This is a genomic window from Saccharopolyspora sp. NPDC002376 (assembly GCF_053593195.1).
Genome location: NZ_JBSFBZ010000034.1, coordinates 1 through 57,671 on the forward strand (window position 1 = coordinate 1; position 57,671 = coordinate 57,671).

Here is a 57,671-nt window from a genome sequence, read left to right on the forward strand (position 1 = left end):
GGCAAACTCACCCCGGTCGAGTTTGAGACCATCTACACCGCCGCACACGCGGCCTGACACCAGTCAACCCCGAGTGACAACCGAACTCTGGGCAGCCCCTTGTGGGGTTTGATGAAGATGTGCTGGCGGTGCCAGTCGAAGTAGGGCTCGCGCTGCGGGGTCCACCAGGTGCTGATGCGTCTGGTGAGCCGGTCCTTGACGAACTGCGCGACGTCCGGCGTGGTGTTGATGGCGTCGCTGGTCAGGATGGCGCCGCCGCGGTCGACTGCGATGAAGCCGTGTTCGAAGAGGCTGTCGCAGCCGAGCAGGCAGGCGAGCATACCGATGTTGTCAAAGTCCTTGCGCTCGTCTTCGGTGCACGCCGAGCGCTTCTTGATGTGGGCTCCGATGAGGAACGCGGGTGATAGGTGGTTGCCACAGAGCGCGCAGCTGCCGTTGGCCAGTTCGACCAAGCGCTGATTGAAGGCCGAGTGTTCGCGGCGCCAGCTGCTCGTTCGGGTTCCGTCGGTCGAGCCGTCAGGGGCGAAGGTCGACCGTGTGGTCCCTGACGACTGTCCAATTTGGGCGGTGGGGATGGTCAGCGCGTCGAGGTTGACCAGCTCGGCGAGCCTGTCGGCCTTGTCGCCGTCGACGACGGTGAACCCCTGGACGAAGGCGTTGTCGCTCCAGCTCAGCGCTTCGCGGATTTCTTCGATCGGTACGGAGATGTCGCGGAGGCTGGTCAGGGCGTACATGAGTTCCCAGGTCAGCCCGTCCTGGTTTCGTCCCCACAGGCGTTCGGCCAAGGGCTCGTTGCGGAATGTGAGAACGATGTGGCCGGCGAGGTAGAGGCGTTTCTCGCCGTAGAAGAAGACGGCATCGCCCGGCTCGAGGCGCTGCCACTTGGAGACGTTGGCATCCCCGCGGCGGGCTCATCAAGATCAGCTGTCTGGCGCATTGGCCGCGGGGCGGCGGTGACTCCGTTAGATGATGCTGTGCCCAATCGACGGGCGAAGCTGGTCCGTGCGACAGCGTGGCCGCGTATCCGAGAGGGACTTGCACCCCCACTGACAAAGACGCAGGTCAGGGTGCTCACGTGTTGAGCGGTTCTCAACACCTGCGCCAAAAACCCCAGGTCAAGTGCTTGACCTGGGGTAGATGCTGTGTCCGAGGACGGAATTGCACGCTAACTACACGCCTTCGGCTTCCCGACGTCGGGTGAGGGCGAGGCGCTTTTGCTGTCCTGCCTGTCCTGCCGAGGCCCCGTTTGGGACACCTCGGGCAGGACAGGCGGATCTGCCTTATGACCTGGGGAATCGGGCATTGGGTCAGGCCTGGGACGGGGCGCTGGCAGGTGTCCCACCCGTGCCCGGGGAATCCCGCGCTGCGCGCAAACGGAACTCGGCGTTGGGACACGACGACCCGTCCCGCCGATCGGCGTCGGCCCCACTCAGACGAAGCGTTTGAGGCAGCACCTGTCCTCTCGCATCAGTTGCTGGGCCGTTTACTCGGCTTGGTCGGCCCGGTCGTCGTGTCAGTAGACATGGACTTCGCATTTCTCCAGTGGGTTGGCTGAGTTTCTGTCAAGATAGTTTGGACACGCTTGTTGAGATGCCTCGTGATCGTCGCAGAGTCCATTTAGGACGTAATGTGGACCGCTCCGGCCCTGTTCGCACGAGCGGGAAACCGCGTGCGCGCCCGTGGTTGTGGCAGGACTTTCGGGTAGTGGTGTTGTCCCGATGTCTTCACCGCCTTCGGATCTTCCGGCGAGCCGGGCGAGGGGGGATACAACGGAGGTGTCCGAACTGGATCAGACACATTGGATTTGGTGACAATGCGCAAAGCGATGTTGACGCGATCCGCCAAGGCAGCTGGAGTGATCGGCGCCTTTGGCGTGGCGATCGCGCTGGGCTCCGCCGGGATGGCGCAGGCCGACGCGCCTGCGAAGTCGACGGTGTCCGCTGAGAAGGACGCCGGCGGCACGGTGACGGTGTTCGGCCGCGGCGGCTACAACTGATCCTGTCCTCGTTGAAGCTCGGGGGGGAGTTCGCGGTGAAGCGGGGTTGCCGGAGACGAATCCGGCAACCCCGCTCTGTTTTTCGGCGTCGTCCTGCTGTGATTCGCAGTGCCGAAGGGGCAGGTAGGACGGATGTTCGGGCAGAACCCGGCCCGGTGAGCTGTTTCGGTGCGGCACGCGTGCCATCGTTTTCGTGGCTGCGGCCGCACGGCGGCACTCCCGATCCGCTTGCGGAAGTCCAGCCTCGGAGAACGCGTCGAACGCCACGATTCAGCTGGTGTGCGAGGCGCGTTGTACAGCAGAGGGGTTTCTCGATGAGAAAGTTCGTGATCGGCGCTGTTCTCAGTCTCAGCGCGTTGGCGGCTACTGCGGCGCCCGCGGCCGCCGCCGGCTGGCAGTACACGGGGTACTGGTTCCACACCAAGGCCCAGTGCGAAAAGAAGTGGAGCGACATGCACGGTGGGCCGCAGAACCCGACCCCGCCGCACAAGTGCAAGAAGGCCGGCGACGTGTACCAGCTTTGGGCGTACAGCCTCTGACGATCCGGCGCTGAGCCGGACGAGTCCGCGAGGCCCTCTGCGGCGATGAACGCAGGTCCTCGCGGATCCCGATTCCGGTCCCACCGCAGAGTCTTTCGGCAGCGACCGGCTCTTCCGCAGGAATGCTCCGACTGTCCGCAAGAGCCCACTTCTGCCGATCGACGGGCCATCCGGGCACCTCGGTTTCGATGCTCATCCCTCCTCGCCGAAATGAGTTCCCCGACGTGCCGATGCCGCGAAGTGCTGCCCCCGCAGATCGCCGGAGATCGGCTTTCTCCCCGCGCCGCGCGGTCGACCGACTACTGTGGCGGCAGGTCGAGCGGGAGAAGCAGGTTCGAACGATGACTCAGGCTGATCGAGGCCCTGACCACCGCACCAACGGCCGGTCCGGTGGACCGCGGATCCTGGTCGTGGAAGACGATCCGACGGTCGCGCAGGTGGTGACGGGCTATCTGACCCGGGCAGGTTGCACACCGGTGCACGCTTCCGACGGCGCGATGGGGTTGGAGCTGGCGCGGCAGATGGCGCCGGATCTGGTCGTGCTCGACGTGATGCTGCCGGGGCTCGGCGGTATCGAGGTTCTGCGCGAGTTGCGCGAGTCCAGCCAGGTGCCGGTCATCATGCTCACCTCGCTGGGGGAGGAAGAGCACCGGCTGCGGGGCTTGGAATCCGGCGCCGACGACTACTTGACCAAGCCGTTCAGCCCGCGCGAGCTGGTGTTGAGGGTCCAGTCCGTGCTGCGCCGCACCGCCGCCGTGCCACCGGCCCCGGTCGAGGACGTGCTCCGCGCCGGGGCTCTGACGGTGGACGTGTCGGCGCGGTTGGTCAGCAAGGCCGGGCGCGAGCTGGGGATGACCGTGAAGGAGTTCGAGCTGTTGGTGTTCATGCTCCGCAACGCGGGCCGGGTGGTGCGGCGGGACGAGCTGATGCGCGAGGTCTGGTCGCACGACTTCGGAGATGCCTCCACCGTCACGGTGCACGTCCGGCGACTCCGGGAGAAGATCGAGGACGACCCGTCCCGCCCCGCGCTGCTGAAGACGGTGTGGGGTGTCGGTTACCGGTTCGACTCCCCTGATGCCGGGGCCGACGGACGATGAGCCTGCTGCTGATCGCGCTGATCGCGGTGTGCGAATCGGTCGGCGTGGGGCTCGTCGGACTGGTGGTCCTGCGGTTGCTCCGCAACTACCCGGTGGGGTACTCGCTGGTGGCGGTGATCATCATCACCGTGTGCGCGATCAACACCAGCACTGTGACCGCGGTGCTGCTCGAGGGTTCGGCGCAGCTGCCGGCCGGTGCTGTTCTCTCGGTCGTCCTGATCGCCGGTGCGGTGGCCATCGGCATCGGGGTGCTGCTCGGCAAGTCGGTGATGAACGGCAGCCGCCAGCTGGCCGAAGTCACCCGCTCGCTCGGCATGCAGCAGCGGTTCCGGCAGCCGGAGGACCTGCCGAGCTCCGAGTTCACCGAGCTGGCGCGGGAACTCTGGATCACCAGCGACAAGCTCGCCGAGTCGCGGCGGCGCGAGGCCGCGTCACGAGCCCGCGAACAGGCGCTCGACGCGTCCCGGCGTCGGCTGGTCGCGTGGATCTCGCACGACCTGCGCAGTCCGCTGGCGAGGCTGCGGGCCGTGACGGAGTCCATTGAGGACGGTGTGGTCGACGATCTCCAGGACTACTGCGGGAAGATCCGCGCCGATACCGAGATCCTCTCGGAGATGGTGGACGACCTGTTCGAGCTGTCCCGGATCCAGTCCGGCACGCTGCGGTTGAAGCCGCGGCAGGTGGCGCTGGACGACCTGCTCAGCGATGAGGCCGCGGCGCTCGAAGTGGTCGCCGGTGAGCGGGGGATCAGCCTGCGGGCGAGGACGATCGAGCCGGTCGTGGTCCACGTGGACGACCGTGCCGTGACGAGGGTGTTCAACAACCTGCTGGGCAACGCGATCCGGTACGCCCCGGAGGGGTCGGCGGTGACGGTGGACATCCGCGCGAGCACCGGCTGGGCGGTCGTCTCGGTGAGCGACGAGTGCGGGGGAATCCCGGAAGGCGATCTGAACTCGGTGTTCGACATGGGCTGGCGCGGGGGAGACGCGAGGACGCGCGGCAACAGCGGCGGCGGTCTCGGCCTGGCGATCGTGGAAGGCCTCGTGCAGGCGCACAACGGGACCGTGTCGGTCCGCAACGTACCGGGTGGCTGCTGCTTCGAGGTCCGCCTCCCGCTGCCCGCTCAGTAGCCGATCGTCCCCGGGGGCATCGAAACAGCAGGCCACGCCTGCACTCCCCAGTTATCCGGCCAGGTTCGCGGAGCCGCTGAGCATCGCGGCCGCGAGTTCGGTCCGCGAACGGTACCCGGTGCGGTTGAAGAGCCTGGTCAGCCGTCCCTCGACGCTCTTCTCACTGGTGCCCAGGACGGTGGCCAGTTGGGAGTTGGTCAGGCCTTCCGTGATGAGGGCGGCCAGCAGTCGCTCGTTCTCGGCGACGGTCGCACTGCGACCGGGCACTGTCATGTTGCGGGCGCGCATCTGCCCGCGCACTCGCCCGCGCGGGATCAAAGCGTCGAGTTCGCCGAACATCTCGTACGCCGTGTGGAGGAGTCGCTGGTGCCCGGCTCCCGATTCGGCGACGGCGGCGAGCGTGCTGGCGAGTTCGAAGGGGCGGTTGCGCGCTTCCGCGAGCTCGATGACCTCCGTCGCCGCGCCGGGATCCGGCTGGACCAGCAGCCGTGCGAGCAGTTGGTTGCGCCGCGCTCCGGTGGTGCCCAGCTGCGCCGCGATCTCGTCGAGCCGCGCGGCGCACTGCTGTGCGGCGTCTGGATTTCCGGCTTGGGACTCCGATTCGGCCAGCAGCAGCCACAGTTCGTCGGTGCCCGCGACGGTCCCGTTCTCGGCCGCGAGGGCGAGTCCTTCCTCGACGAGCTCCTTCGCCCGCGCGGTCGCGCCGAGCGTGCGTTCGAGCTCCGCTTCCGGGACGGACAGCAGGTGCGGCAGCAGGAGGTGGTGGGACCGGGCGTCCTCGAGCACCGTTCGAGCCCGGTTCAGCTGCCCGCGAGCGGTGAGGATCGTCGCCATCTCCCGGAACGTCGCGGTCCGCTCGGGGCCGTGGCCGTGCGCCGATGCTGCGGCCAGGTCCGACCGGGCGAGATCCAGCGCGTCGTCCCACCGCCCGGAGAAGCTGGCTCCGATCGCGACTTCTCGCTCGGGACAGTCCAGCCAGCCCGCGATCGAGAGCGTGCGGATCAGCACCGCGGCGATCGTGCCGGCCTGCTGGGTCTCCGGGATGGGCCCGCCGTTGACGAACGCGCCGGCTGCCTGGCCGATGATCTGTCCGAAGTGGGCTGCGGCGTCGTCGTAACGCGTGCTGTTCGTGGTGAGCAGGTCGTGAGCTTCCTTCCAGCGGTTGAGCAGGCAGAGCGCAGCGGCTCGGGTCACGATCCGGTTCGCCTCGCTGCCCGGCATCGATCGCCAGCCGTCCTGCGCGAGCTCGTGCAAGGCGGCCGCGTTGCCGCTGCTCGCCAGTCCGATCGCGTAGATGATCTGCAGTTCCTGCGAGGAATCCGGTGTGAGCTGGTGCGAGAGGCCGCGCAGCGCGGCGTCGGCGGCCTGGGTGGCGGGGCCGAAGCGCTGGTGCACTGCGCACGTCACGGCGTGCCGGTGCAGCGCTGCAGCGCGCTGTGCGGAGTCGGCGAGAAGCCTGGTCGCCGTCCACACCCACCGGTCCGCGAGCTCGCCGGCCTCCGGCCGGGCCGACGCCGCCAGCAAGTCCGCTGCGGTGTGCTCCTGGTCGATAGGCCTGCCCGCATCCACGAGCCGTTCCGGGAGGTAGTCGGGATCCGGGCAGAACGCGTTGCCGTCCCTGATCGCGTTCACGGCGAGCTGCGAGCTCCTGCGTCGTTCGAACGGCCCCAGGCAAGCGGTGAGCAAGGTGGCGAGCATCGGTGCGCGGAAGCGCCAGCTACCGGCCGGTCGCCCGGGCAGCACGACTCCCGCCGCCCGGAGCTCGTGCAGCGCGTCGAGGACTGCTTCCTCGTCGATGCCGACGGCCTCGGCGATCAGAGCCGGGACGGCGCCGCGCAGTGGATGCAGCACCGCCAGCGCCTTGATCACGGGCCAGGTCGGCGATTCCGACCGGTACAAGTCGACGAAGAGCGGGTGGGTGGCCGGTAGTTCGGGCGCGCGGTTCCCGACCAGGTGGGCCTGCCGGTCGACGACCCGCAGGCAGCCGGACCGCTGGTATCCCTCGACGGCGGCTTGCACGACGGCGGGAATTCCTCGGCCGGCGTTGCGGATCGACGCCGCCAGGCCGGGCGCGGGCTCGGCCCGCAGCAGGTCGGTGAGCACCTGCGCCACTGCCGGTACCGGCAGCGGGCGGAGCCGTTCCACGTGCACCGGTCCGCTCGTCCGCAGCGCATCGACGTCGGTGCCGGGTGTGCGAGCGGCGCACACGAAGGTGACCTGGGTGCCGGCCAACGCGTTGATCGAGGACGTCAGAGCAGCGAGGGAAGCCGGCCCGAGCCGGTGCACGTCGTCGAGGAAGACCACCAGGCGGGCGCGGCGACCGGCCAGGGCGGCCAGCAGCCGGCTCGACGAGTCGTCGCGGGAGGGCGGCAGACCCAGCTGGTCGGCGATCACCGCCACCAGGTTCGGCGGGGCGAGGTCTGCGCGGGAGATGTGGGCGTCGGCTGTCGCGACTTCGAGCTCGGTCAGCTTCTCGCGCACCTGCGCCAGGACTGCGCTGCGGCCGATCCCGGCCGGCCCGGTGACCAGGACGACGGGCGTGCCCGGGCGAGCGCAGACGTCGAGCACGCGGGAGACGACCTCGTCGCGGCCAATCGAACGGGCACCCGACCCGCGCGTTCGGGCAGAGGTGTCCCCCGGGACTGTGCCGGTGGTGGCCACCTGCGGCAAAGTCGGCAGGACGAGCTCGCCGGGCTGTTGCGGCGTCAATGCGGGAGTGAGCACGATTCCAGTATTGCCAGTGCCGCGAGAATTGATCGTGTGGAAATCATGAAAAACTTATTAAAAGTTTCTTTCGCGGATGTTGGCGAATTCGAAAACATTGCCAGTTTCTAAAATGTGTCATTCATGATCCTTGGCGCGACATGATTTCCGAGGGCTCGACGCTAATGTCCGCTCAGCGCTTGAAGAAAGCGATGGCAGCGGACGATTAGGGCGGTCGAGCATGGGGCGGGAACAACTGCGGATCAAGGGCCGGGATGACGCGATCGCGGTGCTGCGGTCGGCATTGCGGTCCGGTGCGCAGCGCGGTCGGCTGGTGGTCGTGCGCGGTTCCGCGGGAATGGGGAAGACGCGGCTGCTGGCCGAAATGGGCAGGTGCTGGCGCGCCCAGGACGTGCGGGTCGCGGAGGTTCGCACCGGGGGCCTGGCGAGGCAGGACCGCTACGGCATCGGTGCGGTCGTCGATGCGCTCCGCCGGGACTTCGACCGGTTCGGCGATCCCGGTCTGATCGATGGGATAAGTGCGCTGGTGCAGTTGCGCCGGGATGAGAACGCGCGGTTCCCCGCGGCGGTCGCCGAGCTGAACCGGGTGTTCGGCCGGATCGGCCGCCTCGGCTCGACCGCAGTCCTCCTCGACGACGTGCTGGAGATCGCTGATCCCGCGCTGCTGCTGACCGCGGCGCGGCGTCCCGGTTGCCTGCTGGTGGCGTCGGTGCGAGCGGATGCCGAACCGAGCCGGGCCGCCGCGGAACTGCTCGAAATGGCCGACGAAGTGCTGGATCTGGCGCCGCTGACCGCCGAGGACATCGACGCGGCGACTGGTGGCGAACTCGACGAGGGCGTCCACCGAGCGTTGCGCGCGGCGCTGGGACAGCTGTACGGCAACCCCGGCACGGTTCTCGCCACGCTGGACGCGTTGCGCGAGCAGGGGCGGCTCACCGCTGCGGGCACCATGGCCGACGAGACCTCGCCCGTGGCTCTGCCGAGCGACCACGACCTGCTGCGCCGGGCCAGTCGGCTCGGCGATCTCGGCGCGCGGCTGCTGTCCGCGGCAGCGTCCGACGACGCGCTGGACGTCGACGACCTCCTGTCAGCGGCGAGCACTTCGGGCGATGACCCCGTCGAGTGCGGGCGGATGGTGGACCGGCTGGTCGAGAACGGGCTGCTGGTGGCCGATCCGTGGGGGCAGCTGCGCTGCGCCTGCCCTGCGCTGGCCGCTGCTATCGCGGCCGAGGAACGTGCCCCGCTGCGGCGGCTGCCCGTCCGGCGCGGTGCGGTGCCGGCGCGAGTTCCGTCCGAAGAGGACTCGATGGTGGTCCCGTTCGAGAGGCCTGCGCTGGTCCGCGAGCACGGTGGTGCACCTCGGTCGGCGGCCTCGCACTCGCAGTCCTGGTCCGCCACGGAGGAGCGGATCGTCGAGCTGATCAGCGCGGGGCTCACCAACCGGCGGATCGGTTCGGCGCTGGGGTTGAGCGAGAAGACCGTGGAGAGCCACGTGACCCGGCTGCTGGCCAAGTCGGGATGCCGGTCCCGCGTCGGTTTGGTGGTGAAGGCGAACCGGGAGGCCCACCTCGGGCACGGCGCCGGTGCGGCGTTCGGCCGCCCTGCGGCGTGATTCCGCCTGCCGGGCTGGCCGCGCGGGACGACCGCGCTCGCGCGGCGTGACCGTGTCGGACGGGTGCCCTCGCTGGGCGATTCGTCCTAAGTGGATCTTTCGGGCAGGGAGCCGGACGAAGGTATCCGCTCCGTCGCTGCCGAAAGCCGGAGTGAGCAGGATCCGCACCCAAATTATTTCCCGGTTAGGAGAAGTTCTCGATGAGTCAACCAGCGGCCGAGGAGTACCGGAAGGATCTGAGCACTCGGCACATCAACATGATCGCGATCGGAGGGGCGATCGGTGTCGGGTTGTTCCTCGGTTCGGGCAAGGCGCTGCACCAGGTCGGTCCCGGTCTGATCCTGATCTACGCGATCGCCGGTGTGATGATCTTCTTCGTCATGCGGGCTCTGGGCGAGTTGCTGATGTACCGCCCGGTGAGCGGTTCCTTCGCCGAGTACGCGGGTGAGTTCGTGAGTTCGTGGGTCCGTGGGCGCGGTTCGCGGTCGGCTGGGGTTACTGGCTGGTCTGGATCGTGACGGGCATGGCCGAGATCGCCGCGGTGGGCAAGTACTTCCGGTTCTGGTTCCCGGAGCTGCCGCAGTGGATCCCGGCGTTGGGTGCGTTGATCGTGCTCAGCGGGGTGAACCTGATCGCGGTGAAGCTGTTCGGCGAGTTCGAGTTCTGGTTCGCGCTGATCAAGGTGGTGGCCATCGTCGGGTTGATCGTGCTGGCCGCGGCGATCCTGGTGTTCGGCTTCAGCGACCTCGGTCCGACCGCGTCGCTGACGAACATCTGGTCCGAGGGAGGCCTGTTCCCCAACGGCGGCGTGGAGGCGTTGATGGCCTTCCAGATCGTCATGTTCGCGTTCGTCGGTGTGGAGATGGTCGGGCAGACCGCCAGCGAGAGCAGCAACCCGCGGAAGGTGTTGCCGCGGGCGATCAGTTCGGTGATGTGGCGGATCCTGATCTTCTACGTCGGCGCGCTGATCGCCCTGACCGCGCTGGTGCCGTGGTTCCAGTTCCCGGTTGACGGCAGCCCGTTCGTGCACGCGTTCACCCTGATCGGCATCCCGGCAGCTGCGGGCGTGGTCAACTTCGTGGTGACGACGGCGGCGCTGTCGTCGTGCAACAGCGGCATCTACTCGACCGGCCGGATGCTGCGCACGCTGTCCGAGGACGGTCAGGCGCCGCGAGCAGTGGGGCGGCTCAGCGGCCGATCAGTGCCGGCGCGGGCGATCGCGGTAACGTTCTGCGCGATGCTGATCGGCGTGGTGCTCAACGTCTTCGCGCCGGAGGAGGCGTTCACCTACATCACGAGCGCCAGCACCACCGGTGCGATCTTCACCTGGGCGATGATCCTGATCGCGCACATCGGCTACCGCCGCAAGGTGGCACGTGGCGCGCTGCCGAATGGTCCGTTCCGGATGCCGTTCGCGCCGTGGTCGAACTACGTGGTGCTGGCCTTCCTCGCGATGGTCGCGGTGCTGCTGGCCTTCGACGAGGAGACCCGCATCGCGCTGTACATCGCGCCCGTCCTGGCCATCGCGATCGTCATCGGCTACCTGGTGTCCGCGCGGAAGTCCTCGGGGCGCGGGGAGGACACCGACGTCTTCCCGGTTCTCGCCGACCCCTCGCGCGGCCCTCAACGCCGCTGATCGCACGAGGAACGTGACTGCTGTCCGGGAACAGCGGACCACCGGGCGGAAAGGTCCGCGAAAGACGTGAACGTGCGGTTGCCGTGGATCACGGCAACCGCACGTTCTCATCGGATCTTCCCGAGTCAAAGTCATTAGGTATCAATGACTTTCGTGTCAGAAGGGTGTCCGATGGTTCCCGGTGTGGCTGAGGAATCGATGATCGCGGATTGGCCGCGTTCCCGGGATTCTGCGCGCGGCCGCGCGCGAAGGACGTTTCAGGCGGGCTGAGGTTGCGCTTCGGTGACCAATTCAACTCGTGGGCATCCGATTCGACCGTTGAGCGTCTTGATGAGTGAACAGTCGGTCAATGAGAAGAGGTAGACCATGGCTGCCAAGTCCCACCGGATCATCGCCACCGCCGCGGTAGTGGGTGCCGCCGGGTTGTCCGCGCTGACCGCTGGTTCGGCGATGGCCGACCCCGCAGATGTCCCGTGCACCAGCAACGACCTCAACATCACGGTGACGAAGGACCTCGCCCAGCCCGGTGAGTTCGAGTCGTTCCTCGTCAAGTACGCCGCAGCCGGCCCGGACACGAGGTGCACGCTGCAGGGGCCACCCCTGCGGGTGGGCTTGTTCGGCGAATCGGGCCCGGTGCCGGGAGTTTCGGTCGAGTCGGACGACAGCCCGGGGGACTCGGTCCTCGTGGAGGGGTCCATGTTCGGGATCTCGCGGATCTCGCAGCGAACCGCGAATCCCCCCAACCCGGTGATTCCGGCCTCGGTCGAGTTCGACCTCCCCGGCGTTCCGGCTGGGCCGGGCTCCCACGCGGTCGCGGCGTGGCCCACCGGCGAGCCGATCAAGGGTTCCGCGCCGTACGCGACGCCGATCGTGCAAAGCGCGGCGGACTGAGCGCCTAGGAGCGCTGTGCTTGCCAGGTGAGGGGAATCCCGCCTCCGCTCGTCGAAGCCCGCTCGGTCGGCGTCGGCTGCGGCGGCCTGTGGCGATTGCCCCACCGGTCTCCGGATCGGTGGCGTGTGCGGCCAGACTGCTCGTGGTTCGGAGGATGAGCGCGGATGTACCAGGCTGAACCGGCAGCGCGTCGAGTGCGTCCGCGTGCTGCGGAGGAAGCGGCGGAGCGGGTCCGGGTCGCGGTGTGGGCAGCGGATCCCATCACCTTGAACGGCTTGACCCAGGTCCTCATGGAACGCGTCGAGATCTTCGTCGCGACGAGCGAGCTGGCGGAGGAGGTGGACGTGCTGCTCTTCGCCGCCGACCGGGTCACCGCCGAGTGCATGGCCGTCATGCGCCGGTCCGCCGCCAGGTGCACCGCGCCGGTGGTGCTGGTGACCGGAGAGTTCGACCGGTCCCACTTGCTGGGCGCGGTCGAGTGCCGAGTGGCGGCGGTGCTGCACCGCAACGCGGCCACCGAAGATCGGTTGGTCAACGCGATCACGGCTGCGGCGAACAGAGGTGGGGCCTTGCCGCCGGACCTGCTGGTGCAGGTGCAGAACCTGCACGAGGAGGCGCCGCACGACCTGGACGTCGCGGGCATGACCAGCCGCGAGATCGAGGTCGTCCGGTTGCTGGCGGACGGGCTGGACACCGAGGAGATCGGGAACCGGCTCTGCTATTCGGAACGCACCGTCAAGAACATCATCCACGTGATGACGAGTCGGCTGAAGGTCCGCAACCGATCGCAGCTGGTCGCCCACGGGCTGCGCGCCGGGGATCATCTGACCTGCGCTCCCCGGCGGTCCGCCCGAGTTGGGTCCATTGAGGACTGATTTTCCGGGAATGGCGGAGGCAAAGACACTTTCGAAGCCATACCGTATGCCCACCCAAAGGTGCGCGTTCGCCGTTTTCGAGATGTTGGTGCTCTGCTGCCTGTGACCAGATGTGGGCTTTTCGGGGCAATTCTGGTCGAGCGCAAGGGCATTCCGCCCTCGGTCGTGGCCGGCACGCGTACTGGAAGGCTAACTTGCGTTGGGCGGGGGAGTGACTGAGATCTTCCGGGGTGGTCGTTCCCATCGTCCCGCCCGACACCGGAGAACGCCCCGGACCTGCTGAGGGAGGATGACATGTCCGTCACCGACACTGCTGCCATTGCCCGCGACACGTCGGGACTCGCCGCCGATGATCTGGAGCAGGTGCTGTTCCACCTGGGCTCGGCCGTCGACCGCGTGCAGACGACCAAGATCGTCGCTCACCTGGACGCCGGACGAGTTCTGCCGGCGGCGGAGCTGCTGGCGGCCATCGCGGTGGCGAAGCAGCGAACGGTGTCCCGCGAAGACCGCCACGTCCTCCGCTGGACCATCGAAGCGGGCAACGGCGACCTGACGAACGTCCGCGTCCTGGAGTCGCAGGCCGTCGAGGCCGGGCCCGGCGGAGTTCATCGACGCTGAACGAGCCGGTGCCGCCCGTTGACCGGTGTGCTGCTCGCTTCCGGTCCGGGCAAAGTGGGGGATATCCCGGGAAGCCACCAGCCGTGCCGCTGACCCGTGCTTGTTCCGCAGACTCGTGATGACCGCTCCGCCTCCTCCTCGCGAGGGGCGCGGTGCACTGCTTCTCGTGGTTCAGGTTCGGAGGATGAACGAGGATGACTTCGCAGACCGGATCGATGACGCGCCCGGTGAACCAGTCGGCCGGGCAAGAGCCGGATGAACGGCTGCGGGTGGCGGCGTGGGCGACCGATCCCATCACGTTGAACGGCCTGACCCAGACGCTCATGGCGCGGCTGGAGGTGTTCGTGGCCGCCGATGAGCTCCCCGGAGACGTGGACGTGCTGGTGTTCGCCGCGGACCGGGTCGACTCCGAAACCGTGGCCACCCTGCGCCGGGTGACCGCTCGGTCCGCTGCGCCGGTGGTGCTGGTGACCAGCGAGCTCGATCAATCCCACCTGCTGACCCTGGTCGAGTGCCGGGTGGTGGCGGTGCTGCACCGCGGCGCGGCCACCGAGGAGCGGTTGGTGAGCGCGATCGACGTCGCGGCGAAGGGCGGCGGAGCGCTGCCGCCGAACCTGCTCGGGGACCTGCTGCGGAAGGTCCAGGACCTGCAGCAGGAGGTTCTGGCGCCGCTGGGCCTGAACTCCGCGAGCATGACCCCGCGCGAGATCGACGTGGTGCGGTTGCTGGCGGACGGGTTGGACACCGAGGAGATCGGGAATCGGCTGTGCTACTCGCAGCGCACGGTGAAGAACATCATCCAAGCGATGACCGGCCGCCTGAAGGTGCGCAACCGGCCGCACCTGGTCGCCTACGGCCTGCGCACCGGCGTCATCTGACGGCTCGATCAGCGACACCACCGGGCGAGGACGCTGACCTCGCAGATCCGGCGCAACGCGCCCAATCCCTGGATCGTGCTTCAGTCGATCGCACCGTCCGGTGCAGTTGCGCTGCCGCGCAGCTGTCCCGTCGATGATGCACTGCGGTTTCAGAAATCATTCTCATCGGGCAGTTCTCCCGCTGTGCTGGCGAATTCACGCCGACGTGGTGAACGGGTCGGCGTGCGATGCACTGAGCGGAGTGCACGCCTCCCGAAGTGATTTCTCGATACTGTGGTGTCAGCGATGGCCACTTACAGGGGATGGGAACGCTGTGAAGGGTCTGGTCAGAGCTTCGAGAGAAGACTCCGGCCAGGCCCTTCGGCGTTTCCTGGCGACGCCGCAGTCGATAGTTCGCCAGCGCACCGATCGGCGGACCGGAATCCCGCCGACCTCATCGCCCGCATCGTCGTCATCGATCAGCGTCGACGGATGTGGTCGCCGATGGCCTCGATGAGTCACTGGGCAGTGCGGCGTCCGGCCTTGGACCTGGGAGGGGCTCGAACGTGGTGTGGACCACGCTCAGGGTTTCGCCGTTGAGGTCGAGAGCGTTGGTGCAGAGCCCGGCCTCGCCCCCAGCGCAGGGTCGTGCCGGTGGTGGGATAGGACGGGCGGTCGGTCGTGGGGTGGGGCGGCGGCCGATCTCAGAGCTTTCTCCGGGAGCTGGCCTTCACCGATGGCTTTCCGGTGGTTTGTCGCCGCGTGTCCGGCCGGGTCTCGTCCGAAGCTTGCTTCGGCGGCTGTCCCGTGGGTGATGGTGCGAGCGGAGGGGGCGGTCAGGGGCAGAGTTGGGTTCTGCCCGGAGAAGGCCGACGTGGCAGTCCTGCGCGGTCCCCGTCTCGTCTGCGGTTCTCTGTCCGATGAGGATGGTGGTGCGCGGCCCGTGGTTCAGGTGGTTTGAGTTCGGCCATGTGGGGCTGGTCGGACAGTTCTGGGTCGGTTGGGGCTGTTGTTGGTGGGTGTGGATAGCAGTGGTCCCGGCCGGGAGTTCCTGGCCGGGACCGATTTCATCTGCTGTGCGATGTTGGGTTAGGTGTTGGCCTCCTCGGTGGAGCTTTCGATCACCTTGCGCTGGCCGCCTCCGCGGCCGATCTCGACCCGACGTGGCTTCGCTTCTTCGGCGACCGGCACCGTCACGGTCAGCACGCCGTCCTTGTAGTCGGCGGCGATACCGCTGAGGTTCACGCCCTCGCCCATCATCAGCTGTCGGCTGAACGTGCCTCGAGGTCGTTCGGCGGCCAGGTAGCTCGGCTCGCTCTGCTCGCTGCCTCGCACCGCCGTCTTGCGCTCGGCGCGCACGGTCAGCGTGTTGTTCTCCGTGATGAGATCCAGCGAGTCCGGGTCCACACCCGGCAGGTCGAACTCGATCACGTAGTGATCACCGAGACGGTAGACGTCCATCGGCATCGCCTGCGGCGCCCGGGTGGCGTTCAACACCTCATTGGCCAGTCGGCTGAAGTCGCGGAACGGGTCGAACTGCAACAACTTCCTCACTCCCCTTCCGAAGGAACCCGTGATCAGACCCGAAACGAGAACTTCCGAAAGACAAGCAGCTGTACGTGCGGTCCCCACCTCCCAGAACGAAGAAGGTTTGATCCGGACACCCCTATTTTGCGAACCACAGCCCCAGGTTTCAATCCTCGCTGTCACCCACAAGGAGGAATTTCGGGGTGGTTCCGCGCTTCGGTCAGCGCTGGAGGAGGCCCCGGTGGTCGGCACCTCCGCGTCGGAAGTGCCGACCACCAGGGGTGTCCGCTGCGGAGCGACGTGGGCGGCCCCGCGGGTGCGTTGCCGTTTGCTCCCGAGCGCGGTTCGGTGCTTCCCGTTTCACCGCGGACAGGCCCGTCGTCACTCGGCGCAGCGGAGTTCGTCCGGCCCTGCTCAGCTGGGGCCGGTGGGCGGCGTGCCGGGGCGGTCCGGCAGGTGCGGTGCGTTCGGCGTGCCGGGGCGGTCCGGCAGGTGCGGTGCGTTCGGCGGGGTGGGGCGGTCGGGCAGGTGCGGTGCGTTCGGCGGGGTCGGGCGGTCCAACTCGGCTCGGACGGCCGCCTGGCCGGTCGAGGTCGGCACCGCGGCGGATGCCGGTTGGGCCAGGAGCAGGGAGGCCAGTGCCGCCGGGATGAAGGTTGCCGCGGCCGCGGCCGAAGCAGTGCGCTTGCGCATGGACCAACTCCGTTCAGGGCGTTGTCTTGGTGGTGGCGCTGCGTGCAGCGTCACGGCGATGTTGCTCGAACCGGCCGTCGCGGAGCGTGCGGTGCTCGGCCGAATCGGGGAATCCCTCGCGAACACGTCGTCCCGCACATCGGTTGTGCCAGATCGTTTTCCCCGGAGATGAACTTTCCGTCCACGATGGAATCTGCGACCTCGCGGTCTTCATGCGCAGCCCGGTGTTGCGGGCGGCGACGCCTTCGGAGGTGGCATCGATTTTCCGTTTTCCGTGGAAAGAGGCGGAGTTCTGGCGAGCGGTGTCCACCCTGTGGGAATCCTGTTCGGCACAGCGGGAAAACGATCCCGGGCGGTGTGATCGGGCAGTGCTGTTACCCGGATGTCATCAGCCGGACGCGGATCGCGGCCCGATCGGTGCCGCGCCTGCTTGACTTGTCCGGCAAGCGAAAACCGTTGAAAGGACTAGTCGATGCAGCAGGCCACCAAGCGCTGGATGGGGCGTGGAATCGCCCTCGCCGTGGCGGCGGGCGCCACGCTCACCATGGCGACGATGGGCACTGCGCAGGCCGCCGCTCCGGGCGTCCTGAAGCTGTGCTCCAAGGGGTCCTACGCCTCCTACGCCTCGTTCCCGGAACGCGGCGGCTTCGCCACCTACGTCGTCCCGAGCGGGAAGTGCGACACCTTCGACTTCGGTGGTAACCGGCCCGAGCGGGTGGACATCGTCCAGTCCGGCGGTCGCGTCATCGGGTCGGTCACCTACGACGGTCGTGCCGGGCTGAACATCGCCACCGTCGACGGGCCGAGCTTCTACCCCTTCTGACGGGGCCAGCCGGAGGCCGAACTGCGCCGCTGCCGCGAAACGCGGTGGCGGCGCAGTCGTGTGCGGCTGCCGGTTCCGGCCGATGTGCACGGCGGCCCGGTCCCGCCCCTTGGGAGCCCGGCACTGTGTACGGACGGGCACCACTTCGAGGGGTGCGGGGGCACCTGCCCGTCCGGGCTCTTTCCCGATAGTGTGAGATTCAGCGATGATCTCCTGACAGGGATGGGGGTGGCAGGTGCGCCTGTTCTCGGCCCGCGGTCGATCGGATCAGCCGCCCGGCGACCACGGCTCGTCGCAACCCGCCGGATCCGGTGCGAGTTCGAGCCCCTTCCCGATCGACGACCGGCCGACCGCGCCCTTGAAGAGGGTGGAGCGGCGCCGGGACCAGAAGCTGCTGGTGCTCGCTGGCCTCGGCGGGCTGGTGCTCATCGCGGCCCCGGTCGTGGTGTTCAGCCAGGCGATGGGAGAGCCGGGCCCGCTCGGGGCCAGCGTTGAATCCCTCGAACCCGCCGGGACGGATTCAGCCGCCCCCGTGCCGACCAACGTCTCCCCGCTGCCCGGGGCTTCGGTCCTCCTGGACAGGTCCGGGCGGCTCGTGCTGGTGGCGAGCGGTCAGGACGACCAGGTGCTGAGGAACTCGCAGTCCGCGCTGTCGTCGGCGCCGGAAACCACCGGGTGGGTCAACACGGGTGGCAGTGCCGCGGGCGACCCGGTCCTCGCGATGAACGCCGATGGCGAGCTGGTGGCCTTCGTCGTCGGCACCAACGGTGCACTGCTGGAGAACTACCAGGTCAGGCCGAACTCCGATGACTCCGCGGGTTGGCGCGACCTCGGCGGGGAGCGGCTGGTCGGAACGCCCGCCGTGGCGCAGGACGCCGAGGGCAGGCTGGTCGTGGTGGTCCGGGCCGCCGACGGGGCGCTGCGGAAGATCCAGCAGACCGAGCCCGGCGGCGACGTCTGGACGCAGTGGCAGCCCCTCCCGGTCCCCGCCGCCCACGATCCCGCGCTCCACCGGGACTCCCAGGGGAAGTTGCGGATCTTCGCCTCCGGACCGGACGGGCAGCTGCGGACCATCGCGCAGACCAGGCTCGCCGCCGACGAGTGGAACGCCCCGCAAGACCTCGGCCGAGGCGCCGCCGGGCCACCCGCGGTGACCATGGACAACCTGGGCAGGCTCCGGGTCTTCGCGCTCGACGCGGACGGCTCGCTGCTGCACGACGTCGAGTCGGACGCCGCGTCGGACACCTGGCAGGGCTGGCAGAGCCTGGGCGGTCAGCTGGTGGGCAGGCCGTTCGCCGTCACCTCGGCCAGGGGCTCGGTGGCGGTGTACGCGCTGAACGTCCACGGCTCCCTGCAGGAGATCTTCCAGGTCGGCAAGCAGCGGGAGAAGTGGGGCTCCTGGAACGACCGCGGCGGTAGCATCGCCAAACTGGTTTCCGTGGCCCAGGACGTGCAGGGCAGGCTCGCCGTCTACGGGATCGGCAAGAAGGGGACCATGGAGCAGACCTACCAGTCTGTTCCGGCCGGTCAGTGGACGAGCTGGCAGAGCGGCCTCGGCGGAGTCTTCCCCACCAAATGACGCACCCAGCGGCGGGCGCGCCGCTGCTGCGTGCGCACCGGTGTGTCGCGTTCGCGCGGCAGTGAATCGCGGCTGACACCGAACGCCGTCTCCCGATCCCTCGGACATCGCGTCGCGGATTCGTGATCGCCGATCCCCGGTGGCTCCACGGCTTCGAGATGTGCCAGGCGTGCGAGAACGGGCAACGCTGACTGTTTTTCGTGCAGGGCGGCACCGGTACGGCTGGGCGCGCGGCGAACCCGGCGGAAGACTTGGCAGGTGCCCGCGTCCGCGAGTCGGCCGGTCCGCCGAGCGACCGCGGGTCCACTAGAGACCGGAGGAGCTCCTCAATGGCAAACATGCCGAATGTGCAGACCTCGCAGCCGGGAATGCAGCAGGCTGCGCAGATCTTCAGTGACCGGGCCACCGAGTTCACCCAGGAACTGCAGCGCGTCAACACGATGATGGCGAGCCTGCAGGGCAGCTGGACCGGTACCGCGTCCACGAACTTCAACACCGCCATGGACAACTGGGAACGCTCGTTCCAGACGATCATCAACAAGCTGATCAACATGATGGACGTGATGGGCGTCAACACCAAGGACTACGTGTCCGCGGAGGACAACGCGGCCAGCACCGCCCAGTCCTTCTCCTCGGCCCTGCCCGGCGTCTGACGCGCATCCCCTTCCCGATTCGTAAGGAGTGAAGGTTGTCCGACTACAGGTTCGACTTCAACGTCGCGGACATGACCCTGGACGAGATGAACGCGGTCAACGGCCGCGTGAAGAACGCGCTCGCGGATATGGAAGCCCAGGTCGAGCGCTCCCTCGCGGACTGGACCGGTGTGGCCCAGGACGCCTACTGGTCGGCCAAGGCCGAGTGGAACCGGCAGGCCGCGCAGATGCCGGTCTACCTGGAGGCGGGGCGCAAGACCCTGCTGTCCATCTCGGACAACTACGGCACCACCGAGCAGCGGGCCAAGCAGATCTGGGACAGCAGCCGGGGCTGACCGGACGCGATCCGCGGTCCAGGCCGCCGGGGAGGTTTCGGCCCTCTCCGGCGGCCGTTCGCGGCGGGAAACCGGCAGGTTCTGATCAAAGTGGAGGTGTGCGATGGCCGAGCAGAAGACGGGTCTCGACTACTACCTGGACAGCGATGCCTGGAAGGACACCGAGGTAGCCGACTGGGACAAGGTCGACGCCTACGTCGAGCAGGGCTGGCTCACGGAGCAGGACCGGGAGTACCTGCACGCGTACGGCAGCATGGCGGCGCTCAGCCCGGACAGCGCGGGCGGGTTCTCCGAAACCGACGCGGCGTGGAGCAAGTACCTCGAGGTCAAGGAGGAGCACGAGGACGACCCGCTGTTCAACGAGGACGCCAAGGCGGAGGAGATCCCGACTCCGGACTGGGACGACGGCCCGCAGGACGGCAAGGACTACCACCAGGACACGCCCTTCAAGGTCCCGGGGACCGAGGAGACCCCGGTGGGCGAGGTGCCCGACGTGCCGGGCGACAACGGTGAGAACAAGGGCGGCGAGAAGGTGATCGGCGTCAACACCAAGGCGCTCAAGGTGTTCGCCGACAACGTGGAATCCCTGCGCGAGCTGATCGCCAAGGCGAAGACGAAGACCGACGACGTGGACGTCAAGCCGGGCGGCTTCAACCTCGCCTACCAGATGCGCGGCAAGATCATGGGCGCCGAGAACAAGGCCGGTCTGAAGAACGACGTGCGCAGCTACCTCGACGAGCTGGACATCACGTTGCGCAACGTCCGCGACGAGGTCCGGAAGCTGGTCGTCGACTACGACAGCACCGAGGAGCTGAACAAGCTCACCGCCGAGAAGCTCGGCACGATCATGGACGACTCGTTCAAGTTCATCAACTCGAATTCGAAGCCAGCGGCGCCCTGACGGGTTCGGCACCGGTGGTGGATCGCGGCCGTGCCGTTCCGGCGGGGCCGCTCGGCGGCGGTGGGTGGGCTCGGGGAGCGAGCCCCAGCTTGGTCTGATCTTTCTGGGAGTGGTGAGGGTCGATGGCGGAGACCGAGTCGCAGTACGAGATCGAGGGTTACGACAAGGACATCTTCCACTCCGACGAAGTCGACCGGGACGCGGTGTTCATCAACCCCGAGGCCAAACCCTCCGGGTCGGACAACGACTTCGAGTCCTGGGACTGGAAGCAGATCAAGGCCGCCCTGTGGGGCGGTGCTGCCCTGTCGAGCGACGCCCTGTGGGAAGAGGCCTGGCGCAACGTCGATCCGAACACCCTGTACGCGGCGGGAAATGCCTTCAAACACATCCAGGAGACCATGCACGCCGTCGCCGAGAACCTGTGGGCCCAGGCCGTCGCGGTGGCCGGGGAGCACGGCTCGTGGAAGGGGCTGGCCGCCACGGAGTTCCTGGCCAAGATGCGGACCCTGGCCAACAACATCGAGGACAACGCGGACCGGCTGGGCGGGGCGAACACGGCGAACCCGATCCCGTCGCAGCTCTACGACAACGGCCGGTGGCTGGCCTGGGCGCGCGACGCGACGAACCAGATCGACAAGTACTACGCGCAGGTCGCCAAGTGGCGCGGCGTCGCCCCGGTGATGGACAACGGGTTGGTCATGGTCAGCAAGGACGAGGAAGTCGTCAAGGCCCTGAACAACGAGATGAAGAAACCCATCCGGGCGCTCGCGGAGGAGTACAAGATCACCGTCGGCGACGTGACGCACACGACGCCGGTGACTCCGGGACCGGGCAAGGGAGGGCCGAAGCCGGAACCGAAACCGGACATCCCGAAGCCGGACCCGCCGAAACCGGAGCCGAAGCCGGAACCGCCGCCCGCACCGCCACCGCCGAAGCCCGAGCCGAAACCGGAGCCGCCGAAACCGGAACCGAAGCCGGAGCCGCCCAAGCCCGAGCCGCCGAAGCCGGAACCGCCGGGAACGCCACCGGGAACCCCACCGCCGGTCGGGACGCCGCCAGGCTCGACGCCGAAGCCCGAGGGCTCGTCGTCGCCTCCACCGCCGGTTGGTCCGCCACCGGGCTTGGACTCGCCGCCGGGGAGTCAACCGCCACCGCAGGCGTCCTCCTCGGAGGTGCCGCCGCCCGGAAGCGAACCGCCCCCGGTTGGTGCGCCTCCCGGAATCGAGCCGCCGCCGGGGAGTGAGCCGCCGCCGGTCGGCCCGCCGCCTGGTGTCGGGTCGCCGCCGGGCTCGGAAACGCCGCCGGGGGGCTCGTCGTCGCCTCCGCCGCCGGTCGGGCAGCCACCGGGGTCCGAATCTCCGGGGAGCCAGCCGCCGCCTCCCGTGGGGTCGCCGCCACCCGTGAGCCCGCCCCCCGGCGCGAGCAACCAGCCGAAGAGCAACCAGAAGGGGGGACCCGGCGAGGTTCCGCCTCCCGGGAACGTCGGCACGCCGCCTCCGGTGGGCGGAGAGACACCGCCTCCGGTGCCGAAGCCGCCAGCCTTGTCGCCTCCTCCCGAGGGGGAGGTTCCTCCTGGGGGCGTTGGTGCGCCGCCGCCGGTCAACGGCGAGGTGCCGCCGCCGGGGAGCGTCGGTTCGCCGCCTCCGGGGAGTGTTGGCACACCGCCGCCGGTGGGTGGTGAGGTGCCGCCGCCAGGAGGCGTCGGTTCGCCGCCGCCCGGGAACGTCGGCACGCCACCGCCGGTCAACGGTGAAGTGCCGCCGCCCGTGCCGAACCCGCAGGAGTGGTCGCCTCCACCCCAGGGCGAGACCGGGCCGGGTGGGTCGCGGGATCGCGGCGGGATGCCGATGATTCCGCCGATGATGCCTCCGGGCGCTGGTGGCGGTCAGGGGTCGGGCGGTGAGCGCTCGGACGCCTCAGGCCTGCTGGACTCCGGCAATCAACCTTGGGGAGGTAAGCCTCCTGCTCCCGGAATGCCGGAAGCGCCGCAGGGCGCCAACCCCGGTGGTCCCGGTCTGGATGTTCCGCCGGTGGGTGAGGTTCCGCCGGTGGCTGGTCCGCAGTCGCCGGGTCAGGGTTTGCCGCCGGGTGCGCAGCAGGGGCCTGGTGGGATGCCGATGATGCCGCCGATGGCGCCTCCGGGTGCTGGTGGTCAGGGTTCGGGCGGCGAGCGCTCGGATGCTTCGGGCCTGCTGGACTCGGGCAATCAGCCGTGGGAGAGCGCCGGTCCGGACGTGGGTGAGCCGGAGTCGCCGGGTGGTGCCGTTCCGGGTGGCCCGGGGCTGGACGTGCCGGTGGGTGAGGTTCCGCCGGTGGCTGGTCCGCAGTCGCCGGGTCAGGGTTTGCCGCCGGGTGCGCAGCAGGGGCCTGGTGGGATGCCGATGATGCCGCCAATGGCGCCTCCGGGTGCTGGTGGTCAGGGTTCGGGCAATGAGCGGTCGGACGCTTCCGGTTTGCTGGACTCCGGTGATCAGCCTTGGGCGAGTTCTCGGCCCAACGGCGGTGAACCCGAGGCGCCGCAGGGTGCTGTGCCGGGCGGTCCGGGGCTCGACGTGCCTCCGGCCGATGTGGACACTCCGGGTTCTCCGCCCGAAGGTGTTCCGCCGGTTGCTGGTCCGCAGGATTGGTCGCCGGGTCAGAGTTTGCCGCCGGGTGCGCAGCAGGGTCCTGGTGGGATGCCGATGATGCCGCCGGGTGCTGGTGGTCAGGGCTCGGGCAACGAGCGCTCGGACGCCTCGGGCCTGCTGGAAGCTGGCGGTGAGCCTTGGGCGAGCACTCGTTCCGACACCGGTGAACCCGAGGCGCCGCAGGGCGCCGTGCCCGGCGGGGTGCCGCTGGTGCCGTCGCCTGCCGTCGGCTCCCGGACGGCGCCGGAGCGTTCCGAATCGTCGGATCTGCTGGCAGCCGGAGATCAGCCCTGGGAGCGCACCGGTCCTGACAGCGGTGAACCCGAAGTGCCGCAAGGGGTGCCCGTCGCCCAGACCCGCGAGGGCGACCCCGGTGACACACCGGAGCTCCCGGAGGACCGCGTACCGGTCGTCCGGCGCGACGAGGAGGAGCAGGACACCAGCGCGTGGGACGTGCCGAGCGACGGCCTGCTGTGGCTGGCGCCGTTCCCGGTGCGGGCACGCCCCGAGGAATCCGAACGCGACCGGCCCGCGCCGGACTACGCGCTGCGCGACAGCACACCGTGGAACGGCGCCCCCGGCAACGGGTACGACACGTGGCGCAGCGCGAAGTGGGCCGAGGGCAGCGGGACGCCGGTGGAGGACGCGCCACCGCTCATGTGCGGCGGCCCGAACCTGACCCCGGCGGAACTGGCCGCGATGAAGGAGGCCGAACGAGTCCAGGCGGAAGCGGAGGCCGCGGCGGCCGCCGAAGAGGAGGACGACGAGGCGAAGGCGGAGCGCTCCAGCGCGGACCTGCTCGTGAGGGATAACTCTGCCTGGGGCGCAGGACCGGCCACGCCGCCCAACGGAGTGATCGGATAAGGGCACTTCCCGCACTCGTCGAGCACAAGCGAGGCACACCCATGAGCACCATCACGGTGAAGCGGCCGCCGCGGGTCGCCGGGCCGGAGATGCCAGAAGGAGAGGTCGAGCTGCAGGAGCCGCCGGTGATGGCGGAGCCCGCGGCGCTCGACTTCCGCTCGGCGGCCATGTTCCTGCCGATGGGCATCGGCTCGGCGGCGATGGTCATGATGTTCGCGTCGTCCAGCGGCTCGTCCGGGATGTACATGATGGGCGGCGTCATGGGCGTGGGGATGCTGGCCATGGCGCTGAGCCAGATCGGGCGCGCCGCCGCCGAGCGCAAGCGCAAGATGAGCTCCGAGCGCCGCGACTTCCTGCGCTACATCGCGCAGTTGCGCGAGAAGGCGCGGGAGGCCGCCGACCAGCAGCGGCGGGCGGTCGTGTGGAACCACCCCGAACCGTCCTGGCTGTGGTCGGTGGCTAGCGGCCCGAGGCTGTGGGAGCGCCGGGCCAACGACACCGATTTCGGCCGGGCCCGGATCGGGTTGGGCACCCAGGCCGCGGCGGTGGAGTACACCGCGCCGTCGACCAAGCCGATCGAGGACCTCGAACCGCTCGCCGCGGTGTCGCTGCGCCGCTTCCGGGAGGCGTACCGGACGGTGTCGGGCATCCCCATCTCGGTCGGCCTGCGCAGCTTCACCAGCGTGGAGTTCGCCGGTTCCCAGGAATCCGCGCTGGGCCTGGTGCGCGCCATCCTCGGCCAGCTGGTCACCTTCCACTCACCGGACGAGCTGCGGGTGGCCGTGCTGACCGACGAGACCGGGCAGCCGGAGTGGGACTGGGTCAAGTGGTTGCCGCACAACGCGCACCCGGCGGTGCACGACACCGCGGGCCCGCTGCGGCTTTTCGCCTGCGACCACGACGAGCTGATGGACGTGCTCGGCGCCGACGTCACCGACCGGCCCGACCACGACCCCGGCAGTCGTCCGGGTGTGGTCGAACCGTTCGTCGTGGTGGTGGCGCACCAGGCGGACATCCCCGAGTCCTCCCGGCTGCTCGACGGCGGCCTGCGCAACGTGGTGCTGTTGGACGTCACCGGAAAGATGCCGGGCGGGCCGAAAGTGCTGCGCCTGACCGTGGAAGGCGACGCGGTGGAGTTCCCGGCGGGCGACGCCACGGGTTCCGCGCAGCGCGACGAGCTGAGCCTGGCGCAGATCGAGGCGCTGGCCAGGCTGCTCGCGCCGAAGCGGACCAGCGGCTCGGTGGACATCGTCGACCAGCCGCTGGAGAACGACTTCGAGCTGACCAGCCTGCTGGGCATCCGCGACCCGCGCACCTTCGACGTGGCCGCGCTGTGGCGGACCCGCGCGGCGCAGCGGGCGCGGCTGTCGGTGCCCATCGGCGTCACCCAGGACGGCGAGGTCGTCGAGCTCGACCTGAAGGAGCCCGCGCAGGGCGGGATGGGGCCGCACGGCATGCTGATCGGGGCCACCGGCTCCGGCAAGAGCGAGCTGCTGCGCACCCTCGTGACCGGCCTCGCCGCGACGCACTCCTCCGAGATCCTGAACCTGGTGCTGGTCGACTTCAAGGGCGGCGCGACGTTCCTCGGGATGGACCGGCTGCCGCACACCTCGGCGATGATCACCAACCTCGCCGACGAGCTGCCGCTGGTCGACCGGATGCAGGACGCGCTCAACGGCGAGCTGGTGCGGCGGCAGGAACTGCTCCGGGCGAGCGGCTTCTCCTCCTCGTTCGAGTACGAGAAGGCGCGTGCGGGCGGCGCGCAGCTGGTGCCGTTCCCGGACCTGCTGATCGTGGTCGACGAGTTCTCCGAACTGCTGTCCAGCAAGTCCGAGTTCATGGACCTGTTCGTCTCCATCGGGCGGCTCGGCCGGAGCCTCGGCGTGCACCTGCTGCTCGCCTCGCAGCGCCTGGAGGAAGGCCGGATCCACCGCGTCGAGGGGCACCTGTCGTACCGGATCGCGCTGCGCACCTTCTCCTCGATGGAGTCCCGCGCGGTCATCGGGGCGGCGAAGGCCTACGAGCTGCCCTCCGATCCGGGCAACGGCTACCTGAAGATCGACACCACCACGCTGGTCCGCTTCAAGGGCGCCTACGTGTCGGGGCCGTGCCCGCCGAGCGACGGACCGGTGGTCGTCGCGGAGAACCGGGCGTTCGCCGAGGTCGTCACGTTCCGCACGCAGCCGTACCCGAGCCTGCACGCGCTCCGGCCGACCGACGAGGAACCGGACGCCGACGAGGAACCCGAGCAGCAGGCCGAACCCGAGCCGAACGAGGACGTGCCCGCGCTCGCCGATGTCCTCATCGGACGGTTGGCGGGCAGCGGTCCGCCCGCCCGCCAGATCTGGCTGCCGCCGCTGTCGGAGGCGCCGAGCCTGGACACGCTGCTGCCGACCGTGGTGCCGGACCCGGCGCGCGGGATGACCGTCGACGACCCCGGCAGCCGGGGCGTGCTGCGGGTTCCGGTCGGCGTCGTCGACCGGCCCTTCGAGCAGCTGCGGGACCTGCTGGTCGCCGACCTCGGCGGGGCCGACGGGCACGTCGGCGTGGCGGGCGCGCCGCAGAGCGGGAAGTCGACGCTGCTGCGGACCCTGGTGCTGGGACTCGCGCTGACCAACACCCCGGAGGAGGTCCAGTTCTACTGCCTGGACTTCGGCGGCGGCGGGATCATGTCGGTGTCCGGCCTGCCGCACGTCGGCTCGGTGGCGACCCGGATGGAGCACGACCGGGTGGTGCGCACCATCGCGGAGCTGACCCAGCTCCTGGAGCGCCGCGAAGCCCTGTTCGCCCAGCACGGGTTCGAGTCGATCTCGGCCTACCTGCGGGCCCGCGCGCGAGGCGAGGTGGACGACCGGTTCGGGCACGTCTTCCTCGTCGTGGACGGCTGGTTCACGGTCAAGCAGGACTTCGCCGACGTGGAGACCAAGATCGGCGAACTCGCCTCGCGAGGGCTCTCCTTCGGGATCCACGTGGTGCTCAGCGCCACCCGCTGGTCGGAGATCCGTCCGTGGCTGCGCGACCTGCTGGGCACCAAGTTCGAGCTGCGGCTCGGCGACTCGATGGAATCGGAGGTCGGGTCCCGCAAGGCGGCCACCGTGCCGAACCAGCCGGGGCGCGGGATGACGGCGAAGGGCTTCCACTTCATCTCCGCGCTGCCCCGCCTGGACGGCACCTCCGGCGTCGACGACCTGGCCGATGCGACCAAGGGCGTGGCGGAGGAGGTGCGGGCATTCTGGTCCGGTCGCGCCGCGCCGCCGGTGCGGATGCTGCCGACCCACCTGCCCGCGGCCGAACTCCCCGCGCCGGAGCGGGAGTTCCGGGTGTGCCTCGGCTACGACGAGCAGCGGCTGGAACCGGTGTGGCACGACTTCTTCGTCCACCCGCACCTGATGATCTTCGGCGACAGCGCGACCGGCAAGACCAACCTGCTGCGCCTGGCGCTGCGCGCCATCCGGCAGCGGTACGGGCCGGACGAGGCCAAGATCGTGCTGGGCGACGCGCGCCGGGACCTCGACCAGGAGGTGCCCGCCGAGTACGGCGTCGGCTACGGCTTCAGCTCCGAGGCGCTGCACCAGCTGGCCGAGCAGACGGTGGGGTCGATGACCAAGCGGGTGCCGGGCCAGGACATCTCCTCGGAGCGGCTGCGCAAGCGCGACTGGTGGGAAGGCCCGGAGCTGTTCCTCGTCGTGGACGACTACGAGCTGCTGGGCCGGGGCGGTGTCAGCTCGGCGCTGGAACCGCTGCTGCCGATGATCCCGCAGGGCGTCCACATCGGACTTCACCTGATCATCGCGCGGAGCACCTCGGGCGCGGTGCGCGCGTTGATGGACCCGGTGCTGCGCAGGCTCTGGGAGCTCGGCACGCCCGGCGTGCTGCTGTCCTACCCCAAGGAGGAGGGCAAGTTCCTCGGGGAGGCCGCGCCGCGCAAGCTGCCGCCCGGCCGCGCCCAGCTCGTCACCCGTCGAGGCGTCGGGCTCATCCAGACCGGTTTCGTGACCGCTGATTCCACCGCCGCCTCGCCCGCCGGGTTGCCGTGAACCAGCGACCCGCGACCACACCACCCGCCGAAGTTCGTCCCTGGAGGAAAGGCTCATGATCAGCGCTGCTGAGCTGTGCAGGATCACGGTGTTCGGTCCCGACGGCAAGGCCGACCTCGCCGTGCCCGTTTCGACCACCGTGGCCGATCTCCTGCCGGTGCTGCTCAGCCACACCCAGCAGCAGCCCCGGACCGACGAGCAGGGTTCCTGGGTGCTGCAGCGGCTCGGCGGAGCACCGCTGGAGCCGGCGGGCACCCCGGAGACGCTGGACTGGCTGGAGGGCGAGCAGCTGCACCTGCGGCCAGCCGACGATCCGCTGCCCGAGCTGGACTTCGACGACCTGACCGACGGCATCGCGACGTCGGTCGGGCAGCGCAAGGACCGCTGGAAGCACGAGAACAGCCGCGTCCTGTTCAAGACCCTGTCAGCGGCGGTGGTCGCGGTGATCGGGCTGATCCTGCTCGGGCCGGGACCGACGGGGTTGCACGCCGGGTTCGCGCTCGGGTTGGCCGTGGTCTTCGCGGCAGCCGCCGCACCGGTCGCCAAGAAGCTGGACGACCTGGGGCTGACGAGGCTGACCGGACTGGCCGCTTGCGCCCTGGCCGGGCTCGCCGGGCTGATCGCGGCCGACGGCGTGCCGGGAGCGACGGCACCGACCCCCTCGGGAATCCTCGTCGGCGCGGCGGGATCGGCCGTGGCGGCCGCCGTTCTGCTGGTGTTGCGCCGCTTCGCCGCCAACGACATCCCGTACGCGCCGTTCATCACGGTGCTGCTGATCGCGGCGACGGTGATCGGCGGTGTCTGGTTGGGCGCGGGATTCGGCCTGACGATCGGCCAGGTCGCCGGGGTGCTGGCCACCGTGCTGTTCGGCGTGGTCGTCTTCGCGCCGAAGCTGACCATCCGGGCCGCCTACCTGCGCGGGCCGCAGCTGCCGCGCAACGCCGACGACCTCCAGCAGGACATCGATCCCGCGCCCGCCGACGAGGTGTTCACCAGGACGGCGGCGGCGGATCGGTACATGAGCGTGGCGATGGTCGTGGCCGCCACGGTCTTCGTCGGGGCGTTCCCGTTCATCCTGGCGGAGCCGGGCTGGGTCTCGTGGACCCTGGTGATCCTGCTCGCCTGCGCGGTGCTGCTGCGCTCCCGCAGCTTCCTCGGTGTCTGGCAACGGGTTTCGCTGGCCGTGGCGGGCACCGCGGGCCTGAGCCTGGTGGTCCTGCAGTTCGCGCGGGAGTTCTCGCCCGGGTGGCGCACCGTCGTCCTGCTGAGCCTGCTCCTGGTGCTGTTCGCGCTGGTCAAGGCGGCGTTGCGGCCCGCGACGCGACGGATGCTGCCGATCTGGGGCCACCTGGCGAACATCTTCGACACCTGCACGGCGCTCGCGGTCGTGCCGCTGCTGCTCCAGCTGCTCGGGGTTTACGCCTGGGCGCGCGGACTGGCCGGGTGAGGGCGGAACCATGCAGACCCAGCGCGACCACGTGCACGCCTACCAGTTCCTGATGGGCCGGATGAGCTCGGCCCTGGTGCTCGGCGATCCCGCCAGCGCCGAGGTGCCCGCCCGGCGGGCCCTGGTCGGCATCAACATCGGACTGGTGCTGGCCGTGCTGATCGCCATCGGGTTCGGCATCTACGGCTGGCTGGTCCCCGGTGGCAACAAGTCCTGGCAGGCGCAGGGCGCGATCGTCGTCGAGAAGGAGACCGGCACGCGCTACGTCAACGTGGGCGGCGTGCTGCACCCGGCGCTGAACCACGCCTCGGCGAAGCTGCTGCAGGGGCCGAACGCCACCAGCTCCAAGGTGGCGCTGCTCTCCCGGGCGTCCCTGGCCGACGCGCCGCGCGGCGCCCCGATGGGCATCCCGGACGCGCCGCAGACGCTGCCCCCGGCGCAGGACCTGGTCGGCTCGCACTGGCTGACCTGCCTGCCCGGCGACGCCGCGCCCGGACCTAGCTTGAACTTCGATCCCGACGTCCCGACCGCACCGCTGCCCCCGGACCGGTACGTGCTCGTGGAATCGCCTGCGGGCGCGCAGTACCTGCTCTGGGGCGGCGCGAAGCACCAGGTGGCCGATCCGACCGTTCCCATCGCACTGGGCATGGCGAACGTGCGGCCGGTGCGCGCGCCGCAGCCGTGGCTCGACGCGCTGCCGGACGGTCCCGTGCTCGCCCCGGCCCGAATCGACGGCAGGGGAACCCCGGGACCGACCATCGGCGGCGGCACTTACCAGGTGGGCCAGCTCTTCGAGCAGCGCGCGGTGAACGGTGCCGTGCAGATGTTCGTGCTCCTCAGCGAGGGCTTGGCGCCGGTGAGCCGGACCGAGTTCGTGCTGCTGGACGCCGTTCCCGGATCGCCGGAACCCGCCCAGATCGACGCGGCGGCCGTCGCCTCCGCGCCGCGCTCGGCCGACCGGTCGCTCACCAGCAGGCTCCCCGAGCTCAGCGGAGCGCGGTGGCAGGACCACGGCGCGAACGCGATCTGCCTGCGGCAGGTTCCGGTCGGCCCTCGCGTCGTCAGCGAGGTGGTCTTCGCCGGGCCGGAGGCCGCGGGCCCGGGCGGCGGTGTCCACCTGCGACCGGGGACCGGCGTGGTGGTGGCGGCGCTGCCCATCCCGCCCGGTCGGCGCGTGCCCGACCGCTACCTGATCACCGAAGGCCACCGGTACCCGCTGCCGGACGACGACTCGATGCGGGCGCTGGGCTACAGCGGCGTCCCGGTGCGGCCCATGGCCAAGGATCTGCTCGCCACCGTGCCGAGCGGCCCGGCGCTGAGCCCGGCCGCGGCAGGCGCGGCCAGGAAGGGATGAACAAGTGATGTCCGCACGTTCCCCGCTGACCAGGCGCCGCCGCGGCGCGCCGGAGCTCGCGCTGGCCAAGCACACCGTCGGCAACGTGCTCGTGGTGTGCCCGGAGACGAAGATGACCCCGGAGGCGCAGGAGCTGGCGATGTCCGTGGCCGCCGACGCCGAGCACGAGATGGTGGTCGTCGACCTGCCGGTCGACGTGCCGATCGCGGCCTGGGACTCCGTCGCCGAGCTGCTGCCGCGGCGGCGTCGCGGGGTCCGGCTGATCCTCGGCGGCCGGTCCCGGGAGGCGACGGCGCTGACCGGGCAGTGGCTGTCGGAACGCATCGGGCGCACCGTGGTGGCCCCGGACGGGGCGATCTTCCGCGGCGCGGGCGGGACGTTGTTCGTGCACTCCGGTAAGAGCAGCGGCTGGGTCCGCTTCCGGCCGGGCCGGGCGCCGGAGTGGGAGGCCAAGCGCTTTCCCCGGCCCTCCTGGGATTCCGGCGTCACCGAACCCGTGCCCACCAGTTCGGTCGGCATGGCCGACCCGATCCCGGGCGGGGTCTGGATCCACGCCGCGGCCCGCGACGCCGAGACGGGCGAGCACTGGTCGCGGCTGGTGCGCGGCATGCCCTGCCAGCCGGAGGTGCTGACGGTCGTGCTCGGCTGCCCCGGCACGCCACCGCTGTCGCTGGACGACGTGAGCCGGTTCTGGCGGCAGCTCGACGACCAGGTGCTGGCGAAGGTCCGCTTCGTGCAGTACGGTCCCGTCCGGCTGCCGCCGGGTGAGGCGCTCGGGCAGGCGCTCGCGGACCTGCTCGACGAGCGGGTCATCTGCTACACGGGGATGCCGGTCGGCTCGACGACGGCCCCGGACGTCTACACGGTGTGCGCGGACGGCGGGCTCGGCTGGCAGTCCTTCGCCCGCGAGGTCGGCTACCTGCCGAGGACGGACCCGGCGTTCCAGGAGATCCCCGCCCTGCTGACGCACCGCATCCCGGTCAGCGGCGTGGAGCAGGTCGCCCCGGCGGTCTACTGGTACACGCCGGACGCGGTGCTGGAGGTTGTGCAGTCGGGGTTGTGGGTGCGCCCGCCCGAGGACGCGCAGAACGCGGCGGCGGTGCGCGCCGAGCCGTGGAGCGCCGAGGTCAGCATCCTGGCCTTCGACGCCACCGACGAGAAGAGCGCCGAGCGCATGCGGTTGCTCGCCCTGGACGTGCTCGCCCGGCTGGACCCGGCCACCCGGGTGCGGGTCCGGCTCGTCCCGGCCTCGGACGTGGGGCGGGAAGCGGTCCGCGTCGCCGGTCCGGCCCGGGGCGAACTGGTCGCCGAGAAGCCCGCGCCATCGGCGGACGGTTCGTCGGTGACCGACACCGTGCAGCTGCCCGCCGTGAGCGAGGAGATCCGCACCGGCAAACCGGCACCCGCCGTCGAGAACCCGCTCGACGTCGGGTCGCCGGTCGAGGCGTCCCTCGACACCGAAGCGCCGGTCGGCGCCGCCGGTGCCGGGCCAGCACCGGCCCCGCCCGAAACCGGTCCGGCCTCGGCGATGGCGATCCGCCTGGAGAGCTCACCGGTCCCCACCGTCGACCAACCGCCCGCGCCGCGCCCGGCCGACACCGCCCCCGCCGTGCGGTCGGTCCCGGAGCCCGCTCCGGCCCCGAAGCCCGAGCCGGAAACCGCCGAAGTCGCGGAAGAGCCGGAGAAGCCCGCCGAAGCGCGAATCCAGCCCGTCCCGGAACCCGCCGCCTCGGCGCTGGTGGCCGACCACGGCATCGCCGAGGAACGCGCCTGGCTGCGCCGGACGCTGAGCCGCGATTTCGACACCCTGTCCCACTCGATCTCCCGAATCCTCTCCGAGCACCCCGGTTTCCAGGGCACCGACGGGCGATCGTCGGCCGACGTGCTGACCGACACCGTCGCCGTGCGACTGCACCTCTCGGAGCGGGGTGAGGCGATCGACCAGGCCCTGCGGACGGGCCGGAACGGGCCGCACGTGCCGTTCGCCCGCTGCGTGGTCGCCGGGCTGACCCGGCTGCCCTCGCACCGCGGCGCGACCGCGTTCGCGGCTACGCCGACCCCGCAGCAGTGGGAGCTCTACCAGCGGCGCCGCCTCGTGACCGACTGGAGCTTCATCCACGCGCTGACCGAGCCCAGCCCGGACCAGCGGGGCGAGGTGGACGTGCTGGTGTGGTCGATGACCGCCCGCCGGACGAAGCTGCTCGAACCGGGCGGCGCCGACGAGGTGGAGAACCGCGTGGTCTTCGTGCCGGGCACCAGCTTCAAGATCCTGGACTTGGCGGAGCCGCGATCGGACGGCACCCGGGGTCGCGTCCTGCTCCGCGAGCTGGCGGAGTCCGAAGTGGACGAATCCGGCCGGGTGGACGCGCGGGCGTCGCTGGACGAGCTGGCGATCACCTCCCTGCAGCGCTGCGTGGAGCGCTGGGCGGCGGCCCAGCCCCGAGGCGCGGTGGGGGAGTCCGCCGCCCGCCGGTTCGGCTCGCTGCCGGGACTGGTGCAGCGGCGATGACGGGCATGCCGGTGGGACTGGCGGAGAGGATGGCGGGCGATGAACCGTGAACTGCTGGTGGTGGGCGGAGACCGGGCCGGGGAGCACCCCACGATCGGCTCCGCCCTGGCGGCGGCCCGCGACGGGGCGGTGATCAGCGTCTGCCCCGGCCGGTACGAGGAGAACCTCGTCGTGGACCGGACGGTCAGCATCATCGCCGAGGACGGCGACGGCACCGTCGAGGTGCACGCGGCCGAGGGCAGCGCCCTGGTGGTCGACGCCGACGGGGTCCAGCTCCGGGGCCTGCGGCTCACCTGCGACGACACCGGTGTCGCCGCGGTGGACGTGCGGCGCGGCGAGGTCGCCCTCGACGGCTGCTGGGTGGCGGGCTCGTCGTGGGCGTCCCTGCTGACCAGGGGCACGGGATCGGTGGCCACGCGCGGCTGCGAGGTGACCAACACCAGCGGAGCCGGGATCGTGATCACCTCCTCGGCGCCGAGCACCGTGGAGGACACCGTGGTGGCCGACGTGGCCTCGTCGGCGGCGGTGGTCGGCGAGGACGGTTTCCTGACGCTGCGCCGGTTCGTGGTCAAGCGCCCGGAGGGCAACGGCATCTGCGTGAACGGCCGCGGCCGGTGCGTAGTCGAGCAGGGCGTGATCACCGCCGCCGCGAAACCCGGTGTCGTGGTGGAGCAGGAGGGCAGCCTCAAGGTCAGCGACCTGACCGTGCAGGACGGCGCGAACGTCGACCTCTACCTCACCGGCGGCACCTCGATCACCATCGCGGAATCGTCGTTCTCCGGGGCCGCGGTGCAGGCCGCGCACATCTCGGGCACGGCGAAGCCGGAACTGCGCGGCTGCACCTTCACCGGCGCCGGGCGCAGCGCTGTGCAGGTGACCGGGCAGGCCTCGGCCAGGCTGGTCGAGTGCGTCCTGGCGGACTCCCCGGTCGGGCTCGTCGTGGACGGCGAAGCCTCGTCCCGGTTCGACAACACCTCCGTGCGCGGAACCACCGAGGCCGTCGCGCAGCTGTCCACGACCGCATCGGTGCACTTCACCCGCTTCCGGGCCAACGCGAGCGAGGGCGCCGGGCTGCTGATCGACGACGGCGCGGTCGAGTTCGCCGACGTCGCGATCGAGACCGCCGCCACCGCGGTGCGGCTCTCGGCGAAGGCGAAGTTCACCGACGCCAGGATCAGCACCGGAGCCGAAACGGCCATCGCGGTCACCGGCAGCGGGCGCGCGGAGCTGACCTCCTCGATGCTGCGCGGCGGCGGGCTGGACGCGGGCTCCGCCGAAGTCGTGGTCAGGGACAGCGAGATCGTTTACGTCTCCTCGGACGGCATCCGGGTCGCCCGCGGCGGCCTGCTCACCGGCATCCGCTGCCGGGTGCGCGGGGCGGGCGGGCACGGCATCCGCCTCGCCGACGGCGCCCGCGCGGACCTGACCGAGTGCGAACTGCTCGACAGCGCCGGGAACGGCGCGCACCTGGAGACCGCCGAACCGGTGCGGTTGAGCCGGTGCGTGGTCAAGAACAGCGGCGGCGTGGCGGTCCGGCACCCGGCCGACGACCGCCAGGTCTCGGTGGAGAACCTGGTGACCGACAGCGCGAGCACCGCGCCGCGGCCGGCCGGGGACAGCGGTCCGCGACCGGAGGCCGACACCGCCGGGCCGGGCGAGAGCAGCCTCCGCGAGGCGGGCGGCGCGGTGCTCGACGGGCCGCTGGCCGAGCTCGACTCGCTCATCGGCCTGGAAGGCGTCAAGCAGGAGGTCCGCGGCCTGATCAACCTGATCCGGATGTCGCAGGTCCGCCAGGAGATGGGCCTGCCGATGCCGCCGATGAGCAGGCACCTGGTGTTCGCGGGCCCGCCCGGCACCGGCAAGACCACGGTCGCCCGGCTCTACGGCGCGGTGCTCGGCGAGCTGGGCATCCTCTCCAGCGGCCACATGATCGAGGCCGCCCGGGCCGACCTCGTCGGGCAGTACATCGGATCGACCGCGATCAAGACGACCGAGCTGGTGACCAAGGCGATCGGCGGGGTGCTGTTCATCGACGAGGCCTACACGCTGACCGCCAGCACCGGCGGCGTCGGCCCGGACTTCGGCCAGGAAGCCGTGGACGCGCTTATGAAGATGATGGAGGACCACCGCGACGAGCTGGTGGTGATCGTCGCCGGTTATTCGGAGCTGATGGACAAGTTCCTCCAGTCCAACCCCGGCATGGCCTCCCGGTTCACCCGCACCATCGAGTTCCCCAACTACAGCGTCGAAGAACTGGTCACCATCACGAGCAACCTGTGCCGCAAGCACTACTACGAGCTCACCGACGACGCGGTGGAGGAGCTGACCGGGTACTTCACCCGGGTGCCGAAGGGGGAGACCTTCGGCAACGGCCGGGTCGCCCGCAAGCTCTTCGAATCGATGATCAGCGCCCAGGCCTCGCGGCTGGCCCAGAACCCGCCCGCCAGGGACGCCGACTTCAGCAGGCTGACGGCGGCCGACGTCGCCCCGCAGATCGCGATGCTGGAACAGCTGCCCGCCGAGGAGACGGCGGGCAGCGACGCCGCCACCGACCCCACCTCGGCGGTCCGGGTCAGCCGGGCGTGGCGGCGGCTGTCCGACCTGATCGGGCTCGAAGGTCCGCGCCAGGCGATCGGCACGGCGCTGGTCTCGCTGTGCGAGCGCCGGAACAACCGCCGGGCCCTCGGCCAGCACGGCAACGCGGTGCTGACCGGGCCGAGGAGCAGCGGCAGGCGGGAACTCGCCCGGCTCTACGCCCAGGGGCTCTCCGAGCTGGGGCTGATCGGCATCGGCCAGGTGGTGCACGCCTCGCTCACCGAGGACCTGCGTCCACAGTGGCCCGGACAGGCGGAGAGCCTGGTGCGAAAGGCTTTCCAGGACGCGCAGGGCGGCCTGGTCGTGGTGGACGTCGACGCGGACGGGGAGCCCCAGGCGGAGGAGGCGGAGGCGCTGCTGGCCGCGATGCGCGAGCACGCCGCCGATCCGGTCGCGGTGCTGACCGGCACCCGCCCGGGCGTGGAGCACCTGTTCGAGCGGGTGCCGCAGCTGCGGGACTGCTTCGGGGAGTGGTGGCAGGTCGACGCGTACTCCGCGGTCGACCTGGCCGCCATCGCCGTCCGGCAGCTGCGCGAACGCGGCCACCAGGTGCCCGACGAGGTGTCCGCGGCGCTGCGCGCGCACATCGAGGAGTCCGGGGAGAGCACGGTGTTCGGCGTCCACCGGCTCTCCCGCCGCCTGGCCCGGATGGCGGCTTCGCGCACGCTGGCCGCCGCCGACCTGGCCGGGCTGGCCAACCGGGCCGAACTGGGCGGGCTGGCCTCGGTCGGGTGAGTCCGGGCAGATTCCGGTGCCCGGAGGTCTCCCGGTCGCCCGGCGTCGCCCAGCAGTCGTCCCGCCTTGTCGTTGACTTGTCCCGAAGAGCTTGGAGGAGGCCGGAAATGCCCGGAGTGGATCGCCGCAACGTGGAGATGTTGCGGGAGGCGTACGAGCGCCAGGTCACCGAACTCGCCGAGCGGCAGCGGCGGCTGAGCGAGGTCGCGGCGACCGCGGTGTCCCCGCGCCGCGAGCTGTCTGTCACGGTCGGCCCCCAGGGCGTGATCACCGAGCTGAAGTTCCTGACCAGCGGGTACCGCAGGCTGGCGAAGAACGAGCTGTCGGAGCTGGTGACGCGCACGATCGCCGACGCCCGGGCCAAGCTGACCGAGGAACTCGCGGAGGTCATGGCGCCGATGATGCCTCCCGGGATGGACGTGAAGGCGGTGCTGAACGGGACGGTCAGCGCCGAGCAGATGGCCCCGGACGAGTCCAAACTGCCGACCCTGCTGAGAGAACGGCTGAACCGGGGCTGAAGCCCCGGCCGGTGGGGCGGGCGCGAGCAGCGGAGGGACGATCATGAGCCAGTTCTGGGTGGACCCCGAGAACCTGAGCCGCAGCGGCCAGGGTTACGCCGACGTGGGCGATCGGCTGGAGTCGATCCGGCAGCGGGTCAGCTCGTTCGGCGCCCGGTACCGGGGGAGCTTCGGCGACGACGACGTGGGCGCGGAGTTCTTCGGCAACTTCGACGAGGGCAACGAGACGTTCGTCGAAGGAGTCACCCAGCTCTCGGGATCGCTGCGCTACATCAGCGAGGGCCTCCACGAGAACGGGAAGATGTACGCGGGTTCCCGGGACGCCGCCGACGAGTTGTCGGGCAAGTTCAAGTCGTTGGGCGGCGATGTCCCGCTGCCGCCCGGGAAACCGGCGTCCTACCACGCGCGCAAGCCGAGCGAAACCCCGCAGAACGACGTGATGCCCCGCAGACCGAACCGCCACTCGCGGTCGCAGGCCCCGGACAAGCCCGGCCGGGAATCGAAGTCCACCGCGCAGCGATCGGTCACGCACGTCGTGGGCGACCGGGAACCGGAAGGCGTGGTGACCCGGGACGCGCAGATGATCTCCGCGATGAGCATGCGCGCGGTGCGCGAGGGCGAGCAGCCCAGGGTGGACGGCGTTCCGCTGCGCAAGAACCAGGGCATCGTCAGCGCCACCGAGCTGGAGGGCGGCGTCGTGCGCCTCAAGGTCGACGGTTACTCCGACATCACCGCGCTGGACGGCCACGACCTGACGCTCAACGGCCGGGACGGCCGGTCCAAGCCCTACCCGGCCGAGGAGGGCGAGCGGCTCTTCCTGGTCACCGAGGACCCCGGAGCGGAGAACTCCCGGAAGCCCGGGGACCAGATCTACATGGAGTTCCCCCGCGACGGCGAGCCGAGCTACTTCCGCCAGCCGTCGGGCTGAGCGCGCTCGCCTCGGCGGCGTCGCGGTGAGGTCTTCCCCCTCGCTGTGGGGGTGGAGAAGAGCGGATCGAATGGTGGTGAGCAATGGGTGAGATCCAGATCCCCAAGGACGGTTTCTGGGCGCCTATCTACTATTCGATGTACGTGCTGGCCGGGGAGAAGCCGCCGCTGGTCATCTCGAACGACATGTACGCGCTCGGGCACGAGATGCGCGACGAGGCCAGCACCTACGAGAGCGTCACGAGCGGCGTGGACGCGCTGTCGGCAGCCGTGTGGGGCAACATCCAGGGCGGGACGGCGGACGCGTTCAGCGACCACGTCCGGGGGGTGACCTCGCCGGTCGAGGCGCAGGCCGCGGCCCTGCGGTACGCGGCCGACATGGTGGACAGCTTCGGGTTGAACGGCGAGGAGGCCGAGTACGACATCCTCATCGGCCTGGCGTTCTTCGCGGCCACGATCTACATGCTCTACCAGATGGGGCCGCCGGGCTGGGCGGCCGTCCCCGAGTGGATCATGGCCGGGCGACAGTTCGTCACCCAGATCGCCAACGTGGCCAAGCAGCAGGCCAAGACGATCTCCGGACAGGTGCGGCTGGCGTGGAGCGGTGTCGAGGGGTTCGTCGAGGAGAGCTTCCAGTCCTTCCTGCCGCAGGCGATCACGACGCTGAACGGCAACCGCAAGGACGGCTGGGACGTCAAGGACATCCTCGTCGCGGGTGCGGTCGGCGCCTTCGCCGAGGTCAACGGTTCCGTGCTGCACAGCCTGGCGAACCTGAACAAGCACACCAGGGACTTCGTGCGCACCCCGTTCGGCGCGGGCAACCTCGACGCCGCCGCGGAGCTGCCAGCCGAGGGGATCGTCATCCCGCTGGTGGGTGGCGAGTTCGACGCGTTCGGGACCTACATCTCCAGCTTCGTGATGGGCGCGTGGGAGCAGAGCGCCTACAACACGTCGATGAACAAGTACAACGGGCAGAACCCGCCGACCGGGGGCGCGAACCAGTCCGCTCCGCCCCCGGACCTCTCGACCGCTGACGGTCTCCTGAACGGCGCCAATGCTCCCGGTGGCGGTGCGGATTCGAAGGACGCCAACGGCGGTTCGGATGCGAAGGTTCCCGGTGGTCCGGATGCGAAGGTTCCCGGTGGTCCGGATGCGAAGGCACCCGGCGGTCCGGATGCGAAGGTGCTGGCCGAAGGGCCGGATGCGAAGGCGTCTGGTGATTCCTCGGATGGTCGGGTTCACGATGACCCGCCGCCGTACTCGCCGCCTGGTGAGGGGCCGTCGAGCGCGGAGTCCGGGAGCGGGAGGCCTTCGGCTGCGGAGCAGCCCGGTGGGGCGCCGGGTTCGACGGGCTCCGGCGGTGGCCCGGATGCGAAAGTGCCTGGTGCCGGGCCGGATTCGAAGGCGCTGTCGGTGGACCCGGATGCGAAGGCGTCTGGTGGTTCCTCGGATGGTCGGGTTCACGATGACCCGCCGCCGCCGTACTCGCCGCCTGGTGAGGCCCCATCGAATGCGGAGCCGGGGAGCGGGAGGCCTTCGTTCGCGTACCAGCCTTCGGCTGTGGAGCAGCCCGGTCGCGTACCGGGTTCGAAGAGTCCCGATGGTGTCGGTCCGGATTCGAAAGTCCCTGGCGTTGCGCCGGATTCGGGGAAGCCAGTTGCTGGGCCGGGCTCGGGAGTGCCCGGTGCCCCCTCGACCGGTCAGGTCCACGACGATGCCCCGCCGCCGTATTCGCCGTCCGGTGAGGCATCGCCGAATGCGGAGTGGCGGAACGCGAACTCCTCGGGCGCGCACCAGCCGCCAGCTGCGGAACAGCCTGGTGGTTCGCCGTCCGATCAGGTCTACGACGATGCGCCGCCGCCGTACTCGCCGCCCGGTGAGGCGCCGCCGAATGCGGAGTGGCGGAACGCGAACTCCTCGGGCGCGCACCAGCCGCCGGCTGCGGAGCAGCCTGGTGGTTCGCCGTCCGCGGCGACTCCGCCTCCGGCCGTTGCGCCTGCGGTTGGGCCACCTGTTGGCTCGCCGCCTGCGGCGACCCCGTCCCCGGTCGCCCCGCCGACGAACGCCGGTGGGAGCACTCCGCCACCGGTGGGCGCCAACACCGGGCCTGGGCCGGTGGAACAACCGGGCGCGCAGCCACCGGCTTCCGGTGCGCCGCAGGGCATCGGCTCGCCCAAGGGCTTGCCGGGATTCGAGACGGTTCCGACGCCGCCGATCGGCAACCCGCCGCAGGACGCGGGCCCGGCGGTCAACGGTCAGGATCACCAGGTCCAGCAGCCGTCCACCGAACAGCCGCCGTTCCGGCACACGCCCGTCGAGCAGCCTGCTGTCCACCAGCCTCCTGCCGAGCAGCCTGCTGGTCAGCAGCCACCTGTCCAGCAGCCTGCTGGTCAGCAATCACCTGCCGACCAGCCGGGCCAGCAGGCGCCGGACCGGAACACCCCTGGGCAGCAGAACTCGGGTCAGCAGTCGCCGGAGCAGTCGTCTGTCGAGCGTCGGGCTGAGCAGTCGCCGGAGCAGTCGCCGTTCCGGCACCCGCCCGTCGAACAGCCCGCTGGTCAGCAGTCACCTGCCGACCAGCAGGGCCAGCAGGCACCGGACCGGCAGACTCAGGACCGTCAGTCGCCGGACCAGCAAAGCCCGGGTCAGCAGTCGCCCGACCGGAACATCCCCGGCCAGCAGAATCCGGGTCAGCAGTCGCCGGAGCTGTCGCCGTCTGTCGAGCGTCGGGTTGAGCAGTCGCCGGAGCAGCCGCCACCGGTCGAGCATCGGGTTCAGCAGTCGTCGGAGCAGCGTCCGGCGGAGCAGGTTCCGGTGGAACAGCCGGGGTCCGGTCAGCAGGACCCCGGTCAGCGCAGCACCGAACAGGACCCGGTGTTGCGCGAGCAGGGCGAGCCGCGAGCGGACCAGCAGGAGCGGGACGGCAACGGGTCGGCTCAGATCCGTCCGCCCGGTCAGCAGACCGGTCCGGGGCAGCCGACGGCAACGCCGAGCGCGGCGTCCCCGTCGTCCGGGCCGCCCAGCAACAACCAAGCGCCCTCGAACTCTCCCAGCACGTCGAGCCCTTCGGCTCAGGACGCGCCCCGGGACAGGTCCGATCGGCCCGTGGTCGGCGGTCAGAGCGATCGGGCAACGACGCCGTCGAGCCAGGCCGACCGGCCTTCGACGGTGGTCGACGGCCCGCGGTTCGCCGCGGGGCCGGGAACGCGGGGCGACACCGACGACTCCGCCCAGCAACACCCCAGCGGCGTGACCGCTGGGCGGACCGAGGTGGATGCCGCGCTGGATGGGGGAATCCGCGAGCAATCCCCGGCAGCGCAGGAACGTCCCTCGCCTCAGCTGTCCGATGGGGCGAGGGCGGACGATGCGCCCGCGGAAGGCCAACCTCCGCCGCAGCGCGGCGCACCGCCCCCGGTTTCCTCCGGAAGCGAAACGGGGACGACCAGGCCTGGCGAGGCGGCGATGCCGAAGCGCGGTGGCGAACCGGAGGCGGAGAAGGACGTCCAAAGCCGTTCGGAGACCCGGCAGGAGCGTTCACCGGCGCTGAACCGGACCGTCGCACCGAGCGGTTTCGGCGGTAGCCCGCAGAAAGCTCTCTTCGCCGAGCCGCCGAAGACATCGGCCGAGGATCGGGACAACACGCCCGCGCGGGCGTCGGCGCCGGTCAACGGCCGCACTCGGCCCGACACCGCCGTGCCCGAGCAGCACATCACCCCCGAGCAGCGGAGAATCCTCGACCGGCACGGCGTGGAGGCGGTCTTCCCGGGTGGCGACGCGGTCCACGACAACTTCCGCGAAGCCGTCGCCCGGAGCGTGCCGGACAACGCGCCCGGGGAGCACGCCCGGATCACGGGCAAGATCAACGACTTCGCCGCGCGCAACCGCGACAACACCGACTTCGCCGCTCTCGCGCACGCCGCCGACATCCGGGTCCACGTGCTCAACCCCGACGGAACGTGGGACAGCCACGGCCCGGAAACCGGTCTTCCGGTCCACATCGCCAGGTCCGCGATCCAGGGGGCGGACACCTACCTGGGCACCCGCGGGACGGTGCACATCGGCCGTCCGGGGGTGAGCTACCCGGGTTCCACGGTGATCCGGTCGGGCGACCGGAAGCGGCACGTCATCCACCGCGGCGAGTTCGAGGTCGAGACGATCAAGGGCGAGCACTACGTGCGCCTGTACACCGCCGTCCTGAACCCGGTCACCACCGGCTCCGGCTTCAAGGACGTGCACCAGCACCCGGACGGCAGGGTCGAGCCGTTCACCGGCGCTGAGAAGAGCGTCTTCTGGGCGGGTGGCGGTCGGCCGTTGCGGGCGATCCAGTGGATGGCCAAGTACGAGCACGACATCAACCGCGAACCGGGCATGCAGCCGGTGCTGAGGTCGTACCTGGTTCCGCTGGACAAGTTCACCGAGATCAGCACGCGATCCGTCCCCGAATCGGTGGCCAAGGACAACGAGCTGTCCCTCAACACCGACCAGCGCGGCGACGTCAACCAGTTCGGCTTGCGCGGCAAGGACTTCGAACAGCTCCAACAGCACGCACTCAAGGGTTCGCTCGTCACGTACGTGCCTGGCGGACACGACTACCGGATGCGCGAGGTCGCCGGTCGGCAGGAGGACATCGCCGATCTGTACGTCCGCCTCGGCCTGCGCCCCGACTTCGACTCCACCGCGCTCGGCCGCGACAACGATCCGTGGTTCAAGTGGGAGGAGAAGAACGGGAGGTGGCAGAACAAGTTCCGCAACAGCGCCGAGGAGCTGCGGGAACTCGCCTGGAAGCTGGGCCAGCACTTCCACACCTGGAACAACTCGGCGGAGGCGCACTTCCACCCGCCAGGAGATTCGGCTCCCGGTTCCAAGGGCGGTCCGGAGCGGAAATCGCCCGCTGAGCGCACGGCGGAGCTGAACGCGTTCATCAACACCTACGGTCCTGGCAGCCGGAACGTCCGGCAGGTCGCGGACGCGATCACGAATGCGCTCGCGGCCGCCGATGACAAGGGGCCGGCCAGGGTCCGGATGGACGTGGCGCCAGATGCGATCCGCATCGAGGACTCGGGGTTGGGAAGGGCGATCAGCTCCGCCTTCAACGACGTCAGCAACCAGCGCGCGCACAAGAGCAGGTTCGGGTTCCAGAACAACGTGCGGCCCTCGCTCGACCAGGTTCGGCTGGCCGTCGCCGATCCGGACTTCGTCGCCGCGGTGGCGGAAATCGCGGCGAACCGAGCGGTCGACAAGACCGTGGACCAGTTCGCCAGGAAGGTCTTGGGCAACACGGCCGACGAGGCTGAGCTGGACCGGTTCCGCGCCGGACTGCGGGACGACTGGGTCAGGCCCAAGGTGGAGGAAGCGCTGCGCGATCTCGGCGGGGAACTGGGTGCCGAGATCCACGCGAAGGAACCGGCCAAGGCGGGTTACCTGTCCGGGCAGCGAGGTGCCCGGTTGGCGTCGGCCGTCGTGGACGACATCAAGTCCGACGACGCCTTCAAGCGTTTCCTGCGCGAGTCCTCGCCCCGTCTCGGGCGGGAGGCGATCAGCAGGAGGCTGACCGAGGAGGTCGGGCCGCGCGCGCTCGCCAAGATCACCGACGTGGACCTGGTGGGGTTGTCCGCGGCGGATCTCAAGTCGTTCTTCGCCGGTTCCGCCCGGGACATCGCCGTCAAGATCGTGGACGCCATCGATGGCGACCCCGTGCTGAAGATGATCGACAGGGGCGAACGGGAGCGGATCGGCGGCCTGGTGGCGAAGGTGCTGAACGACCCGCGGACCCTGGAGCGGTCGACGTTCACCACCGTCACCCGGGACGAGGTCAATGCCTTCATGGCCAAGGTTCCCGAGATCGCTACCCAGGCGGAGATCGGTGCGTCCATCGCCACCGATGAGAGGCGGATCGAGGTCGACTTCAACACCCGCGAGTCCGCGCTGAACGAGGATCGAAGCGGTGTGCGGGGCGAGCCGTTCGCGAACGAGTTCGGGCGCTGGCGCGCCGAGAACGCGGTCGGCTACACCCAGCGGCACGCGCCCGGTGTGTTCGCCGGCCACCGGCGGATCGGCGAGGCCCTCAGCGGCACGATCGCCGAGCAGCTCGCCGATCCGGACGGCCGCTCGGCGAAGACGATCCTCGACCAGCTGGTGTCCGAACTGGACCGGGACGTCACCGACTACCACGACCAGATCCGGCGGAAGTTCGACGAGCTGGTGGCGCGCCGGGACGGCAGCCCCTACCGGCCGAGCGGCAAGGACCGGCCCAACACCTTCGGCGAGCACGCGCAGATGGTGCTCAACCAGTACCTCCAGCTCACCAGCTACGACGACGACTCCGGCCGGTTCGTCTCCCGGGACGCCCTGGCGAAGGCGATCCTGTTCCACGACATGGAGAAGGTGAACTCCAAGGAGCAGTTCGGCGACGCCCAGCACCAGCACGACCGCGAGCCCGAGCATCGCGGTGCCGTCAGCCAGCTGAACCGGCACGAGGGCCTGTGGAACAACCGGCGGGAGTTCGAGCTGGCCAGGGCCGTGGTGGACTCCGACCCGTTCGGGTTCTACATGCGCGACATGGGGGTCGACGCGCAGGGGGTGTACGACTTCGTCCGCGACCTGGCCCACCGCGCCAAGCGCCCGGACGGCACCGCCCCCACCGCGGTGGACGTGCGGAACCTCTTCCACGAGTTCCACCAGTACTACCAGGCGGACTTCTCCTCCTACACCAGGTTCGCGCGGTTCGTCAACGACACCACCGGCCAGGTCGATGCGGGCTACCTCCAGCTCAAAGGCCTTGCCACCGACGACGACGGTCTGGTGCCCGCGGACGGCGGTCGCCGCTACGCGTACGTCTCGGAACAGACCTCCGGCGCGTCCGAGGAGAAGTTCGACGCGCTGCGCAAGCTCTTCGACGACGCAGTGGCTGCGGAGCGCGAGGTTTCGCCGGTGTCGGCGGAGTCCTTCGCGGACGATCCGGCCGGGGAGCCTGCGTTCGTGCGGGAGAACTTCGCGCACGTGCGCGGGGTGAACGGGGACAGCTTCGCCGCGAACGTCCCGGGGCATCGGACGAATTGCCTCGCGGCGTCGATTCAAACGTTGAACGCCGACGCGCACCCTGAGCGGGCTCGGGAGTTCGAGGCGGGTCCGAGTGGTGTGGTGCATCGGGATCGGGTGCCGGAGTCGGGTTTGCCGCCGATGGCGCGTCAGGGCCGGGGTTACGACGATGTGACGGATCGGGCCGCACGCGAGGAGGACGGCCCGGTCGGGCTGGTGTACGCGGACTTCGGTGACGGCAGGGGTCATTTCTTCACGGTGCACAAGCGCGGCGATCAGGTCGTGTATTTCGACGGGCAGTCGTGGTCGTTGGCGGCGTTGGGTGATCCGTTGGAGGTGTGGTTCTCGCCGGTGGCCTCGGGCGAGGTCCTGGCGCCGGTGCACTCCCCGGTGGACATCGCCGGGGAGGACGCGACGACCCCCGGTGCGGAGAGCGATCGGGCCGAACCGCCGCTGGGCGGCCGGAAGATCGAGGTCCTCGACGATGGGCGCACGCTCCCGCTGAGCATGCACAGCCGGGACCTGGACGACGTCGAGGACCCGGTGAACGAGAGCCGCTGGATGGTGCCCGACGGAGCGGATGTGGTGCGGCTCGCCGAGGCGCGGGACCCCGGATCGCCGAACTACCGGCCGGGCTGGGACCAGCTGACCCCGGCGCAGTCGTGGGCGCTGATGGCCGCGGAGCTGCGCGGCGCGCAGTTCCACGAGCGCGATCGTGCCAGGGCCATCGCCCGCATCCGCAGGCTCAGCGACGGCTACGGCGGGACCAGCAAGGCCGAGCGCGCCGAGATCGCCGCTGCCGCGCACGAGAAGCTCAAGTCCTGGCCCATCGTGACGAACCTGTTCCCGAACCGGAGGGTGCCCGACGGCAGGGGCGGGCAGGCCCCGCTGATGCGGTTGCTCTCCGAAGGGCAGCCGATCCGGAACCTGTGGGAGACGGGGGTTTCGCAGGGTTCCACCGACGTCAGCCAGCGCGCCAAGGCGGAATGGCTGTTCGGCTACTCCTCCGCCTTCCAGCGCGGCGACGGCACGACGGTCGCGGACCCGGCCGAGATGCCGCGCTACAGCGCGGTGATCCCGCCGAGCCGAACCGAAGGCTCCGCCGTGCAGTACGGCACCGTGGTGCTGCACTGGAACGACGAGGTCCGCGCCCGCAGCACGTTCACACCGGGCGACTCGGTGGACGTGAACCCGGACACGAACGCGGTCAGCTACACCGACAAGGACCACCTGTACCCGCTGCTGGCCTACGGCGACGAGAGGCTGGTCCGGCACCTCGTGGCCGAGGCCACCGACTACCGCTACGACCCCGGGCTGAAGGACGCTCCGGGCCCGAGCACGCACGACTTCCTGGAAGCGCAGATCCACGGCCCGCTGGACCTGTCCCTCGCGGACAAGGCGGTGGTCAACTGGGGCCGCGTCGGGGCGAAGGACGACGACCAGCCCGGCCTCACCCGCGCCGAGGCCGAGCAGCTGGTCGCCGACCTGCGGTCGGCCCACCCGGACCTGACCGTCGAGCTGGGCGAGGAGATCGGGGAGCCCGGTCACGCCGACACCGCCGAGCGGAACCGGGTGCGCGAGCTGTACGGCCTGGACGCCAGCAGGCACCTGGACGAGCAGGACCTGGCGGTGGCGCGCGAACTGGACCGGTTGGCGGGCGGTGGCCCGTTCGCCGGGCACGCCGACCGCCAGGACGTGATCCGGCTGCTGACCGGCGACGACGGCCCGCGCCCGGACGACGACGTGGCGGGCCCGATGCTGCGGGAGCTCTTCGACACCGCCAGGCAGCGCGGCGTCGACTCGCTGGAGCTGCCCGGCCGCACCGGCACCGATCCCACCCCGGCCGAAGCGCCGACGGACGAACCGATCGGCGAACACGACCGCGGCGGCGCGGAGCACCACGACGGCGAAGGGGAGACCGCTCGGGGCCGTGACGAGGGCGAAACCGCTCCGCCGCGCGACGCCCCCGTCGTCGCGGGCCACACCGAACCCCCGGCACGCCGCCGCGGGTGGCTGCGCCTGCCGCGGCGGCGGGGGCTCGGTGCGGGCAAGCAGCTCACCCGCACCGAAGGCGCCGACCGGGTCGTCGCCGCCGCCAAGAGCTTGGCCAGCCGCGAACCGTCCACAAAGGAGCTCGCGGACCTCTGGGCGGCCGTGCGCAACGACTTCGAGTCGTTCATGGACGGCCGGGAGGTGAACCTGGGCGGCGAACGCATCCTGATCAGCGCCGATGTGGACCTGTCGGCCGCCGAGCCGACCAGCGCCGAGGCCGGGACGCGCTCCGCGGAGAGCGAGCGGACCCGGACCTCCACCGCCGCCACCACCTACACGCGCACCCCGATGTCGCGGTGGCTCTTCTTCCTCCCGATGGTCCCGGGCCTGTTCGTGACCGGCTCCGCCAACGCGCCGACCGCCCCGGCCACCGTTCGCAGCAACTCGCAGCAGAACTCGCAGAGCGTGCGGACCAGCGTCGCGCTCCCGGCGAAGACCACGAGCGAAACCGGCTTCCGGGGGATGCGGTCGGTGCGCGCCCCGGCCACGTTCACCCTCAGCAGGCTCGATCGGGACGGGACGCCGACCCTGCCCAGGATCATGGTCGGCCGGTCCGTGGGCGGCGAAACCCTGGTGTCGGTCGAGCTGAGCGTGCCCATCGGGCTCGACGGTGACGGGCGCGAGGTCCCGGTGCCCGCGTCGCTGCCCGCTTCCGCGCTGGAGGACGTCGTCGTCCACGGCAACGCGCGCGGCCAGTACCGGGGCAAACCGCTGCCGCATCGCGGCGGCGTGTTCGAGCAGGTCCACTCCTACGTCGGACCGCTGAGCAAGAGCGCCCAGCGAACCCTCCGGGCGTTCGTCAGCTCCGGCAACGTCAAGCAGCGGCTGGCGGAGATGGCGGCGACCCCGGAGCAGGCCGCGGGGGGGCACGGCTGGGTGTCCTCAGGTTCGTTGCTGCCGAGGGGAAATCCGCTCAAGCGGCTGCTGAGCACCAAGGGCCAGCAGGTGCAGATGCGCGTCATCGCCCGGCGCGTCTACTTCGACCAGGACATCGACGGCGCGCAGTTCGAGGAGACCACCTCGACCAAGGCCACCACCGAAGGCTCCAACGAGGTGCGCCACGACGTGAGCGTCTCGGCCGCGGGCGGTCCCGGCTTCGACGTGGGCATGGCGTCGGTCGGCGGCGGCGCGTTCGCCAGCGGTGGGCACGGCAGCGGCCACGCGCAGGACCACAGCCGCGAGGCGGGCACCGAGACCACCCGCTCCTACACCGGCCCGCTGACGCGCTACTACACGCGCTACGACTGGCAGTTCCGCAAGCCCGGGCGTGATCCGGTCACCTTCGCCGGAGCCGTGGGCGGCTACCACTGGGCGAAGCAGGCCGACGCCGAACGCGCCGGTATCAGCGCCGCCGCGGCGGACGGGACGCCCGGACGCCAGGAGGTGGCCGACACCGCGGCCCGCGCGGCGCTGCAGCTCGACGGCGCCAGCGAGCTGCTGAGCAAGATCCTGCGGGACTCCACGGCGGAGCTGCCCGGACACCACCGGTGGAAGTGGCGGGACACCGGGTTCGTCACCGGGTTCGACGACCCCGCCCTGGCCGGTGGGATCTCGGCGAAGAAGGAGCGGAAGCTGGCCAGGGGCGAGGCGATCCGCGACGGGATCTCCGCCGAGCAGCTGGCCCGTCGCGCACCGGACATGCTCGTCGACCGGCGGCCGCTGGTGCTGGACCTCGAACCGGAACCCGGCTGGGGCCACGACTACCAGGCCTCGGTCCAGGTGGCCGCGAGCCTGGAAGGCGACCTGGAGGACCTCGGCCCGGCCGACGGAACCGTCACGGCCGAGAAGTTCTCGGAGACCGAGAGCGGCGGCCACACCAAGGCCCGGAACTGGACGCTGGCCGGTGGCCTCATCGCCCGCGCGTACGTGTCGCTGGCGGGCACCGGGATGCTGACCAGCCACCACAGGGTCTACTACGACCGGTCGAAGACCTCCGGAACGGCGCAGGAGACCGAACTCTTCAGCGGAGGCGTTCGCGGCAGGGACTTCGACGAGTCCGGCGACGTGCGGCCCGAACCGATGCGGCGGTACCGCGCGCGGGTCAAGCTCACCGCGTCCGGGAGCTACTGGTCCCCGCACAACGACCTGGTTCGCGGCATCACGGTCGGCTCGCCCGGCAAGGACGCCCGGGAGCGGTCGCCGCTGACGATCGTGGACCCCGAGGCCGCCGAGCAGGGGCGCGAACCGGGCAGCGTCACCCTCGACGTGATCCTCGAACTCCCGGCCTCGCACGGGAACCAGCGCCCCGACGTGGCACCGGTCAACGGCACGCGGCTCGACGACGTCTCGATCAACCGGAGCGAGGAGCTGCGCCGCGGCGCGTCCCGCAAGCTCGACGGCCTGCCGATCGTGCGCATCGACGGCCTGGGGCACGTGCGCGACAAGCTGCGGGAGCTGGTGGGCAGGGCCGCCTCCGACGAGGCCTTCTTCGCCGACAGCGACAACTCCGGTCTGATCGACCAGGCGATCTCGCTGGAGGCGCTGCGCGGTGACCGGCGGGCCTTCAACCGCAAGATCCGGTTGGACGGGTTCCGCCTGAAGCGCAGGCGGGCCGACGCGGAGGCCAAGGCCGCGGTGTCCTTGCGGCTCCGCGATCCGGAGGTCCTGGACACCGCGTGGCAGCCCGCGGAGCGGTCGGTGCGGGGCGGCAGCACCACCAGCAGCGAGCTTGGCGGCACCTGGACCGCGGGCAACGCGATCGAACCCGCCTTCATCCCGACGAGCGAGACCTCCAACCACACCCCCGGCACCGTCGCCCACGGCATGGGCCTGCTCCTGCACGACCTGAGCCTGTGGGTGAGCAGCTTCGGCCACCAGGAGGGCCACAGCACCGCCGTCTCCCACCAGCGCTCGGTGTCCGGGGAACCCCGGCGGATGCACCTGATCTCCGCCACGGTGGAGGCCACGATGGCCGTCGAGACGGCCAGCCGGGGCAACCTGGACCGCTGGCGCCTGTTCCGGTCGAAGCCGGTCGGCCGGGCCGCCGAGCGCTTCGAGCTGCCGGGCGCCGCGCGGGTCTGGGTGGACGACGAGCAGCTGCACGAGATCCGGATCAGGCAGGCCGAGGAGGACGCGCGGCGCGCCGCCGAGACCCCCGAACCGGAACCGGCACCGGCACCGGAGCCGCCCACCGATCCGGACGCGCTCAGCCCGGTGCCGGAAGGACATCACATCGGCTCCCCGGAGTGGGCTGACGGCGTGACCGAGCCGATCGACCTCACCAACGCCATCGAGCCGCTGCGCGAACAACTGGTGCGGCGCCTCGGCCAGGAGCAGGCCGACGCGCTGCTGCCGTCCTCGTCGCTGGACGGCGAACACGACAACCCCCGCGAGGCCGAGCGCTACCTGTCGCAGTTCCAGGCATCCCTGGGAGACCTGGCCAATGGCGGTACCGGCACCCCGCTGCGGCTGCACGGCAGGCTCGGTGGCGAGACCTACGAACTGCGCGTCGACGCCCAGCTGCGCGGCACGCCGGAGCCGGTCGGGATCAAGCACGGCGAGCTGGCGAGGGCCAGCAAGGCGACGTTCAAGACGAGCTCCAGCCACAAGTTCACCAGGGTGCTCGCCGAGATGTTCACCGTCGTCGTCCCGGCCGGGATGTTCCAGAACGACTCCGCCGTGGCCGAATCCGGGTCGAAGCCGGGTGAGCACGGCGCCGCCTACGGCAACTCCGGCCTCGGGCTCGGGCACGTCTTCGAATGGCTCAAGCAGACCCGGCAGACCAAGAGCGACCGGGCGACCGAGCACGTGCACACCGAGACGGTGGCGGGCGCGCTGGCCGAGCACCGCGCGGAGGTGCTGTTCGACGTGCGCATCGAGCGGCACGGCGAGCGCATCGCGGCGGCACCGGACACCCGCACCGTCACCGCGCACACCCCGGTCGAGGACACCGCGATTCCCGACGCGGGGGCGAAATCCCGCCGAGGTGACATCGTCGTGCGGTCCGCCGAGGACGCGACCGAGCGGAACCTGGCGGAGTGGCGCGCTGCCGGTACCCCGGAGGTCCTGCCGGACGACCCGGCGAAGTTCCGGGTGGTGGACTTCAAGGGCGAGGTCGCCGACCTGGTCCGCGCGGCGGAGCGGGCCATCGAGGTGGCGGGCGGCGAAGTGGACTCGCACACCCGCCGGATGCTGCGCGCCGAACTCACCCCGGGTCGGGTGAGCGCGATCAAGGGCACGCACGGCACCGAGGCGGTGCCGCTGGAGCTGCCGCCGGGGCTCGGGCTGAAACTGGGCGTGCACCCCAAACTCCCCGGGCACGGCGAGCTGAGGGGCGCCAGCGGCCGGATCAAGCTGGGCGGCGCCAGGACCTCGTCCAGCACGTCCGAGGCCGAGGTCGGTTCGGAGAGCGCGAACGCGGTGGTCGCGCTCCCCTTCGTCGCGGCGGGCGTGCCCCAGCACCCGGACTCGGCCAGCTACCCCGACCGCCAGCCGTTCGGCTCGATGGGCGACTGGTCGCTGCCGATGGAACCGCTCGGTGCGCGAGGATCCGAGCACGAGCACCAGGACGACGACGAATCCGGTGGCGGCGAGCTGCCCGCGTCCGGTGCGCGGCCCGCCGAGGACGGGATCACCAGCTCGTGGTTGCACGGCGCCGGATTCCGGTTCGTCGCCGAGCCGACCTCGACCATCAGCACGCGGCGCACCGCCGTGGTGGACGTCGACTTCGAGCAGGGCTACCAGGTCCGCCGCTCGGACCGGACCGATCGGCTGCCCGCGCCGCTGGTCGAAGCGACCCAGGAACTCGCCGCGCGGGACGCGGAGTGGACGGCGGCACGCGGTCGGCGGCGCGCCGCCGACCCGTTCGGGCCGGGCGACCAGGACGGTGACCTGGGTGCCGACGTGGCGGCGGAACTCGCCTTCCGGGACGCCACCGAAGCCGAGCAGCGCGCGGCGGCGGCCTTCTGGCGGGCGAAGCGGGTTTACGACCAGGAACTGGCGCACGCCCGGCAGGACCCCGGCCTGCGCGGCGTCGAACCCGACGCGCGCGTGGTCGTGCCCGCCAACGCCGACCGGCTTCCGGTGGGGGAGCGCAACCAGCTGTACAAGCTCGCGCGGGAGGTGCTGGACGCCCGCGCCTCCGGTGCGCGACCGACCTTGCGCTACCGGGTGCACGGTGACGTCGATTCCTCCCGGGCGGCCGACGATTTCTCCTCCGCCGCGAAGGAATTGGATCGCCTGGTCAGGCTGGCGCAGTCGGCGACGCCGCGCGCCGAACGGCTGGGCCGAAGCGATCTCGGCCTCGACGTGGCGCCGCACTTCGTGCGCTCCGGCGGCCCGACCGAGGTGGAGATCTGGCTGGAAACACCCGACCGGCCGGACACCGCCGAGGACTCCGGCAGGGCGGAGTTCGGGGCGCGCTACCCGCAGTTGCGGGGCGTGAACGCGGAGAACTACGCGCGAGGCCTGCCGGGGCACACGGAGAACTGCGGCCTGGCGCTGATCGCGGCGGAGCGGTCCCTGACCGGCGGTGTCGCGGTGGCGGCCGACGCGGGTGGTCCGGTGACCGTCGGGTCGTTGCGGGAGCACTTCGGGCAGCGCGCCGTCGAGGCGACGTTCGACCAGGTGGACGCGCACATGAGCGGGCAGCCGGGCGGTCGGGGAGCGGTGTTCCTCCGCGGCCCCGACGGCATGGTGCACGGCGTGCTCGCGGAGACCGGCGAGGACGGGATCGTCAGATATCCGGACCCGCAGCGGGGTGTGATGTCCGATGCCGGGCCGGACAACGTGGTCGGTTTCCTGCCGCTGCACGGCGCGGAGCCGTTGCCCGGTGCGGACTTGGCCCCGGACCTCCTGGTCGGAATGCCTGCCCAGGACTCCGGTAGCGGCGGTGAGCGCAATCCGCGTCGGGTGGCTGGTGGTGTGCGGCCGTCGTTGCAGCGCCGGGATGCGGGTCTGCCGGATTCCGGGGCTCCGGCGGGGGAATCCGGTGGTGGTGATCGGCGCGGTTCGCGTCGGGTGGCTGGTGGTGCGCGGCCGTCGTTGCAGCGCCGGGATGCGGGCTTGCCGGACTCCGGGCGCAGGACGGTGGCGGATGACGGTCTGTTGTTGCGGCGCCCGCACGCGGACTCGCCGGATCGCGGAGCGCCGGTCCAGCAGGTCACGGACCGGACCTTCGGCGAACCCTTCGCAGGCGTCGTCGACGCTGTCGTCAACGGCACCTTCGTCGGCAGCTTCGTCGGCTCGATCGACGGCACGGTCACGACCCTCTCGCGGGGCACCAGGGCCGTGCAGGGCGAGATCTCGGTCCGCGACGCCATCGTCCGCGGCACCATGGTCGGCCGCTTCGACGGCCTGACGGTCGGCACCGTCAACGGCGCGATCAGGGACGACGCGGCACCCGCCAACGCCAACCCCGGTTCGCGAACCGAGCCCGCGACGGGCGACCGCACTCCCGATCCGGCGATCCGGTTCGGCTTCGACGGGCGGGGCACGCCCGCGATCTTCAACACCCGCGACGTCGATTTCGAGGTGGTGCCCAACGCCGCGGGCGAGTCGGCCGTCGTCAACCTCATGCCGCAGGTCTCGGACGCCGTGCGCGAGTGGGCCGCCGGGTTCGTGCGCATGAACGACGTCCTGCGCACCCTCCCGGGAGAGAACGCGGTGCGCGCGAACTCGGCGATGCTGCGCCCCGGCAGCTACGTCGACGCGCCCTGGAACCGTCCGGCCTGGTTCTTCGTCGGGTCGGACGGCGAGGTCTTCGCCGTGCCGCTGCGCCGCGGCGACCAGTCCGAAACCGTCTACGTCACCGGCGACGAGCTGTGGCGCATCGCCGAGGACCGGGGCTGGTTCGCGGGTCGCCCGGCCCGCGAGATCGTCCTGGTCCACAACAGCGACGAGAACGCTCCGGGGCCCGGCCTCTTCGCCCGCACCGGTCACGAGGACGGCGGTGACGCAGTCGTCTTCTCCCCCCGAGGTCCCTACGCGATCGTCCCCCCGCAACCGGGCGTCCGATCGGCGATCGTCGTCGGCGGCAACCACGGCTGGGAGAGCCACCACCCCGGGGGCCAGCGGGTCGTGCACGAGCAAACCCAGTACACGGCGGAGGAAGTCGCGCGGATCCGCGCGGTAGAACGAGCGCTGGACAGCGCGGAGCAGTCGGGACCCCCGCCGGGATCGCCGCTCGCGCACCTCTACCCCGAGACGGGCAGCGCGGAGGGAGCGCTCCACCGCGGGTACGACCTGGCCAGCGGTCAGCCGCTCGAATTCCGCGCGGAGGACGTCTTCCGCCTGCTCGCGGTGAACGCGCAACGGCAGGCGCAGATCCTCAGCTTCGGCACCCAGCCCACCTCGCACGAGGCGCTGAGCCGCTGGGCGCTGGGCATGGCGCGGGTGGACCGGGTGATGCGCACGCTGCCCCACGAGCCCGTCCCGGACCCGCTGCTCCACCCCATGCGGGACCGCAACACCCACACCAGCGGCGACGTCCGGGCGCCGTGGCGCGGTGATCCGATCTGGTTCGCCATCGGCACCGACCAGGACCGGTTCCGGCTCCGGGTGGGGAGCGGGGAGGGACATGCCGACATCGGCGTGTCCAGCCGCACCTTCCACCAGATCCTCCGCGAGACCCCCGAATACCGGGCCCTCCGCGCCTACAACCCCGATGCCGAGATCGTCTTCCTCGCCGACGCCACCGGGCCGAACGCGGTGGCGCGGTTCGCCGAGGAGGCCCACCGGCACGGCGATCCCGCGACCTTCCACGTCGGCGGCGGCACGACGTGGGCCATGCCGCCGGACAGGTCGCCGCACCCCGGCCAGTCCACCATCGCGGTCAGCTACAACGGCGGCTGGCTCACCTACCGGCCGGACGGCACCGCGGGCGTCTACGGCTACACCCGGTACTCCGAGGAGGAGGTGCAGCAGCTCCGGGAGCTGGCGCTGGACACCCGGGTCCCGCTCCCGCGCTACGCGGGGCCGCCCGCGTACAGCTCACCGCCCGGCAGCCCCGACCAGACCGCGCCGCCCGCCTACACCGACGCCGACCTGCCGGCCGCCGGGGCGTGGCCGTCGATGCCCGCTGGTTCGGTGGTCACCGCCGATAGCTTCCCCAGCGAGGTCGACGCCGCCGCGTACTACCGGCACCGCTTCCCGGCACTGCGCGGGGTGAACGAGGACGGCTACGCGCGGGGCGAGGCGGGACGGGCCAGGAACTGCGGGCTGGCGTTGATCGCGGCCGAGCGGACCCTCGCCGGGGGCGTGACGGTCGTCGCCGACGAGGGCGGCCCGAGCACCGTCGGGTTCCTGGCGGACAACCTCGGGGCTCCTGCGGTGGAGGCGTCGTACGAGCAGGTCCTGGCGCACACGCGGGCGCAGCCCGAGGGAGCGTTCGGAGCCGTGCTCCTGCGGGGCCCCGGGCGGGGCATGGTGCACGCCGTGCTGGTCGAGCGGGGCGAGGACGGCGTCGTCCGGTTCGCGGATCAGCATCGCGGGACGATGGCCAACGCCGACCGGGGCAACGTCGTCGGGTACGTCCCGCTCCTGCGCACCGGTGCGGCGCCGCTGGCGGGTGCGCCCGTGGACCGGAAGCTCCTGGTGGGGGCGCCGGCTGGGAGCAGCGGCCTGTTCGACCGGCTGGCCCGGCGAGTGCGCGGCGACCGGAACCGGCACGTCCAGGGCAGTGCTGAGCGAGGCGGCCGGACGATTCGCAGCGCCGACGATGCTCTGGCGCGAGTCGCCCGGTTCGACCAGATCGACTCCGACGCACTGGCAGACGTGCTCGACTCGTCGAATCCCGTTAGATCGCAACGGATTTCGAAATTGGCCGAGAAGTACGGCAGGAATCGCGCGTGGGCGCGGGATATGCTCGTCCGCGCCGTAGGTGCGCGGTTGCGCGCGGCCGAGCCGCAACCCGGTGCACCCGGTGCCATCGCCGCACTGGCCGAGTCGCTCGGTGTCGGCCGCACGCAGGCCACCGGTCTGGTCGAGGCCGCGGCGGTCTCCGAAATCCGCGCGGCCGCGGACGCCGGAAAGCCTTACAGCCGCAAGGATCTGATCGCCAAGTTCGGTTATCGCGGTTGGGACGTCTCGGCCTGCATCTCCGCGGCGGCGTTCCTGGACGCGCGTGAGGCGGCGAAGGCCGGTCGGGCGCTCACGGCGGACGAGCTCGCCGGGAAGCATCGGGTCGAACGGGACCGCGCGGTGAGCCTGGTCGACGCCGCCGCGGTCGCGGACGTCCGGCAGGTCGTGGAGGGCGGCGGTTCCATCACCGCCGATGACCTGGCCGCCAGGTACGGCAGGAGCCGCCAGTGGGCTCACGCGCTGATCAACAGCGAGCCCTTCTGGTCGGGGCCGCTGAACGATTCGCAGACCTCGGCCGCGTTCGGGCCCACGAAGTACGCCGCTCCCGTCCTTGCGGGGGCGGAGGAGTCGCGCGCGCGGGCGGCGGTGCGCGCGGCAGCGGCCGACGGGCAGCCGCGGACTGCGGAGACCCTGGTCGAGGAGTTCGGCAAGAGCCGCGAGTGGGCGTTCGACCAGATCGACGCCGCCGCGCACGCCGATGTGATCGAGGCCGCGGGGCGCGGCGAGTGGTACGACGCCGTGGCGCTGGCCGGGAAGTACGGCATGAACGCCCGGTGGGCGCATCGCCAGATCGTGAACGCGGTCGCCGTCGAGCACGCCGCGAGGCTGAACGCCGCGGAAAAGGTCCGCGACGACGCCGACTTCGAGAGGCCCTGGTCGGCGGAGGCGCTGGCCGACGCGTACGGGATCAGCGTCGCGAAGGCGGCCGACGTGATCGCCAACGCGGCGAAGACCGATGCGTACCACTCCAGTGCGTTCGGGCAACCGTACGCGGCCGGAGAGCTGGCGGAGAAGTACCGGATCGGCGTCGAATCGGCCCGGGAGGAGATCCGCGCCGCCGCGCGTGCCGGGGTGAACGGCTTCGCCAGCGGCGGCAACCCGTACACCGCCAACAGGCTCGCCTTGAACTTCCGGTTGAGCTTCGTGGAGGCCGAGCAGGAGATCCGCTCCGCCGCGGCCGTCTACGCACGCGCGGTGCCCGGCCCGCGCACCCCGGACGAGCTGGCCGGGAGGTACGGCAAGGACCGGCGGTGGGCGTTCGACCGGATCGGTGCGCTGGTGCGCTCCGACGCGGACAGCGGCCTGTTCACCAGCGACGACCTGGCCGACCGGTACGGCATCAGCCGCGAGGCGGTCGAACACCGGACCGGCCCCGCAGCGGCGTTCGCGGATGCGCAGGAGGCGCACGGCCGCGGCGCGACCCCCACTGCTGCGGAACTCGCCGACAGGTACGGCCTCAGCACCGAGGAAGCCCAAGCCCAGATCGACGCAGCTCGCGTGGCCACCGTGCGCGCCGCCAGCGACTGGATCCTCCTGGCGGACGGTCTGGGAAGGGGGACCGGCGAGTCGGGCCCGTTCGAGAACATCGCACCGGGTGATCTCCTCCGGGTCGATGCCCTGGTGGAATCCGGACTCAGCCGCGAGCGGGCCGTTTTCCTGGTGTCGAGCAACGTGGTCGCCAAC

General features: G+C 70.8%; 30 protein-coding genes (1 of these 30 running past the window's edge). 25 read left to right on the forward strand and 5 right to left on the reverse strand.

The features are described 5' to 3' along the window. Positions 1-32 precede the first annotated feature (32 nt). On the reverse strand, positions 33-785 hold the full coding sequence (locus ACWCO2_RS22110; RefSeq protein ID WP_450129646.1) for a hypothetical protein: 753 nt from the start codon (positions 783-785) through the stop codon (positions 33-35). Positions 786-1,825: 1,040 nt separating this feature from the next. Between ACWCO2_RS22110 and ACWCO2_RS22115 the strand changes: the two genes are divergently transcribed. The 4 genes from ACWCO2_RS22115 to ACWCO2_RS22130 all read left to right on the forward strand — a co-directional run bounded on the left by ACWCO2_RS22115 (position 1,826) and on the right by ACWCO2_RS22130 (position 4,762). Next, positions 1,826-1,996 (forward strand): hypothetical protein, encoded by a 171-nt coding sequence (locus tag ACWCO2_RS22115; protein ID WP_450129647.1) that lies wholly within the window; start codon positions 1,826-1,828, stop codon positions 1,994-1,996. Positions 1,997-2,310: 314 nt separating this feature from the next. Next, positions 2,311-2,535 (forward strand): hypothetical protein, encoded by a 225-nt coding sequence (locus ACWCO2_RS22120; RefSeq protein WP_450129648.1) that lies wholly within the window; start codon positions 2,311-2,313, stop codon positions 2,533-2,535. Between the two features lie 341 nt (positions 2,536-2,876). After that, positions 2,877-3,632, forward strand: a complete 756-nt coding sequence (locus ACWCO2_RS22125; protein ID WP_450129649.1) for a response regulator transcription factor — start codon at positions 2,877-2,879, stop codon at positions 3,630-3,632. After that, complete coding sequence (locus ACWCO2_RS22130) at positions 3,629-4,762, forward strand: sensor histidine kinase (protein ID WP_450129650.1); 1,134 nt, start codon at positions 3,629-3,631, stop codon at positions 4,760-4,762. Before ACWCO2_RS22125 ends, ACWCO2_RS22130 begins: the two co-directional genes overlap by 4 nt. A 51-nt stretch (positions 4,763-4,813) precedes the next feature. Here ACWCO2_RS22130 and ACWCO2_RS22135 read toward each other — a convergent pair whose 3' ends face one another. Continuing rightward, positions 4,814-7,486 carry an AAA family ATPase gene (locus ACWCO2_RS22135; protein ID WP_450129651.1) on the reverse strand — a complete coding sequence of 891 codons (2,673 nt, stop codon included), beginning with the start codon at positions 7,484-7,486 and terminating at the stop codon, positions 4,814-4,816. Positions 7,487-7,706: 220 nt separating this feature from the next. Here ACWCO2_RS22135 and ACWCO2_RS22140 point away from each other — a divergent pair, with 220 nt between their 5' ends. The 7 genes from ACWCO2_RS22140 to ACWCO2_RS22170 all read left to right on the forward strand — a co-directional run bounded on the left by ACWCO2_RS22140 (position 7,707) and on the right by ACWCO2_RS22170 (position 13,996). Continuing rightward, positions 7,707-9,098, forward strand: coding sequence for a helix-turn-helix transcriptional regulator (locus tag ACWCO2_RS22140; protein WP_450129652.1), 1,392 nt, complete (start codon positions 7,707-7,709; stop codon positions 9,096-9,098). Between the two features lie 200 nt (positions 9,099-9,298). Then, the gene (locus ACWCO2_RS22145; protein WP_450129653.1) at positions 9,299-9,616 is read left to right on the forward strand and encodes a hypothetical protein; all 318 of its coding nucleotides are present in this window, start codon (positions 9,299-9,301) and stop codon (positions 9,614-9,616) included. Next, positions 9,559-10,734 carry an amino acid permease gene (locus ACWCO2_RS22150; RefSeq protein WP_450129654.1) on the forward strand — a complete coding sequence of 392 codons (1,176 nt, stop codon included), beginning with the start codon at positions 9,559-9,561 and terminating at the stop codon, positions 10,732-10,734. The genes ACWCO2_RS22145 and ACWCO2_RS22150 overlap by 58 nt, the downstream gene beginning before the upstream one ends. Positions 10,735-11,100: 366 nt before the next feature. Then, positions 11,101-11,625 carry a DUF4232 domain-containing protein gene (locus ACWCO2_RS22155; RefSeq protein ID WP_450129655.1) on the forward strand — a complete coding sequence of 175 codons (525 nt, stop codon included), beginning with the start codon at positions 11,101-11,103 and terminating at the stop codon, positions 11,623-11,625. Between the two features lie 164 nt (positions 11,626-11,789). After that, complete coding sequence (locus tag ACWCO2_RS22160) at positions 11,790-12,500, forward strand: helix-turn-helix transcriptional regulator (RefSeq protein ID WP_450129656.1); 711 nt, start codon at positions 11,790-11,792, stop codon at positions 12,498-12,500. A 294-nt stretch (positions 12,501-12,794) separates the two neighbouring features. Next, complete coding sequence (locus ACWCO2_RS22165) at positions 12,795-13,118, forward strand: hypothetical protein (RefSeq protein ID WP_450129657.1); 324 nt, start codon at positions 12,795-12,797, stop codon at positions 13,116-13,118. Positions 13,119-13,312: 194 nt separating this feature from the next. Next, a complete protein-coding gene (locus ACWCO2_RS22170) occupies positions 13,313-13,996 on the forward strand; it encodes a helix-turn-helix transcriptional regulator (protein WP_450129658.1) in 684 nt (227 codons plus the stop codon). A 1,068-nt stretch (positions 13,997-15,064) separates the two neighbouring features. Here ACWCO2_RS22170 and ACWCO2_RS22175 read toward each other — a convergent pair. From ACWCO2_RS22175 to ACWCO2_RS22185, 3 genes are all read right to left on the reverse strand, one after another. Then, entirely contained in the window at positions 15,065-15,520 is a 456-nt protein-coding gene (locus tag ACWCO2_RS22175) for an Hsp20/alpha crystallin family protein (protein ID WP_246025507.1), read from the reverse strand. Between the two features lie 396 nt (positions 15,521-15,916). Beyond that, positions 15,917-16,195 carry a hypothetical protein gene (locus tag ACWCO2_RS22180; protein ID WP_450129659.1) on the reverse strand — a complete coding sequence of 93 codons (279 nt, stop codon included), beginning with the start codon at positions 16,193-16,195 and terminating at the stop codon, positions 15,917-15,919. Positions 16,196-16,208: 13 nt separating this feature from the next. Continuing rightward, entirely contained in the window at positions 16,209-16,505 is a 297-nt protein-coding gene (locus ACWCO2_RS22185; protein WP_450129660.1) for a hypothetical protein, read from the reverse strand. A 162-nt stretch (positions 16,506-16,667) separates the two neighbouring features. Between ACWCO2_RS22185 and ACWCO2_RS22190 the strand changes: the two genes are divergently transcribed. The 14 genes from ACWCO2_RS22190 to ACWCO2_RS22255 form a co-directional block, all read left to right on the forward strand. Beyond that, entirely contained in the window at positions 16,668-17,018 is a 351-nt protein-coding gene (locus tag ACWCO2_RS22190) for a hypothetical protein (RefSeq protein WP_450129661.1), read from the forward strand. A gap of 235 nt (positions 17,019-17,253) precedes the next feature. Then, positions 17,254-18,597 (forward strand): hypothetical protein, encoded by a 1,344-nt coding sequence (locus ACWCO2_RS22195; RefSeq protein WP_450129662.1) that lies wholly within the window; start codon positions 17,254-17,256, stop codon positions 18,595-18,597. Positions 18,598-18,926: 329 nt separating this feature from the next. Continuing rightward, positions 18,927-19,250, forward strand: coding sequence for a WXG100 family type VII secretion target (locus ACWCO2_RS22200; protein WP_450129663.1), 324 nt, complete (start codon positions 18,927-18,929; stop codon positions 19,248-19,250). Positions 19,251-19,285: 35 nt separating this feature from the next. After that, a complete protein-coding gene (locus ACWCO2_RS22205) occupies positions 19,286-19,585 on the forward strand; it encodes a WXG100 family type VII secretion target (RefSeq protein ID WP_093153734.1) in 300 nt (99 codons plus the stop codon). A 103-nt stretch (positions 19,586-19,688) separates the two neighbouring features. Then, a complete protein-coding gene (locus ACWCO2_RS22210) occupies positions 19,689-20,486 on the forward strand; it encodes a hypothetical protein (RefSeq protein WP_450129664.1) in 798 nt (265 codons plus the stop codon). 122 nt (positions 20,487-20,608) lie between these two features. Beyond that, positions 20,609-23,977 carry a hypothetical protein gene (locus tag ACWCO2_RS22215; RefSeq protein WP_450129665.1) on the forward strand — a complete coding sequence of 1,123 codons (3,369 nt, stop codon included), beginning with the start codon at positions 20,609-20,611 and terminating at the stop codon, positions 23,975-23,977. Positions 23,978-24,018: 41 nt separating this feature from the next. Next, positions 24,019-28,014, forward strand: coding sequence for a type VII secretion protein EccCa (eccCa, locus tag ACWCO2_RS22220; protein WP_450129666.1), 3,996 nt, complete (start codon positions 24,019-24,021; stop codon positions 28,012-28,014). Positions 28,015-28,069: 55 nt separating this feature from the next. Continuing rightward, positions 28,070-29,461, forward strand: coding sequence for a type VII secretion integral membrane protein EccD (gene eccD / locus ACWCO2_RS22225; protein ID WP_450129667.1), 1,392 nt, complete (start codon positions 28,070-28,072; stop codon positions 29,459-29,461). 10 nt (positions 29,462-29,471) lie between these two features. Continuing rightward, the gene (gene eccB / locus ACWCO2_RS22230) at positions 29,472-30,815 is read left to right on the forward strand and encodes a type VII secretion protein EccB (protein WP_450129668.1); all 1,344 of its coding nucleotides are present in this window, start codon (positions 29,472-29,474) and stop codon (positions 30,813-30,815) included. A gap of 7 nt (positions 30,816-30,822) precedes the next feature. After that, positions 30,823-33,324, forward strand: coding sequence for a hypothetical protein (locus ACWCO2_RS22235; RefSeq protein ID WP_450129669.1), 2,502 nt, complete (start codon positions 30,823-30,825; stop codon positions 33,322-33,324). Positions 33,325-33,363: 39 nt separating this feature from the next. After that, entirely contained in the window at positions 33,364-36,654 is a 3,291-nt protein-coding gene (locus ACWCO2_RS22240) for a right-handed parallel beta-helix repeat-containing protein (protein ID WP_450129670.1), read from the forward strand. 107 nt (positions 36,655-36,761) lie between these two features. Further along, positions 36,762-37,172, forward strand: a complete 411-nt coding sequence (locus ACWCO2_RS22245; protein WP_450129671.1) for a YbaB/EbfC family nucleoid-associated protein — start codon at positions 36,762-36,764, stop codon at positions 37,170-37,172. Between the two features lie 43 nt (positions 37,173-37,215). Continuing rightward, entirely contained in the window at positions 37,216-38,100 is an 885-nt protein-coding gene (locus ACWCO2_RS22250; protein ID WP_450129672.1) for a hypothetical protein, read from the forward strand. A gap of 83 nt (positions 38,101-38,183) precedes the next feature. Next, positions 38,184-57,671, forward strand: partial view of a hypothetical protein gene (locus ACWCO2_RS22255; protein ID WP_450129673.1) — the 5' portion only. The gene runs 3,189 nt beyond the window's last position; only the first 19,488 of its 22,677 coding nucleotides appear in the window; it begins with the start codon at positions 38,184-38,186; its stop codon lies beyond the right edge, outside the window.

What these genes read in the sequence shown, in the direction of transcription:
- ACWCO2_RS22165 (WP_450129657.1), top strand. Translation starts at nt 12,795, where the DNA reads ATGTCCGTCACCGACACTGCTGCCATTGCCCGCGACACGTCGGGACTC.
- ACWCO2_RS22210 (WP_450129664.1), top strand. Translation starts at nt 19,689, where the DNA reads ATGGCCGAGCAGAAGACGGGTCTCGACTACTACCTGGACAGCGATGCC.
- eccCa (WP_450129666.1), top strand. Translation starts at nt 24,019, where the DNA reads ATGAGCACCATCACGGTGAAGCGGCCGCCGCGGGTCGCCGGGCCGGAG.
- ACWCO2_RS22190 (WP_450129661.1), top strand. Translation starts at nt 16,668, where the DNA reads ATGCAGCAGGCCACCAAGCGCTGGATGGGGCGTGGAATCGCCCTCGCC.
- ACWCO2_RS22145 (WP_450129653.1), top strand. Translation starts at nt 9,299, where the DNA reads ATGAGTCAACCAGCGGCCGAGGAGTACCGGAAGGATCTGAGCACTCGG.
- ACWCO2_RS22215 (WP_450129665.1), top strand. Translation starts at nt 20,609, where the DNA reads ATGGCGGAGACCGAGTCGCAGTACGAGATCGAGGGTTACGACAAGGAC.
- ACWCO2_RS22200 (WP_450129663.1), top strand. Translation starts at nt 18,927, where the DNA reads ATGGCAAACATGCCGAATGTGCAGACCTCGCAGCCGGGAATGCAGCAG.
- eccD (WP_450129667.1), top strand. Translation starts at nt 28,070, where the DNA reads ATGATCAGCGCTGCTGAGCTGTGCAGGATCACGGTGTTCGGTCCCGAC.
- ACWCO2_RS22240 (WP_450129670.1), top strand. Translation starts at nt 33,364, where the DNA reads ATGAACCGTGAACTGCTGGTGGTGGGCGGAGACCGGGCCGGGGAGCAC.
- ACWCO2_RS22115 (WP_450129647.1), top strand. Translation starts at nt 1,826, where the DNA reads ATGTTGACGCGATCCGCCAAGGCAGCTGGAGTGATCGGCGCCTTTGGC.
- ACWCO2_RS22245 (WP_450129671.1), top strand. Translation starts at nt 36,762, where the DNA reads ATGCCCGGAGTGGATCGCCGCAACGTGGAGATGTTGCGGGAGGCGTAC.
- eccB (WP_450129668.1), top strand. Translation starts at nt 29,472, where the DNA reads ATGCAGACCCAGCGCGACCACGTGCACGCCTACCAGTTCCTGATGGGC.
- ACWCO2_RS22235 (WP_450129669.1), top strand. Translation starts at nt 30,823, where the DNA reads ATGTCCGCACGTTCCCCGCTGACCAGGCGCCGCCGCGGCGCGCCGGAG.
- ACWCO2_RS22155 (WP_450129655.1), top strand. Translation starts at nt 11,101, where the DNA reads ATGGCTGCCAAGTCCCACCGGATCATCGCCACCGCCGCGGTAGTGGGT.
- ACWCO2_RS22180 (WP_450129659.1), bottom strand. Translation starts at nt 16,195, where the DNA reads ATGCGCAAGCGCACTGCTTCGGCCGCGGCCGCGGCAACCTTCATCCCG.
- ACWCO2_RS22120 (WP_450129648.1), top strand. Translation starts at nt 2,311, where the DNA reads ATGAGAAAGTTCGTGATCGGCGCTGTTCTCAGTCTCAGCGCGTTGGCG.
- ACWCO2_RS22170 (WP_450129658.1), top strand. Translation starts at nt 13,313, where the DNA reads ATGACTTCGCAGACCGGATCGATGACGCGCCCGGTGAACCAGTCGGCC.
- ACWCO2_RS22125 (WP_450129649.1), top strand. Translation starts at nt 2,877, where the DNA reads ATGACTCAGGCTGATCGAGGCCCTGACCACCGCACCAACGGCCGGTCC.
- ACWCO2_RS22250 (WP_450129672.1), top strand. Translation starts at nt 37,216, where the DNA reads ATGAGCCAGTTCTGGGTGGACCCCGAGAACCTGAGCCGCAGCGGCCAG.
- ACWCO2_RS22160 (WP_450129656.1), top strand. Translation starts at nt 11,790, where the DNA reads ATGTACCAGGCTGAACCGGCAGCGCGTCGAGTGCGTCCGCGTGCTGCG.
- ACWCO2_RS22130 (WP_450129650.1), top strand. Translation starts at nt 3,629, where the DNA reads ATGAGCCTGCTGCTGATCGCGCTGATCGCGGTGTGCGAATCGGTCGGC.
- ACWCO2_RS22140 (WP_450129652.1), top strand. Translation starts at nt 7,707, where the DNA reads ATGGGGCGGGAACAACTGCGGATCAAGGGCCGGGATGACGCGATCGCG.